57 protein-coding genes (1 of these 57 running past the window's edge) are annotated in these 55,211 nt (G+C 73.5%); 33 read left to right on the forward strand and 24 right to left on the reverse strand.

Features of this window, described 5'->3' with window-relative positions; genetic code table 11:
- Window positions 1-617: 617 nt before the first annotated feature.
- The 11 genes from QWY28_RS14530 to QWY28_RS14580 all read right to left on the reverse strand — a co-directional run bounded on the left by QWY28_RS14530 (window position 618) and on the right by QWY28_RS14580 (window position 9,715).
- Window positions 618-1,448 carry a DUF3152 domain-containing protein gene (locus tag QWY28_RS14530; RefSeq protein ID WP_141003313.1) on the reverse strand — a complete coding sequence of 277 codons (831 nt, stop codon included), beginning with the start codon at window positions 1,446-1,448 and terminating at the stop codon, window positions 618-620.
- Window positions 1,449-1,463: 15 nt separating this feature from the next.
- Window positions 1,464-2,300, reverse strand: coding sequence for a F510_1955 family glycosylhydrolase (locus tag QWY28_RS14535; RefSeq protein ID WP_141003312.1), 837 nt, complete (start codon window positions 2,298-2,300; stop codon window positions 1,464-1,466).
- Window positions 2,301-2,364: 64 nt separating this feature from the next.
- A complete protein-coding gene (locus QWY28_RS14540; RefSeq protein WP_141003311.1) occupies window positions 2,365-2,925 on the reverse strand; it encodes a DUF305 domain-containing protein in 561 nt (186 codons plus the stop codon).
- Between the two features lie 82 nt (window positions 2,926-3,007).
- Window positions 3,008-3,466: a DUF6153 family protein gene (locus QWY28_RS14545; RefSeq protein ID WP_300953285.1), complete on the reverse strand. Its 459-nt coding sequence runs from the start codon at window positions 3,464-3,466 to the stop codon at window positions 3,008-3,010.
- Window positions 3,467-3,753: 287 nt separating this feature from the next.
- Window positions 3,754-4,380 (reverse strand): class I SAM-dependent methyltransferase, encoded by a 627-nt coding sequence (locus QWY28_RS14550; RefSeq protein WP_141003309.1) that lies wholly within the window; start codon window positions 4,378-4,380, stop codon window positions 3,754-3,756.
- Complete coding sequence (locus QWY28_RS14555) at window positions 4,377-4,580, reverse strand: YgaP family membrane protein (RefSeq protein ID WP_141003308.1); 204 nt, start codon at window positions 4,578-4,580, stop codon at window positions 4,377-4,379. Before QWY28_RS14555 ends, QWY28_RS14550 begins: the two co-directional genes overlap by 4 nt.
- Window positions 4,577-4,744 (reverse strand): DUF8730 family Cys-rich protein, encoded by a 168-nt coding sequence (locus QWY28_RS14560; RefSeq protein ID WP_300953286.1) that lies wholly within the window; start codon window positions 4,742-4,744, stop codon window positions 4,577-4,579. Before QWY28_RS14560 ends, QWY28_RS14555 begins: the two co-directional genes overlap by 4 nt.
- A 140-nt stretch (window positions 4,745-4,884) precedes the next feature.
- Window positions 4,885-7,050, reverse strand: a complete 2,166-nt coding sequence (locus QWY28_RS14565) for an MMPL family transporter (protein WP_300953287.1) — start codon at window positions 7,048-7,050, stop codon at window positions 4,885-4,887.
- Between the two features lie 38 nt (window positions 7,051-7,088).
- Window positions 7,089-7,913: a sulfite exporter TauE/SafE family protein gene (locus tag QWY28_RS14570; protein WP_300953288.1), complete on the reverse strand. Its 825-nt coding sequence runs from the start codon at window positions 7,911-7,913 to the stop codon at window positions 7,089-7,091.
- A 1-nt stretch (window position 7,914) separates the two neighbouring features.
- Window positions 7,915-9,405, reverse strand: a complete 1,491-nt coding sequence (locus QWY28_RS14575) for an MBL fold metallo-hydrolase (RefSeq protein ID WP_300953289.1) — start codon at window positions 9,403-9,405, stop codon at window positions 7,915-7,917.
- A 7-nt stretch (window positions 9,406-9,412) separates the two neighbouring features.
- On the reverse strand, window positions 9,413-9,715 hold the full coding sequence (locus QWY28_RS14580) for a rhodanese-like domain-containing protein (protein WP_141003305.1): 303 nt from the start codon (window positions 9,713-9,715) through the stop codon (window positions 9,413-9,415).
- Between the two features lie 153 nt (window positions 9,716-9,868).
- On the opposite strand from QWY28_RS14580, the gene QWY28_RS14585 reads away from it, so the two are divergent.
- From QWY28_RS14585 to QWY28_RS14600, 4 genes are all read left to right on the forward strand, one after another.
- Window positions 9,869-10,279, forward strand: coding sequence for a DUF302 domain-containing protein (locus QWY28_RS14585; protein ID WP_141003304.1), 411 nt, complete (start codon window positions 9,869-9,871; stop codon window positions 10,277-10,279).
- Window positions 10,279-10,545, forward strand: a complete 267-nt coding sequence (locus tag QWY28_RS14590; RefSeq protein WP_141003303.1) for a metal-sensitive transcriptional regulator — start codon at window positions 10,279-10,281, stop codon at window positions 10,543-10,545. Before QWY28_RS14585 ends, QWY28_RS14590 begins: the two co-directional genes overlap by 1 nt.
- 739 nt (window positions 10,546-11,284) lie before the next feature.
- Complete coding sequence (locus QWY28_RS14595) at window positions 11,285-12,400, forward strand: SPFH domain-containing protein (RefSeq protein ID WP_300953290.1); 1,116 nt, start codon at window positions 11,285-11,287, stop codon at window positions 12,398-12,400.
- Between the two features lies 1 nt (window position 12,401).
- Complete coding sequence (locus QWY28_RS14600; RefSeq protein ID WP_300953291.1) at window positions 12,402-13,739, forward strand: hypothetical protein; 1,338 nt, start codon at window positions 12,402-12,404, stop codon at window positions 13,737-13,739.
- Between the two features lie 4 nt (window positions 13,740-13,743).
- On the opposite strand, the gene QWY28_RS14605 is transcribed toward QWY28_RS14600, so the two are convergent.
- On the reverse strand, window positions 13,744-14,790 hold the full coding sequence (locus QWY28_RS14605; RefSeq protein ID WP_300953292.1) for an AbrB family transcriptional regulator: 1,047 nt from the start codon (window positions 14,788-14,790) through the stop codon (window positions 13,744-13,746).
- Between the two features lie 95 nt (window positions 14,791-14,885).
- On the opposite strand from QWY28_RS14605, the gene QWY28_RS14610 reads away from it, so the two are divergent.
- The 3 genes from QWY28_RS14610 to QWY28_RS14620 all read left to right on the forward strand — a co-directional run bounded on the left by QWY28_RS14610 (window position 14,886) and on the right by QWY28_RS14620 (window position 17,605).
- Entirely contained in the window at window positions 14,886-15,563 is a 678-nt protein-coding gene (locus QWY28_RS14610) for a response regulator transcription factor (RefSeq protein ID WP_300953293.1), read from the forward strand.
- Window positions 15,556-16,947 carry a sensor histidine kinase gene (locus QWY28_RS14615; protein WP_300953294.1) on the forward strand — a complete coding sequence of 464 codons (1,392 nt, stop codon included), beginning with the start codon at window positions 15,556-15,558 and terminating at the stop codon, window positions 16,945-16,947. The genes QWY28_RS14610 and QWY28_RS14615 overlap by 8 nt, the downstream gene beginning before the upstream one ends.
- Window positions 16,948-17,035: 88 nt before the next feature.
- A complete protein-coding gene (locus QWY28_RS14620) occupies window positions 17,036-17,605 on the forward strand; it encodes a PepSY domain-containing protein (RefSeq protein WP_300953295.1) in 570 nt (189 codons plus the stop codon).
- A 31-nt stretch (window positions 17,606-17,636) separates the two neighbouring features.
- Here QWY28_RS14620 and QWY28_RS14625 read toward each other — a convergent pair whose 3' ends face one another.
- The gene (locus QWY28_RS14625; RefSeq protein WP_300953296.1) at window positions 17,637-18,803 is read right to left on the reverse strand and encodes a hypothetical protein; all 1,167 of its coding nucleotides are present in this window, start codon (window positions 18,801-18,803) and stop codon (window positions 17,637-17,639) included.
- Between the two features lie 6 nt (window positions 18,804-18,809).
- On the opposite strand from QWY28_RS14625, the gene QWY28_RS14630 reads away from it, so the two are divergent.
- The 3 genes from QWY28_RS14630 to QWY28_RS14640 all read left to right on the forward strand — a co-directional run bounded on the left by QWY28_RS14630 (window position 18,810) and on the right by QWY28_RS14640 (window position 19,829).
- Entirely contained in the window at window positions 18,810-18,962 is a 153-nt protein-coding gene (locus QWY28_RS14630; RefSeq protein ID WP_300953297.1) for a hypothetical protein, read from the forward strand.
- Window positions 18,959-19,180 (forward strand): hypothetical protein, encoded by a 222-nt coding sequence (locus tag QWY28_RS14635; protein WP_300953298.1) that lies wholly within the window; start codon window positions 18,959-18,961, stop codon window positions 19,178-19,180. Before QWY28_RS14630 ends, QWY28_RS14635 begins: the two co-directional genes overlap by 4 nt.
- 232 nt (window positions 19,181-19,412) lie before the next feature.
- The gene (locus QWY28_RS14640; RefSeq protein ID WP_300953299.1) at window positions 19,413-19,829 is read left to right on the forward strand and encodes a DUF4260 domain-containing protein; all 417 of its coding nucleotides are present in this window, start codon (window positions 19,413-19,415) and stop codon (window positions 19,827-19,829) included.
- Between the two features lie 13 nt (window positions 19,830-19,842).
- Here the strand turns inward: QWY28_RS14640 and QWY28_RS14645 are convergent, their stop codons facing one another.
- Window positions 19,843-20,442, reverse strand: coding sequence for a hypothetical protein (locus QWY28_RS14645; protein WP_300953300.1), 600 nt, complete (start codon window positions 20,440-20,442; stop codon window positions 19,843-19,845).
- Window positions 20,443-20,547: 105 nt separating this feature from the next.
- On the opposite strand from QWY28_RS14645, the gene QWY28_RS14650 reads away from it, so the two are divergent.
- Window positions 20,548-22,425, forward strand: a complete 1,878-nt coding sequence (locus tag QWY28_RS14650) for a gamma-glutamyltransferase family protein (RefSeq protein ID WP_300953301.1) — start codon at window positions 20,548-20,550, stop codon at window positions 22,423-22,425.
- A 13-nt stretch (window positions 22,426-22,438) separates the two neighbouring features.
- Here QWY28_RS14650 and QWY28_RS14655 read toward each other — a convergent pair whose 3' ends face one another.
- Window positions 22,439-23,380, reverse strand: coding sequence for a LacI family DNA-binding transcriptional regulator (locus QWY28_RS14655; protein ID WP_300953302.1), 942 nt, complete (start codon window positions 23,378-23,380; stop codon window positions 22,439-22,441).
- Here QWY28_RS14655 and QWY28_RS14660 point away from each other — a divergent pair.
- The 4 genes from QWY28_RS14660 to QWY28_RS14675 are packed head-to-tail and all read left to right on the forward strand — an operon-like array spanning window position 23,298 to window position 26,585.
- Window positions 23,298-23,738: an FGGY-family carbohydrate kinase gene (locus QWY28_RS14660; protein WP_300953303.1), complete on the forward strand. Its 441-nt coding sequence runs from the start codon at window positions 23,298-23,300 to the stop codon at window positions 23,736-23,738. The genes QWY28_RS14655 and QWY28_RS14660 overlap by 83 nt on opposite strands.
- 5 nt (window positions 23,739-23,743) lie before the next feature.
- Window positions 23,744-24,484 carry a (Fe-S)-binding protein gene (locus QWY28_RS14665; protein ID WP_300953304.1) on the forward strand — a complete coding sequence of 247 codons (741 nt, stop codon included), beginning with the start codon at window positions 23,744-23,746 and terminating at the stop codon, window positions 24,482-24,484.
- A 17-nt stretch (window positions 24,485-24,501) separates the two neighbouring features.
- A complete protein-coding gene (locus QWY28_RS14670) occupies window positions 24,502-25,977 on the forward strand; it encodes a lactate utilization protein B (protein WP_439117261.1) in 1,476 nt (491 codons plus the stop codon).
- Window positions 25,974-26,585: a LutC/YkgG family protein gene (locus QWY28_RS14675; protein ID WP_300953306.1), complete on the forward strand. Its 612-nt coding sequence runs from the start codon at window positions 25,974-25,976 to the stop codon at window positions 26,583-26,585. The genes QWY28_RS14670 and QWY28_RS14675 overlap by 4 nt, the downstream gene beginning before the upstream one ends.
- A gap of 26 nt (window positions 26,586-26,611) precedes the next feature.
- On the opposite strand, the gene QWY28_RS14680 is transcribed toward QWY28_RS14675, so the two are convergent.
- Window positions 26,612-27,007, reverse strand: a complete 396-nt coding sequence (locus QWY28_RS14680) for a VOC family protein (protein ID WP_300953307.1) — start codon at window positions 27,005-27,007, stop codon at window positions 26,612-26,614.
- 167 nt (window positions 27,008-27,174) lie between these two features.
- Here QWY28_RS14680 and QWY28_RS14685 point away from each other — a divergent pair, with 167 nt between their 5' ends.
- Window positions 27,175-30,000, forward strand: a complete 2,826-nt coding sequence (locus QWY28_RS14685) for a crotonase/enoyl-CoA hydratase family protein (protein ID WP_300953308.1) — start codon at window positions 27,175-27,177, stop codon at window positions 29,998-30,000.
- An 86-nt stretch (window positions 30,001-30,086) separates the two neighbouring features.
- Here QWY28_RS14685 and QWY28_RS14690 read toward each other — a convergent pair whose 3' ends face one another.
- Window positions 30,087-31,166 (reverse strand): FUSC family protein, encoded by a 1,080-nt coding sequence (locus QWY28_RS14690; RefSeq protein WP_300953309.1) that lies wholly within the window; start codon window positions 31,164-31,166, stop codon window positions 30,087-30,089.
- 81 nt (window positions 31,167-31,247) lie between these two features.
- Between QWY28_RS14690 and QWY28_RS14695 the strand changes: the two genes are divergently transcribed.
- Entirely contained in the window at window positions 31,248-31,538 is a 291-nt protein-coding gene (locus tag QWY28_RS14695) for a hypothetical protein (protein WP_300953310.1), read from the forward strand.
- 38 nt (window positions 31,539-31,576) lie between these two features.
- Here QWY28_RS14695 and QWY28_RS14700 read toward each other — a convergent pair whose 3' ends face one another.
- Entirely contained in the window at window positions 31,577-31,726 is a 150-nt protein-coding gene (locus QWY28_RS14700; protein WP_300953311.1) for a hypothetical protein, read from the reverse strand.
- A gap of 408 nt (window positions 31,727-32,134) precedes the next feature.
- Here QWY28_RS14700 and QWY28_RS14705 point away from each other — a divergent pair, with 408 nt between their 5' ends.
- Both QWY28_RS14705 and QWY28_RS14710 read left to right on the forward strand, forming a co-directional pair.
- Complete coding sequence (locus QWY28_RS14705) at window positions 32,135-35,887, forward strand: SpoIIE family protein phosphatase (protein WP_300953312.1); 3,753 nt, start codon at window positions 32,135-32,137, stop codon at window positions 35,885-35,887.
- A gap of 41 nt (window positions 35,888-35,928) precedes the next feature.
- A complete protein-coding gene (locus QWY28_RS14710) occupies window positions 35,929-37,296 on the forward strand; it encodes an alpha/beta hydrolase domain-containing protein (protein WP_300953313.1) in 1,368 nt (455 codons plus the stop codon).
- Here the strand turns inward: QWY28_RS14710 and QWY28_RS14715 are convergent.
- Window positions 37,271-37,930, reverse strand: a complete 660-nt coding sequence (locus QWY28_RS14715) for a PaaI family thioesterase (protein ID WP_300953314.1) — start codon at window positions 37,928-37,930, stop codon at window positions 37,271-37,273. The genes QWY28_RS14710 and QWY28_RS14715 overlap by 26 nt on opposite strands.
- Window positions 37,927-39,189, reverse strand: coding sequence for a hypothetical protein (locus QWY28_RS14720; RefSeq protein ID WP_300953315.1), 1,263 nt, complete (start codon window positions 39,187-39,189; stop codon window positions 37,927-37,929). The genes QWY28_RS14715 and QWY28_RS14720 overlap by 4 nt, the downstream gene beginning before the upstream one ends.
- A gap of 159 nt (window positions 39,190-39,348) precedes the next feature.
- Between QWY28_RS14720 and fadD1 the strand changes: the two genes are divergently transcribed.
- From fadD1 to QWY28_RS14790, 14 genes are all read left to right on the forward strand, one after another.
- A complete protein-coding gene (gene fadD1, locus QWY28_RS14725; protein WP_300953316.1) occupies window positions 39,349-40,953 on the forward strand; it encodes a fatty-acid--CoA ligase FadD1 in 1,605 nt (534 codons plus the stop codon).
- Window positions 40,954-41,103: 150 nt separating this feature from the next.
- Complete coding sequence (locus QWY28_RS14730; RefSeq protein WP_300953317.1) at window positions 41,104-41,682, forward strand: TetR/AcrR family transcriptional regulator; 579 nt, start codon at window positions 41,104-41,106, stop codon at window positions 41,680-41,682.
- Window positions 41,679-42,917, forward strand: a complete 1,239-nt coding sequence (locus QWY28_RS14735) for a cytochrome P450 (protein WP_300953319.1) — start codon at window positions 41,679-41,681, stop codon at window positions 42,915-42,917. The genes QWY28_RS14730 and QWY28_RS14735 overlap by 4 nt, the downstream gene beginning before the upstream one ends.
- The gene (locus tag QWY28_RS14740) at window positions 42,914-43,714 is read left to right on the forward strand and encodes an SDR family oxidoreductase (RefSeq protein ID WP_300953320.1); all 801 of its coding nucleotides are present in this window, start codon (window positions 42,914-42,916) and stop codon (window positions 43,712-43,714) included. The genes QWY28_RS14735 and QWY28_RS14740 overlap by 4 nt, the downstream gene beginning before the upstream one ends.
- The gene (locus tag QWY28_RS14745; protein ID WP_300953321.1) at window positions 43,711-45,099 is read left to right on the forward strand and encodes a cytochrome P450; all 1,389 of its coding nucleotides are present in this window, start codon (window positions 43,711-43,713) and stop codon (window positions 45,097-45,099) included. The genes QWY28_RS14740 and QWY28_RS14745 overlap by 4 nt, the downstream gene beginning before the upstream one ends.
- An 8-nt stretch (window positions 45,100-45,107) precedes the next feature.
- Window positions 45,108-45,320 carry a ferredoxin gene (locus tag QWY28_RS14750; RefSeq protein ID WP_300953322.1) on the forward strand — a complete coding sequence of 71 codons (213 nt, stop codon included), beginning with the start codon at window positions 45,108-45,110 and terminating at the stop codon, window positions 45,318-45,320.
- A complete protein-coding gene (locus tag QWY28_RS14755; protein ID WP_300953323.1) occupies window positions 45,317-45,949 on the forward strand; it encodes a hypothetical protein in 633 nt (210 codons plus the stop codon). The genes QWY28_RS14750 and QWY28_RS14755 overlap by 4 nt, the downstream gene beginning before the upstream one ends.
- Complete coding sequence (locus QWY28_RS14760) at window positions 45,946-47,409, forward strand: aldehyde dehydrogenase (protein ID WP_300953324.1); 1,464 nt, start codon at window positions 45,946-45,948, stop codon at window positions 47,407-47,409. The genes QWY28_RS14755 and QWY28_RS14760 overlap by 4 nt, the downstream gene beginning before the upstream one ends.
- 75 nt (window positions 47,410-47,484) lie before the next feature.
- Entirely contained in the window at window positions 47,485-48,234 is a 750-nt protein-coding gene (locus QWY28_RS14765; RefSeq protein WP_300953325.1) for an SDR family oxidoreductase, read from the forward strand.
- Window positions 48,227-49,081: an NAD(P)-dependent oxidoreductase gene (locus QWY28_RS14770; RefSeq protein ID WP_300953326.1), complete on the forward strand. Its 855-nt coding sequence runs from the start codon at window positions 48,227-48,229 to the stop codon at window positions 49,079-49,081. Before QWY28_RS14765 ends, QWY28_RS14770 begins: the two co-directional genes overlap by 8 nt.
- Window positions 49,078-49,518: a carboxymuconolactone decarboxylase family protein gene (locus QWY28_RS14775; RefSeq protein ID WP_300953327.1), complete on the forward strand. Its 441-nt coding sequence runs from the start codon at window positions 49,078-49,080 to the stop codon at window positions 49,516-49,518. The genes QWY28_RS14770 and QWY28_RS14775 overlap by 4 nt, the downstream gene beginning before the upstream one ends.
- Before the next feature lie 50 nt (window positions 49,519-49,568).
- Window positions 49,569-50,195, forward strand: coding sequence for a hypothetical protein (locus QWY28_RS14780; RefSeq protein ID WP_300953328.1), 627 nt, complete (start codon window positions 49,569-49,571; stop codon window positions 50,193-50,195).
- A 396-nt stretch (window positions 50,196-50,591) separates the two neighbouring features.
- On the forward strand, window positions 50,592-51,197 hold the full coding sequence (locus QWY28_RS14785; protein WP_300953329.1) for an MBL fold metallo-hydrolase: 606 nt from the start codon (window positions 50,592-50,594) through the stop codon (window positions 51,195-51,197).
- A gap of 529 nt (window positions 51,198-51,726) precedes the next feature.
- Window positions 51,727-52,428: a GAF and ANTAR domain-containing protein gene (locus tag QWY28_RS14790; protein ID WP_300953330.1), complete on the forward strand. Its 702-nt coding sequence runs from the start codon at window positions 51,727-51,729 to the stop codon at window positions 52,426-52,428.
- 72 nt (window positions 52,429-52,500) lie between these two features.
- Here the strand turns inward: QWY28_RS14790 and QWY28_RS24405 are convergent, their stop codons facing one another.
- The 4 genes in view from QWY28_RS24405 to QWY28_RS14810 are tightly spaced (each overlapping or abutting the next) and all read right to left on the reverse strand, a layout consistent with a single transcriptional unit that may run on beyond the window.
- Window positions 52,501-52,932: an NUDIX domain-containing protein gene (locus QWY28_RS24405; protein ID WP_336622419.1), complete on the reverse strand. Its 432-nt coding sequence runs from the start codon at window positions 52,930-52,932 to the stop codon at window positions 52,501-52,503.
- A complete protein-coding gene (locus QWY28_RS14800) occupies window positions 52,829-53,863 on the reverse strand; it encodes a phosphotransferase (protein ID WP_300953332.1) in 1,035 nt (344 codons plus the stop codon). The genes QWY28_RS24405 and QWY28_RS14800 overlap by 104 nt, the downstream gene beginning before the upstream one ends.
- Entirely contained in the window at window positions 53,860-54,951 is a 1,092-nt protein-coding gene (locus QWY28_RS14805; protein ID WP_300953333.1) for a TIGR03857 family LLM class F420-dependent oxidoreductase, read from the reverse strand. Before QWY28_RS14805 ends, QWY28_RS14800 begins: the two co-directional genes overlap by 4 nt.
- Window positions 54,948-55,211: the 3' end of an SDR family NAD(P)-dependent oxidoreductase gene (locus QWY28_RS14810; protein ID WP_300953334.1), read on the reverse strand. The gene runs 492 nt beyond the window's last position; the window shows 264 of its 756 coding nt (coding positions 493-756); its start codon lies off the right edge, out of view; its stop codon occupies window positions 54,948-54,950. The genes QWY28_RS14805 and QWY28_RS14810 overlap by 4 nt, the downstream gene beginning before the upstream one ends.

The following is a 55,211-nucleotide window of genomic DNA, read 5'->3' on the forward strand; positions in this document are numbered from 1 at the left end:
TGCCGCGTCAACCTCGTCCCCGACACCAACACCGAGATCGGAGCTGATCAACTGCCCGCGCTGACCGCCTGACCCATCACGAAGGAGATCGCAGCGCTACACCACTCCACGGGACTTGACCGATTCGAGTCGTGTCGCGCTTAGGCACCGAAAACCACAGCAAGAGTCGCCTCGTCGGGTCACAGACCAGCAAGAGCTGCGGGGTAGCGTCACCGTCGCGAGCGGTGTTCGCGCAGGTCAGCGCTCGAATACTCAAAGGGCAGCAAGGGCTGGGCCAACGACGCCCGCTCGCGCCGGATGCCCCAGAGGTCGCAGGTTCAAATCCTGCCCCCGCTACAAGATAAGTGGCCTGTGACCTGCGGAAACGCAGGTCGCGGGCCACTTGGGGTCTTGAGCCATTTCTGCTTATGCCGCGCTTTGTGTCCCAAAAACCTCTGCGCGCAAGGCGGGGAGCCTCGCTGGCACAGTCCACCCGAGCCCGCATTGGTGCTCATCTGGACTTCTTGCTACTAGCGAGTCCGAAGAACCAAGGGCACATCAGCCGCGCAGTACGCGGAATCGGCGAGCTCGCCATCCATCGACTCGTGCGGCGACCCAAGGGCGTGCTCGCGCGTCGGTCAGTGGACCACGAGGTCCACCCGGGCGGGCCACGGGTTCGGCTCGCAGCCCTCCAGGCCCTTGGTCTGTTGCAGCATGACCGGCGCCAACTCTCCGGACCCGGGGCAGCCGACGTGGGCATAGCCGAGCGCGTGGCCGGTCTCGTGGTTGACGACGTAGCGCCGATACCCTGCCAGGTCGCCTGGGTAGCTCTCCGCGCCGAACTGCCACCTCCAGGCGTTGATCACCACGTTGTCGCCGTTGCGGCAAGACAGCCGGCCGCCGGTGTCGAGTGGAGCGCACAGCTCGTCCACCGTCTCGGGGGTTGCCAGGACGATGCGTAGGTCGGCGTGGTCGTCGACGCGGACGAGTCGATGGCGGGCGGCCCAGCCGCGCCGGTCGGTCAACGTCTCTTCGATGAACTGGGCGACCTGCGAAGCCGGGAAGGGTAGCCCGTCCTCGACCTCGACCCGGTAGGTGGTGGCCTCCTCGGTGGAGGTGGCTGTCGCAGCCGCGACCCGGAAGATGCCGGGTCCCTGTTCTGGAACTCGTGGGGTGGGGGGAGTGCGCCTGGCGGGTGCTGGGCTTCGGTGTCGGCCGACCGCTACCTCGCCGTTCGGCTGCCCGCTCGCCCGTGGCGGGGAAGGAGCCGCGGCGGTGGATGGCGGTGAGACGGCGGCATTTCGATCAGCGTCGTCGAGGTTCGGGAGGTCCTGCGCGAGGAGCAGGGCGGGCACCGCGACCGCGGAGGCGGTCAGGAGGACCGCCAGCCCGGCGAGCCAGGCCGGGGCCCGTCGCCTGGGTGCGCGATGGGCGCCGCTGTAGCGCGGCGGTTCTCTGTGTTTGCTCATCGTTGTAGCCCCGGGTCAGAGCACTCGCGCCCAGGTCGCGCCGGCATCGGTGGACCGGAACACGGTGGTCTCGGTGGCGGCGTACCAACCCTGCTCGCTGATCGTGAAGGCGGCCGGCTGCCCATCGATCGAGCCGGCCTCCGTCCAACTTTGTCCGTCATCGGTGCTGATGCGGACGGTCCCGTCCGGGGCGATTCCGGCCAAGGTGCCGTCGGGTGCGGTGTCGAGGTAGGTGGTGGTCGGCCCGCCGAGCTTGCGCGTCTCGCCGGTCTCAGGGTTGATGGTGATGAGCTGTGCTTGGTCGGTGGTCGCGATCAGCTGGTCCTGGGTCTCGGTGGCTGCGACGCTGAGCAGTGGGGCGGTCAGCACCGCCTCGAAGGTTCCTCGGTCCTCGGTGCGCAGCAGGCGACCGGAGGTGGCGTCGTAGGCGTAGAGCACGTCGCCGGCCGGCTCGAGGATGTGGAAGTCCGCCTCGCCCTGGAGGGCGACCGGCTTCCAGGTCTGGCCGGCATCGGTGGACTCGATGAGGCCGAGGTGGCTGGGCAGGTCCTCGCGGAGGTCCGGGTGGCCGCTGCCCAGGAAGTTGCCCGGTCCGACCACGGTGAAGGCCATGGTGTCCTGAAATCGGTCCGCGACCCGGCTGGGCTCTTGGTCGTCCTTGACGTGGAACAGCCCGAAGTGGGTGGCGACGTAGAGGGTGTCGTCGGCAGGATCGATGCCGAGCCCGTGGATGTGGCCGACCTCGGTGTCGTCGGCGGAGGGGCTTGCGGACGGGGTTCCCTTGCTGCACCCGACTCCGAGAAGGGTCGTAGTGAGCGCAAGGGTCGCGGTGACGAGGCTGGTTCGGTTCATGGCGAGAACTCCGATGTGAGGGGTGTCGGGCAGGCGGGCGTGCCTGCCCGACACCGAGACGACGTCAGGGCTTCAGCAGCTCCTGCATCGTCTGGATCTCCTCGGTCTGGGCGCTCTCGATCTCCCCGGCCAGCGCGAGGGCGTCGGGGAACTCACCCTCGGTCTGCTCGGTCTGCGCCATCTCGATCGCGCCCTCGTGGTGCTCGATCATCATGGTGAGGAACATCTGGTCGAATCCGGATCCCGAGGAGCCCTCGAGGTCAGCCATCTCCTCCTCGGACATCATCCCGGCCATGTCATCCGACGACATGTCGTGTCCGCCGTGTCCGCCATCTCCGGGCACCTCTTCGCCCCAGGAGTCCAGCCACCCGGTCATGGTCTCGATCTCGGGGTCCTGCGCCGCCTCGATGTCGGCGGCCAGGTCCTTGACCTCGGGGCTCTCGGCACGGGTCTCGGCGAGCTGGGCCATCTCGACGGCCTGCTGGTGGTGGGGGATCATCTGCTGCGCGAACGCGACGTCGGCGTCGTTGTGCCCGGCTGCGGAGTCGCTGCCGTCTTCGTTGCCGCACGCCGCGAGGGTGAGCAAACTGGCCGCGACGATGGCGGCGGTGAGGGTCTTGCGCATGGGTGTTCTCCATCTGTGTGATCGGTGTCTGGGCATGCGAACGTCCGAGTCACCCGGTGGGGTGTCCCGTGGCGAGTGCCTGTCAGCAGCGGATCACGCAGAGTCTGCGCAGGTCGGGCGGGTCACGGTCCCGCCCGATGAACACCGGAAGTGACCATCCCTGCAGCGTGCCCCGAGCAAGGCGGATGCGGCGTCGGCCCAGCAGCAGTGCGACGCCGAGAAGGATCCCGGCGAGAATCGCCAGGCAGAGCTCGAGCAGCCCGCCGCCTCCGTTGCCGTCCGGGGCTGGGGTCGGGTGGCCGGAGGTCAGCTGGCTCGACGCCCCCGTGGCGAGAGTGTCGTCGCCGGTGACGGGGGTGTGGCCGTGGGATCGATCGTGAGTGGCGGCCGTCATGTCGCTCGGACCCGGGGTCGCCACGAAGTGTGCGCCGGTGTGGGAGCCCCAGCCGTGCATCGACATCAGGCCGAACAGGGCCACGGCCACGGCGACGAGCGCAAGGCGCGCGCCCGATGCCGGGATCGCAGTTCGGACATCCCGCATTGTTCAATCCTACGCAGCGCCGGTTCGCAGTAGGCCAGCCGCGCACGAGCCGTCGACGCGACGATCTGGATGAGGACCTCCTGGCCCGGCAGGCGGCTTAGCCCAAGTCACCAGTTTGTGCAGCAGACCCTGCCACTGGGGCAGAACCCACCGACGATGGCCGCTCGTGCGAGAGTCGAAGATCCCACCGAAGGTGAAGTGCCTCGATCTCGCTCAGGCGACGAACAACTGGGCATTGTCATGAACTCGGGCACGGCTCGTTCGGGGTCCCATTCCTCCATGACCGGTCACGGGGGTCCGTGGGAACAATCGGCGCGCCGCGCTGTGACCCAGGTGAACTGCTGCCCGGCGCCGCCTGGAGTGAGGTGAGTCCGCGTTTCCGCATGAGTGAGGTCGAAAGCGGGCGCGAACAGAGCGGCGATGTCGTCGGAGGAGAAGCGGGCCGTCGGCAGGCCCGAGCAGGACGTGGGCCCGTCGGGGCCGAAGGTGGCCAGGACAAGGAGGCCACCAGCGGACAGGGCTAGGGCGGCCCGATCGACGTACGCCGCCTGGTCGGCCGGAGCTGTGAGGAAGTGGAACACGGCGCGGTCGTGCCACACGTCGTAGGTGCGGGAGGGTTCCCAGCAGAGGACGTCGCTGACGATGTAGGCGACCCGGTCTTCCCCGGGCCCGAGACGCTCGCGAGTCACTGCGAGCGCCTCCTGAGAGATGTCGAGCAGGGTGATGTCGTCGCGGCCGTCGGCGAGGAGCGCGCCGGGAAGCCGGGACGCGCCAGCCCCGATATCGATCACCGAGCCGGGCTGCGCGCGCAGCAGCTCCGCAGAGTGGGTGGGCATCTCCTCGAACCATGACACCGAGTCGAGGTCGCGCGAGGCGAAAACGGCATCCCAGTGATCAGCGCGCTCGTCGCTCATCGGAAGGCGCACCCGTTGCTGACGCCGAGGCGGCGGAAGATGACGGCCGCGGGACAGAAGCCAGTGATGCTCGACTGGAGCAGATTGAGCCCGACGAAGGCGGTCAGCAGCCACCACCACGGTGATACGAGGGCCACCAGCAAGGCGCTGAGAACGGTCAGGGTGCCGGCGAGGAGGAGAACGGCGCGGTCGAGGTTCATGCCTTCCCTCCGAAGAAGCGGCTGAAGAACCCGGTTCCGGCCTCGCGGGGGTGGCCGGCGCACCGGTCGGCGCGCGGGACGCGGGCGAGGACCTGGTCGACGTGCTGGCCGCAGCCGGCCCAGGTGGTCTTGCCACACTTCTTACAAGTGACTGCTCGGCACATGGTGGAGCTCCTTTGGTTCGAGGTGATGGTGCGGGAGAGGTGAGGCTGGGAGGGGAGGTGTGGTCCGGACACCCGTGGGGGTCGCGCGCCCGGACCACGTGCCGCGGCGCAGGGGGCACGCCGTGGCGGTCGAGGGGCGCTCAGCCGTGCGAGAACGTGATGGTCGGCAACACGCGGCGCAGCCAGGCCGGCGACCACCAGGCCGCCTTGCCGGTGAGACGCAGCATGACCGGCAACAGCACGAGCCGCACGAGGAACGCGTCGAGCAGCACAGCGACGCCCAGCACGATGCCCATCTCCTTGGGGGGCAGCGGACCGGACAGCGCGAAGGTGAAGAACACCGCGACCATGACCGCGCCGGCGGCGAAAATGACCCGTCCGGAGTGGGCCAGCGAGCCGACCATCGCGTCCTTCGGGTCGCCCGAGTGCTCGTAGTGCTCCTTGGCCGACGCGAGTAGGAAGACCGTGTAGTCCATGGCGATCGCGAAGATCATGGCGAAGAAGAACACCGGAGCCCACGCGTCGAGGAAGCCCTGACTCTCGAAGCCGAAGAAGTCAGCGCCGATGCCTTCCTGGAAGATCAGGCGGGCCACGCCAAACGCCGCAGCCGTCGACAGCAGGCTGGCCAGCGTGCCGAGCAACGAGATCAGCGGCGCCTGGAGCGCCACCAGCAACAGCAGGAACCCGAGCACGAGCACGACCCCGATCACGAGCGGCGTGGATTCGTCGAGCTGGGCCTTGAGGTCGAGGTTCTCCACCGCCGCGCCTCCGACTAGGGCGCTCGGCGGCAGGTCGGCGCGCAGCCGGTCGACGGTGTCGCCGAGGGCGGGGTCGGATGGGTCGACGGTCGGCACGGCCTGGATGAGGACCAGCCCGCTGTCGTCGGCTGCCGGCATGGCCGGCATCGCTCCGGCGATGCCGGAGTCGGAGGAAAGCACGGTGCTCGCGGCCTCGGCGTCGGAGGCCTTCATCACGATCTGCAGCGTGCCGGGTGCACCTTCACCGAACGACTCCTGCACTAGGTCGTAGCCGATCCGGGCGCTGGCGTCCTCGGGCAGGACCTTGATGGAGGGCATGGCGGTCTTGAGGCCGATGACCGGTGCGGCGAGCGCGAGCAGCACGATGAGCGCGCCCAGGCCCCAGACGACGGGGCGCTTCCAGAGTCGCTCGCCCCACGCGGCGAACTTCGGGGAGCGGTGCTCCCCGGTCTTGACCCAGGGCAGGGACAGCTTGTTGATTTTGTGGTCGAGCTTGAACAGCACCAGCGGCAGCAGGGTGAGTGTGGCGGCCAGGACGAAGACGACCGAGAGCATGATCCCGCCGGCCATCGAGCGGAACGAGGGCGAGGGCACGAGCATCACGGCCGACAGCGAGATCAGGACGGTGGCGCCGGAGAGCAGGACGGCCTTGCCGGCGGTGTCCATGGTCTCGGCGATGGCCTGCTTGGCGGAGTTGCCCGAGCCCATGCGGGATGCGCGGTAGCGGACGACGAGGAAGAGCGCGTAGTCGATGCCGAGCGCGAGGGCGAACATCATCGCGAAGTTCATGGCCCAGATGGAGACCGGGACGAGCTCATTGATGAGGACCAGGGAGCCGGCGGAGGCGACGAGGCCGGCGAGGGTCAGGATCAGGGGGAGGCCTGCGGCGACCAGGGCGCCGAAGGCGAGCACCAGGATCGCCATGGTGACGGGCCAGGAGAGCATCTCGGACTTCAGCATGGCTTCGAGGTTGGCCTCGTTGAAGTCTGACCAGAGCAGCGAGGAGCCGGTCGGGTTGACCTGGATGCCCTCGACGGAAAGGTCCTGGAGGTCGCCCTTGAGGTCGGTGGCGACCCGGACCATCTCGTTGGTGTCGGCACCCGCGCCCGCGAGGATGATCGCGGTGCTGCCGTCCTGGCTGATGGTCGCGCCGGGCATCGGCGCGATCACCTCAGCGATGCGTGGTTCGGCTTCGAGCATCCGGGTGACCTGGGCGAGGACCTCGGCGCCGGGGCCCTCGGTGACGGGTCCGTCGGTGGAGTGCACGACGACCTGGATGGCCGAGGAGGCGTTGCCGCCGAAGCTCTTCTGGGCGAGCTCGCGTGCGGCGACGGACTCGGATCCGTCGGCCTGCCAGCCGGCGCCGGACAGGTTGTGCTCGACCTGGGGGGCGAAGGCGCCCAGGCCGACGATGAGCAGCAGCCAGACGCCGGTGACGAGCTTGGCGTGGTTGGTCACCCAGAGGCCGAGGCGGCCGAGGGGGCCGGGGCGGAAGCCGGGGGTGAAGTCGGGGGAGGCGCCCTTCGACGGGGCGGTGGTGGTGCTCATGGATGTTCCGTTCGATGAGGGTTGAGCGGTGGGTGTGATCAGAGAAGGGCGGGGACCGCGCGGGCTGCCGTGTAGACGGCGACGCCGAGGACCAGGACGGCGAAGGCGGCCTGGAGGCGGTTGGTGCCGACACGGCCGGCGAGGCGTGCCCCTGCGACGGCTGCTGCCGCTGACGTTGCGGTGAGCGCGGCGACGGACGTCCAGTCCGGTGCGGCGCCGGAGCCAGCTCGGACAGCGAGCGCTGCGGCGCTGGTGATGGTGATGACAACCAGTGAGGTACCGGCGGCGTACTCCATCGGCAGCGCGAGGGCGAGCAGGAGGGCGGGAACGACGAGGAAGCCGCCGCCCACGCCCAGGAAGCCGGTCAGTGCCCCGACGACGGTCGCGGTCAGCAGCACCTTGAGGGCCCGGGGGCACTGGCAGGCGAAGGTCGGGCTGAACGTGATGATCGGGTCGTCCAGGGTGGGCCGCGCGACGTGCCGAGGGTCGTCTACGCGACGGTGGCGTAGCTGGCGCCAGGCCAGCATCCCGCCGACCAGCAGCATCAAGGCGGCGAAGGCGGCCAACAGGATGTCCTCGGGGACCCGGATGGACGCCTCCGCTCCCGCCACCGCCCCGCCGATCGCGACCAGGCCGAAGACCAGGCCGTGGCCGAGCAGCACGTTGCCGGCGCGGTGTGCGGCGATCGCCCCGATCAGGGAGGTGACGCCGACGACCACCAGCGACCCGGTCGTCGCCTGGGAGGCGGACTGATCGAGCAGGTACACCAGCACCGGCACGGCCAGGATCGAGCCGCCGCCGCCGAGTGCTCCAAGGGACAGGCCGATGAGCGCGCCGGCGGCGACGGCGAGGAGCAGTGTCATATCAGGCGTCGGGCCCGTCGGCGCCGTGGGTGGTGTCAGAGGAGTCGCCTTCGGGGCTCACCAGGTGTAGGCCGACCTTCTCGGCGTTCTCGAAGGAGTCGTCGACCGCGACCGGGGTGCGGCCGGCGGCGGCGACGAACGAGGCGGCGACCGAGGCGCGGTAGCCGCTGGCGCAGTGCACCCACACCTCACCGGTCGGCACCTCGCCGACGCGGCGGGGCAGCTCGTGGATCGGGATGTTGACCGCCCCGGCGATCGCTGCGCCCTCGTACTCGTCAGCGCGGCGCACGTCGAGCACGACGACGTCGCGGTGATGGCGCACCTGCGCCAGGTCGGCGAAGGTGGCGGTGGGAAAGCTTCCGAGCTCACCGTCGGTCCAGTCCTGCGGACCGCCGGTGGCCTGGGATGCGGGCCGGTCGATGCCGATCCGGACCAGCTCACGCTGGGCGGTGGCCACGTCCTCGGCGGTCTCGCCGAGCAGAGTCACGGGGGTGCCCCACTCGATCAGCCAGCCCAGGTAGGTCGAGAAGGCACCGTCGAGTCCGAAGTTGAAGGTTCCGGGGGCGTGCCCGGCGGCGAAGGCCTTGCGGTTGCGCAGGTCCACCACCCACTCACCCGCGTCGATCCGGCGCCGCAGCTCGGTCGCGTCGGCCTCCTGCACCGGGGAGAGGTCGGGCGCGGAGGGACCGGCGGCGTTGGCGGGTCCCATGTGCACGTAGTACGCCGGCCAGGCACCGAGGCCGTCCAGCAACTCGCGGACGTAGGTCTCCTCGTCCTGGGTCAGGACCGGGTTCGAGCGTTTCTCGTCGCCGATCGTGGAGGCGGTGACGTCGGACTGGGTGGCCGAGCAGAACGACCCGAACCCGTGGGTCGGATAGACCTCGGCCTCGTCGGGCAGTTGCTCGGCGAGCTTGTGCGCCGATGCGTGCTGGTGACGCACCAGGGCATCGGTGTGCTCCTCGCCGAGCAGGTCAGGTCGACCGGTGGCGCCGTAGAGCAGCGAGCCGCCGGTGAACACGGCGTACGGCTCCTCGCCGTCAGGCCCGTCGACAGAGAGCGCGTAGGACAGGTGGGTGAAGGTGTGACCGGGGGTGGCGATCGCACGGACGCGCATACGGTCGCCCACCTCGACGACCTCGCCGTCGGCGATCGGGGTGCGGTCGAAGGACACCTCGTCCTCGCCGTTGACCAGGTATGCCGCTCCGGTTGCCTGCGCGAGCGCCAGGCCACCGGTGACGTAGTCGTTGTGGATGTGGGTCTCGAAGACGTGGGTCAGTCGGACGCCGTCGGCCTCGAGCACCTCCAGCACCCGGTCGATGTCGCGCTGAGGGTCAATCACCAGGGCGGCCTCGCCGTCGTGGACCACGTAGGTGCGGTCCCCGAGCGATGAGGTCTCGAGGGTGCGGACGGTCAGTCCTTCGGCCGGCCGCTGCTGGGCCTCCTCGGTCGCCGAGGCCGGTGCGGGTGTCTCGGTGGTGGTCTCGTCAGTCATATTCGCCTCACTTCTCGATCGGTCGCCCGGAGCGGATCCAAGCGCTGGTGCCACCGGCGACGTTGATCGCGTCGAAGTCGTTCGCGGTCAGGACGTCGACCATCGCGCTGCTGCGATTGCCCGAGGCGCACACCACGTGCACCGGACGGTCCCGGTCAATCTCTCCCAGTCGGGCGGTCAGCTGACCCATCGGGATGTTGGTCGCACCCGGCACGTGGCCCTCGCGGAACTCCGCGGGCTCACGGACGTCAACCACGGCTGCGCCCTGATCGAGCGCCGCAGCGAGCTGATCGACAGTGGTCTCGCGCATGGAAGGACTCCTTTGCTGGCTCGTCGAACCTCACAACACAACCCCCCGGGGGGTTATGTCCCCGAACACTAACACATCCCCCAGGGGGGTTGTATGGTTGTGAGTGCAGGCCAGCCACGGGCCTCGTGATCGGTACCCGGGAGGAAATGACCCATGACGAAGTACACGCTCGAAGCCACGGTGCGCCGCCCCTATGACGAAACCGTCGAGGCGGTGCGTGCCGAGCTCTCGGCCGCCGGATTCGGCATCCTCACTGAGATCGACCTCAAGGCGACGCTGAAGGCGAAGCTCGACGTCGACGTCACTCCGCAGGTCATCTTGGGCGCTTGCCGGCCGCAGCTGGCCCACCAGGCGCTCGAGGCCGACCCGTCGATCGCCGCGCTGCTGCCTTGCAACGTCGTCGTCCGAGCCGTGGACGACACCACCACCGTCGTCGAGGCCTTCGATCCCGACGCCATGATGTCCCTCGCCGGCCAGGGCCAGGCCGGCGACACACTGCGCACAGTCGCGACCGACGCACGACAGCGGCTGACCGCGGCCCTGGCCGCATTGGAGAGCAACTGATGGACCTCGAACCCACCGAGATCAAAGCGATCATCACCCGCATGAAGCGCGCCAACGGCCACCTCGCCAGCGTCATCCGGATGATGGAGGAGGGCTCGGACTGCGAGTCCGTACTCACCCAGCTCGCCGCCGTCAACAAGGCCCTCGCCCGCGCCGGTTACGCCATCGTGGCCACCGGACTGCAGCAGTGCTTGGTCGAAAGCGACGAAGGGCTCGACGGTGTTGACGTCAAGAAGATGGAGAAGCTGTTCCTCGCTCTTGCCTGACCGCCGCGCCGGTCACTGAAGGACCAGACGTCTCGCCGACGCTCCGCTCCAGGAGGCAGTGACTCGCTCATGATGAACCTGGGCGAGGTCGCGAACCGGGCCCCGCCCGGCATCTGGCGCCGGACGGCGCCGCGTGGGCCGCTCGCCTTCGCTAACCGCAACTTCGTCTTCCATCAGTAGGGCGATCACCAGCGAACCCATCTCTCGCAAGCGTACCGGCGTAGAAGGCCTCGCCGCAGCTGGGTTTCGACGAGGCCGCCGTCGAGTTCGAAGAAGAGGCCGAGGGCGGCACGCAAAGGAACTGAGATTCGAACCGTGCCGCGTTTAGGCCCCGGAAACCACAGCAAGAATGGCCCTTCGAGGTCACATCCGAACAAGAAGTACCAGCCCGACACGACTGTCCTCATCAGCGTTCGCGCAGGTCAGCGCACGAATGCTCATAGGCCAGCAAACGCTGGCCAACTGGCGTCCGCTCGCGCTGGATGTCCAGAGGTCGCAGGTTCAAATCCTGCCCCCGCTACCCAGAGAGTGGCCCGTGATCTGCGGAAACGCAGATCACGGGCCACTTGCCATTGCGGGGCGTCCCCGCGGGGCGCCGTGCCCCGGACCGGGCCGGGCGAGGGGTCTTCGCCGATTCCCGACCGGCGGGCCGGATGCGCCGTAGCATCCCGAGCACCACGCTGCGCGACGCCTGCTGGGCGCGCCCGCGGCGTACCGACCACAGGAGGGTGCTCGGCACATGGGCTTCATGGACAAGGTCCGCGGGCAGTTCATCGACATCGTCGAGTTCCTCGACGACACCCGGGACACGATCGTGTGGCGGTTCCCGCGCCAGGGGAACGAGATCAAGATGGGCGCCCAGCTGGTCGTCCGCGAGGGCCAGGTGGCGGTCTTCGTCGACGAGGGGCAGATCGCCGACGTCTTCACCCCCGGCACCTACGAGCTGACCACCGAGAACATCCCGATCCTCAGCACGCTCAAGGGCTGGAAGTACGGGTTCAACTCGCCGTTCAAGGCGGAGGTCTACTTCGTCGGGACCCGGCAGTACACCGACATGAAGTGGGGCACGCAGAACCCCTTCACCGTCCGCGACGCGGAGTTCGGCATCGTCCGGCTCCGCGCGTTCGGCACCTACGCGCTGCGCGTCACCGACCCCGCCACCCTGCTGCGGCAGCTGGTGGGCACGGACCCGGAGTTCGTGACGGGGGAGGTGGAGGAGTTCCTGCGTCAGGTGATCGTCGAGGCGGTCACCACCGCGCTCGCCGGGGCCGGCATCCCGATGCTCGACCTCGCCGCCAACCAGGGCGAGATCTCCCAGAAGCTGGTCGGGACGCTGTCGGCCAGCCTGGCGACGTACGGCATCGCGCTGCCGCGGTTCGTCATCGAGAACATCTCGGTGCCGCCCGAGGTCGAGGAGGCGCTCGACAAGCGCACCCAGATGGGCATCGTCGGCAACCTCGGCGCCTACACCCAGTTCCAGGCCGCGAACGCCCTCGAGGCCGCTGCGAACAACCCGGGCGCCGCGGGCTCCGGGGCCGGCATGGTCATCGGCATGGGACTCGGCCAGACCGCCGCGGGCGCCGCCCAGGGAGCCGCGGCGGGGGCCGCGCAGGCCCCCGCGGTCGGTGGGGCGCCGCCGCCGCTGCCGGGGACGCAGTGGTACGTCGCCCTCGACGGCCAGCAGGCCGGCCCCTTCGCGGCGGCGAGCCTGCCGGAGAAGGTCGGCGCGGGCCGGATGGGCGCGGACACGCTGGTGTGGCGCGACGGGATGGCCGCGTGGCAGCCCGCCGGCGAGGTCCCCGATCTCGCGCACCTCTTCGCCGCGACCCCGCCGCCGCTCCCGCCGCAGGCCTGAGATGACGACCACGCCGCCGCCGCTCCCGCAGGCGGGCGCCGGCGCGCCCCCGCCGCTGCCCCCGCAGACGCTCGCGGGGACCGAGACCGCACCCGACCCCGTGGCGGGGCCGGACCCGGTGGCCGAGCCCGCACCGGGGACCGCCACCTCGGCCGGCCCGGCGGCGGTGCTGTTCGCCTCGTGCCGCTCGTGCGGCTCGCAGGTGACCTACGCCCCGGGGACGACGACCGTGACGTGCGGCTCGTGCGGGGCCTCGCGCCCGATCGAGGCCGGCGAGGACACCACCGTCGACGAGCACTCCTTCGACGCGTGGATCGCCGCGAACGCCGAGGTCCGGGTGGGCCTGCTCGGCGGGCAGGTGCTGCGCTGCGAGGGCTGCGGCGCGCAGGTCGAGACCATCGACCTGGCCGAGACGTGCCAGTTCTGCACCGGCCACCTCGTGGTGCTGTCGGCGCCCGACGGGCTGGTCGCGCCCGAGGCGGTCGTGCCGTTCGCGATCGGCCAGGACGGTGCACAGGCGGAGTTCAAGACGTGGGTGACCTCGCGCTGGTTCGCGCCGAGCTCGCTGAAGAAGGTCGGGACGGCGCAGTCGCTCAAGGGCACCTACGTGCCGCACTGGACCTTCGACGCCCGGACCAGCAGCCGCTACAGCGGCGAGCGCGGCGACTACTACTACGTCACGCGCACCCGCACGGTCTCCGACGGCAAGGGCGGGACCCGCACGGAGACCTACCAGGAGCGCCGGACCCGCTGGACGCCTGCGTCCGGCCAGGTCGCGCGGGACTTCGACGACGTGCTCGTGCGGGCGACCGCCCGGCTGGACAGCGAGCGCCTGGACGAGATGGGCCCCTGGCGGCTGGAGACGGCGGTGGCCTACCAGCCGCAGTACCTCGCGGGGTACTCCGCGCTGCGCTACGACGTCGACCCGCCCGACGGGGCGCAGGCGGCCCGCACGGAGATGGCGGCCGTCATCGACAGGGACGTCCGCAGCGACATCGGCGGCGACGAGCAGCGGGTCTCGGCGGTCGACACGACCTACGCCCGGGTGATGTTCAAGCTGGTGCTGCTGCCGTTGTGGCTGGCGACGTACACCCACGGCGGCAAGCAGTGGCAGGTCATGGTCAACGCGAACACCGGCGAGGTCACCGGCGACCGGCCGTGGTCCGCGGTCAAGATCACCGCCGCCGTCCTCGCCGCGCTCGTGCTCGTCGCGGTCGTGGTGCTGCTCGTGCTGCAGGGGCAGGCAGGCTCCACGACCGACACGGGCGTGGGCACCCTCCCCGCGGGCCTCACCGGCCTCGTCGGGCTGCTGCCGTCGGGAGGCCCGGCTCCCGGCTGAGCCCTCAGGCCTCGGGGCCGCCGGCGGCCGCGCGACGCAGGTACGCCGCGACGAACGGCGCGCTGCCGAGCACGATGAGCACCCGGACGATCTGGGCAGCCGCCACGAACGTGACGTCGCCGCCGGTGGCGGCGGAGATGCCGAGCACGGCGTAGACGCCGCCGGGGTTGGTGGCGAGGTAGGCGTCGAGCGCGGAGACGTCGGTCGTCCACACGAGGACCCAGCCGAGCCCCGCGCAGGCGAGCAGCGTGGTGGCGATGACGACGAACGCGGTCGGCAGCATCCGGCCGACCCGGCGCAGGCTCTCGACGGTGAACCTCAGCCCGACCTGGATGCCGATCACGGCGTACCCGATCGAGGCGACCAGCCAGGGCACGCGCGCGTCGTCGAAGGCCGGCACGAGCGTGAGCAGGGCGGCGGCGAGCAGCGGGCCGATGATGGCGGGCGTCGGCAGCCGGAGGAGGCGGCCGCCGAGGAGCCCGACCACGACGGCGAGCGCCGCGAAGGAGGCGTCCGCGAGCAGGGAGTGCGTCGCCACCTCGAGCGGATCGGCCTCGTCGCCGGCGCCGTAGACGGTCGTCGCCACGACCGGCAGGGTCACGAGCACGACGAGCAGGCGCAGGTACTGCAGCGACGCGACCACCCGGGCGTCGGCCCCGAGCTCGTCGGCGACGGCGGTCAGCCCGGCGGCCCCGCCGGCGATCGAGGAGAACGTCGCGGTCACCCGGGAGACGCCGTGCCGGACCAGCAGCTGGCCGAGGAGCACCGAGACGACCAGCGAGAAGCAGGACACCGCGACGACGACGAACCAGCTCGCGCCGAGCGCCCGCAGGCTGCCCCAGTCGACGGAGGCGCCGACCAGCACGCCGACCACCGCCTGGCCGAGGACGAACCAGCCGGCGGGGAGCTGGAGTGGCTGCGCCGGTCGCCCCACGGCGTACACCAGGGCCCCGAGGAGCCCGCCGAACAGCAACGGGGTGGGGAGGCGGGCGAGGGAGAGGACCGCGGACGCGACGGCCACCAGGCCCAGCACGAGGAGCCAGCGGCGCACGCACCACACGGTAGACCGCGCGGTCGGGCCGGCGTTCAGCGCGGGTTCAGGGACGGTGCGCGACGATGGGCGTCCCCACCACCCGGAGGTCCCGCATGCGTGTGCTCGTCGTCGACGACGAGAGGCGGCTCGCGCGGTCGCTGCGGGTCGGGCTGGAGGCGGAGGGGTTCGCGGTCGACGTCGCGCACGACGGGACCGACGGCCTCTGGCTGGCGCGGGAGAACACCTACGACGCGATCGTGCTGGACCTGATGCTGCCGGGGATCAACGGCTACCGCGTCTGCGCGACGCTGCGCGCCGAGCAGGACTGGACGCCGATCCTCATGCTCACCGCCAAGGACGGCGAGTGGGACCAGGTCGAGGGGCTCGACACGGGGGCGGACGACTACCTCACCAAGCCGTTCTCCTTCCCCGTGCTGGTGGCCCGGCTCCGTGCGGTGGCGCGCCGCGGCGCCCGGGAGCGGCCGACCGAGCTGCAGGTGGGGGACCTGCGGGTCGACCCCGCTGCCCGGCGGGTGTGGCGCGGCGAGGTGGAGGTGTCGCTGACCGCGCGGGAGTTCTCGCTGCTGGCCTTCCTCGCCCGGCACCCCGGCGACGTCGTCTCCAAGCGGCAGATCCTGGAGGCGGTGTGGGACGTCGACTTCGACGGCGACCCGAACATCGTCGAGGTCTACGTGCGCCACCTGCGCAACAAGATCGACCGCCCGTTCGACCGCGAGGCGATCCAGACGCTGCGCGGCGCGGGCTACCGGCTGGCGAGCGACGGTGGCTGAGCCGCGGGCCGGGCGCTGGGCCGGCCGCGCGTCGGTGCGCCTGCGGACCACCGCCGCGGCGGTCCTCGTCGTCGCGGTCGTGCTGGTCCTCGGCGCCCTCGTGCTCGTCGCGCTGGTCCGCGGGTCGCTGCGCGGCGGCGTCGAGAGCACGGCGGAGCAGCGTGCCGCCGAGCTCGTCGCGCAGGTCGAGGCCTCGGGCGTCCCCCCGTCGGGCCTGGCCGGCGACGACGTCGAGGACGACGACCTCGAGGACGTCGTCTGGCAGGTGCTCGACGAGGACGGCCGGGTCGTCGCGGCCTCCCAGCCGCTGGCGCGTGCGCTGCCCGGGGACGCGGACGGCGACGAGGCGGACCTGCCGGGCGCGGACGCGGCGTACGTCGTGGTGACGGAGGACGCGGACGGCGGCGACGCGTCGTACGACGTCGTGGTCGCCGCGTCGCTGGAGGACGTCGAGGAGTCGACCGACGCGCTGGTCGCCCCGCTCGTCGTCGGCCTGCCGCTGGTCCTCCTGCTGGTCGGCGCGACCACCTGGCTCGTCGCCGGGCGGGCGCTCGCGCCGGTCGAGCGGATCCGTCGTGAGGTCGAGGGCATCACCGGCGACCGGCTGGACCGCCGGGTGCCCGAGCCGTCCGCGCGCGACGAGGTCCGGCGGCTTGCAGTGACGATGAACGCCATGCTGGCGCGGCTCCAGGCGTCCAGCGACCGCCAGCAGCAGTTCGTCGCCGACGCCTCGCACGAGCTGCGCTCGCCGCTGGCGAGCATCCGGCAGACCGCCGAGGTCGCGCGCGAGCACCCCGGCGCGCTGCCCGAGGGGGAGCTGGCCGAGGCCGTGCTGGAGGAGTCGGTACGGATGCAGCGGCTCGTCGAGCAGCTGCTCGTGCTGACCCGCGCCGACGAGGGCGCCCTCGCGCGCACCCACCGCGACGTCGACCTCGACGACCTGGCGCTCACCGAGGCCCGACGGGTACGCCGCCGGGGGCTCGTCGTCGACACGACCGCCGTCGGTGCGGCCCGGGTCCAGGGCGACCCGCTCGCGCTGGCGCAGGTGGTCCGCAACCTGGTCGACAACGCCGCCCGGCACGCCGCCTTGCGGGTCGCCGTGGCGGTGACCGAGCAGGCGGGCGCCGTCGCGCTGGTCGTCGAGGACGACGGGGCCGGCATCGCGGAGGGGGACCGCGAGCGGGTCTTCGAGCGGTTCGTCCGGCTCGACGACGCCCGCGCGCGCGACGCCGGGGGGAGCGGCCTCGGGCTGGCGATCGTCCGCGAGACCGTCGCCGCCCACGGCGGCACCGTGGCGGCCTCCGCCTCGCCGCTCGGCGGGGCGCGGTTCACCGTCCGGCTGCCCGGCGGGAGTGCCGGCCCGGCCGCCCCGCGGCGTACCTGAACGTCCCTTCAGGAGCGTTCAGGGGAGGTTCAGCGACCTCGGGCGAGGGTGTCGACCACACCCCGCACGACGACCCGGGAGGAACCCCGTGAACACCAAGCTCCGCAGCAAGCGCGTCCTGATCCCGACCGTGGCGGCCGTCGCCGTCCTCGGCCTCGGTGGCACCGTCTGGGCCACCACCGCGAACGCCGACGGCACCGTCGAGGGCGCCCAGCGCGACCGCGTGGCGGCCGCCGCCGTCGAGGCGGTCGGCAGCGGCGAGGCCGTCGACGTCGAGACCAGCGACGACGCCGGCGAGGCGTACGAGGTCGAGGTCCGCCTGCCCGACGGCGGCGAGGTCGACGTCGCGCTCGACGAGGACCTCGCGGTCGTCGCCCAGGACGCCGACGACGACACCACCGACGACGCTGGCGACGACGACACCACCGACGACGCTGACGGCACCGACGCCGACGACCGTGCGCTGGAGCCGGCCGAGCGCGAGGCGGCCGAGCGTGCGGCGCTCGACGCCGTGGGCAGCGGCACGGTCGCCGACGTCGAGGCGGGCGACGACCTCGGCGAGGCCTACGAGGTCGAGGTGCGCGCCGAGGACGGCACCGAGTGGGACGTCGAGCTCGACGCCGATCACCAGGTCATCCGCAAGACCGCCCGCGACTGAGGCCGGAGGAGCGGCACCGGAGCGGGAGGGGTCAGTCGCCGGGCGGCAGCAGCTGCCCGGCGACGGACCCGAAGCGGGCGCCGAACCGGCCGTAGGTCGTGACCAGCTCGCCCTCGACCGGCCGCTCGCGGTCGCTGCCGTCGCGGACCCACGAGATCCGGTAGCCGTCCGCGCCGCGCAGCGGCTCGCGCGCCGGCCGGGCGATGACCCGGCCGCCGTCCTGCCACCACGTGGTCGCCTCGTCGCTGCCGGGCAGCAGCGACCAGTCGCCGTCGGCGTACACGTAGGTGCCGAGGAGGTTCCGCTCGCGCGGCACGCGGCCGTCCCCGGTCCGGACGTAGCGGACGGCGACGCGGTCCCCGACGCGGTCGATCGCGTCGACGCGCCAGCTCTCGTCGTACTCGTCGGGGTGGCCGTAGGACCGCAGCGTCCCCTCGACCGGGTCGATCTCGACGACCTCCTGCTCGACGACGCACCCGCCGCACGGCTCGCCGCGCACCTGCCGCAGGGCGAGCAGGGAGGCGCCGTCGACGCTGAGGTACAGCGCGACCAGCGGTTCGCCGCGCAGGACCGTGTCGACCTCGCCGTCGCGGATCCGGGCCACGCCGCGGTCGCCGTCGTCGTAGGTCTCGCTGCTGTCGTGCCAGAGCACGAACGTCGCGTCGCCGACGGTGGCGGCGACGCCGAAGTAGTTGCGGGTGATGTCCGGGTCGTCCTCGGCCGCAGGGTCGTCGGTCTCCGGCAGCACGACCTTCTCAGCGGCGCCGAGATCGGCGGACCACGACCGCAGGACGCTCGGCCGGCCGTACCGCGCGAGCAGGTTGACCCGGCCCGCGGACCGTCCGGGCAGGTCGGCGAGCCCGACCGGCGCCTCCGCGAGGACCTCGCCCGACGACGGGTCGACCAGCCGCAGCCTGCGGCGGTCCTCGGCGACGACGAGCAGCGCGCCGCCAGGCAGCCAGCGGCCCTCGACCCCGTCGGGCAGCACCCGCCCCGCCCCGCCGGAGCGCACGAGCAGGCCGCGCTCCGCGCCGAGGGTGTACGTCGGGACCGGCGCCGCCACCGCGAGCGGCTCGGCCCGCGGGTCGAGCACGGCCGCGCGGTCGGTGCCGCCGAGGCCGCGCTCCAGGACGAGCCCGCCGGCGACCAGCGCGACCAGCAGCACCGCCGCCACTCCCACGACCCGACGCGTCCCCATCGGGCCATGCTAGGGACCGCCGAGCGGGTTGCCGGGGCGGCCGGGGCGGCCGGGGCGGCCGGGACCAAGGTCCTTGCGACCTCGGGACTCCCGGACCTGCCGACGACGCGCGCCCGCGACGAGGGTGGTGGCAACACCCGCGACGAGGAGGTCCGATGACCACCAACTACGAGCAGCTCGACTGGAGCCCGACCACCTGGGCGCTCCTCCAGGGCGGCATGGCCCTCATGGCCGTGATCTGCATGGGGCTCGCCGTCCTGCTGGCGTTCCGCGCGAGCCAGGCCACCAAGCCGGCGACGACCGTCACCGAGCTGCCCGCGACCCCCGGCACGACCGGCACCGAGTCGGCCGCCGTGCGCCACGCGACCGCCGCCTGAGCGGGTCGTCGGCCGACGGTGCGGCCGTCACGCGGCCTTTCTCCAGCGACCCTGTGGTCGCTTCACACGCGTCCTGACACGTGTGGAGCGACCACAGGGTCGCTCCACGAGGCTCAGGGCGGCCGAGGGGAGCCGGGAGCACCCCGTCACCCACGCGAGCGCCGAGGAGCCGGCCGGCCCGCGTCACCCGACCGCGGCCCGACCACGACCCTGGAGGGGTAGCGTGCGGCCCGTGCCGGACCCACGCACCGCCGAGCCGGCGGCAGCCCGTTCCACGCCGGGCGTGGTCGGCACCCCGCGCCGGATCCTCCAGGCAGAGGGGGCGGTGCTGCTCGTGGCCGCGCTGACGACGTACGTCGTCGGCCTGGACGAGCCGTGGTGGTGGGTGCCGCTGCTGCTGTTCGTGCCGGACGTGCTCATGGTCGGCTACGCCCGCTCGACGCGGGTCGGGGCGTGGACCTACAACCTCGCGCACTCCTACCCGGCACCCGCCCTGCTGGGTGCGATCGCCCTCGCGGCCGACACGACGGCGTGGCAGGGCGTGGCGCTGGTGTGGTTCGCGCACATCGGGATGGACCGGGCGCTCGGCTACGGCTTGAAGTACGACACGGCCTTCACCGACACCCACCTCGGTCGCATCGGGCGCTGACGCCGCTCGTCGCTCAGCCCTGCGTACGCCGGCGGCGGACCAGCCACACGGCGAGCCCACCCGCGGCGACGGCCGCGCCGGCCGACCCGGCCAGCACGGCGGTCGCGTCGAACGGCCCGCCGGACGCCGTCCCGCTCCGCTCCCAGCCCGGCCCCCGATCGCCGTCCGAGCGGCCGGCCGAGGTCAGCCAGGAGTTGCACGGGTTCACCAGCCACCGGCCCTCGTGCTCGTAGGGCAGGAACAGCCAGGTCCGCTCCGAGCGCCAGCCGTCGGCGAGCTCGCCGTCCTCCCGCGGCCACAGGCCGTACATCTCCGCCTCGACCGTCAGCCGCACCGTCGCACCGGAGCTGGAGCCGGAGCCGGAGCCGGAGCCGGAGCCCACCGCGATCTCCGGCGGCAGCTCGCCGCGGCGTACCTCCTCCACGGCGACCTCGAGCTGGCCGTCGACGGTGTCGACGACCTGGCCGGTGAAGACCAGCGACGCGGTCTCCCGCACGCGCTGCGGCTCGACGCAGGAGAGCGCCGCGGCGGGGGAGGCGGTCGCCGCCACCGCGGCGGGCAGCGGGAGCACGACGAGGGCGAGGAGCGCGGCGAGGCGGGGGAGGCGCGGCACCCCGGTACGACGCCCGAGGAGGGCTCGCGGTTCCGCCGCGGGAGGTGCGCGCTGCGTGGCACAGTGACGCCGCCGGGGACCAGCCCGGCCGGGACGGAGGGTGCAGTGCGTCGCAGGTCGAGGGCCCGGCAGGACGCTCGACGGTTCCCGCGGACGCGGCGCTGGCTGCGGCGGATCGGCATCGGCTTCCTGGTGCTGGTCGTGGTGCTCGGATGCGTCTACTGGGCGCTCCCGAAGGGCCCGCGCGACCCGATGGACTTCGACAGCCCCAAGGGCGAGACCCGGACGATGGCGACCGGCACGGAGTACGCCGTGGTGGCCGGCACGCCGTGGGCGGCGGAGGCGATGCGCGACGTGCTCGAGGCCGGCGGCAACGCCGCCGACGCGGCGATCGCCGGCCTGCTGACGCTCAACGTCACCTTCGGCGAGGCCGCGAGCTTCCCGGGTGTGGCGCCGCTGCTCTTCCGCGACGGGCGCACCGGCGAGGTCAGCAGCTACACCGGCGCCGGCACCGCCCCGGCGGCGGCCACGCTGGAGAGGTTCCGCGACCGCGACTGGGACGAGGTCCCGGAGATGGACGTGTGGGCGCAGCTGCTCCCGGCCTCGCCGGACGTGCTGGTCTCGCTGCTGCGCGACCACGGGACGATGGCCTTCGCCGAGCTCGCGGCGCCGGCGATCGAGCTCGCGCGCACGGGCTTCCCGGTCCACGAGGTGATGGCCCACAACCTCGACTTCTCGCTCGTGGAGCGGATCGGCTTCCAGGTGCTGATGCCCTACAACGCCCACGAGTTCACGAAGGGCGAGTGGTGGCGGCCGATCCACGTCGGCGACCGGTTCAAGCGGCCGGACCTCGCCGAGACCCTCGAGGCGCTGGGCGCGGCCGAGACCGCGGCGCTCGAGGCCGGCGGCGACCGCGAGGCGGGCCTGCAGGCCGTGCGTGACCACTTCTACGCGGGACCGCTCGCCGAGGAGATCGTCGAGCTGCAGGAGGAGGAGGACGGGCTCATCACCGCCGCGGACCTCGCCGGCTACGCGGGGGAGTGGGAGGAGCCGCTCGCGTCGGACTTCCACGGCAGCACGATCCGCACCAACCGCACCTGGAACCAGGGGATCGTCGTCCCGATGGCGCTCGAGATCCTCGAGGGCATCGACCTGGAGGCGATGGGCTGGGGCTCGGAGGAGTACGTCCACACCGTGCTGCAGGCCATCGACCTGGCGATGGCCGACCGCGAGGCGTACGTCGCCGACCCGGCGTACGTCGACGTGCCGGTCGCCGAGCTGCTCTCGCCCGAGCACGCAGCCGAGCGCCGCGCGCAGATGGGCGAGACGTCGTACGACGGCATGCCGGCCGCCGGCGACGTGGCGACCGCCGCCCGGCCGCACGTCCCGGACCCGCTGCTCGGCAAGGACACCACCCACCTGGCGGTCGTCGACGCACGGGGCGACTCGGTGACGCTGACGCCGAGCGACTTCCCGCTGACGCCGATGGTGCCGGGGACGGGGATGAACCTCGGCAACCGGATGACCCAGTTCAGCCTCGACCCCGACAGCCCCAACCGGCTGGAGCCGGGCAAGCGGCCGCGGATCACCCCGCACGCGGTGATGGTCGACGAGGCCGGCGGCGGGCAGATCTCGCTCGGCACGCCGGGCGGCGACGTGCAGGCGCAGACCAACCTCCAGGTGCTGCTCAACATCCTGGTGTGGGGGATGGACTTGCAGGAGGCCGTCGAGGCGCCCCGGTTCATGTCGTTGAACTTCCCGAGCTCGTTCACCCCGCACGTGACCGAGCCGCACGGCATCAAGCTCGAGGCGCCGCTCGACGACGAGCTCCACGACGCGCTCGAGGCGCGGGGCTACGAGGTCGAGCGGCTCGACCGGTGGGACCACGAGCTCGGCGGGGTCGGCATCGTCCGGCGGCTCCCGGGCGGGCGGGTCGAGGCCGGCGCCGACCCGCACGAGAGCACCACCGCGTTCGCCCGCTGACGGCGGCTCGAGGTCACAGCGTCGAGGCGCGGGCGACCAGCTCGGGGGTGAACGTGACCTGCTGGTGGCGGTGGTCGGGGTTGGTCGACTCGTCGAGCACGAGCGAGGCGGCGGTCCGCCCCAGCTGGTGCCGCGGCTGGCGCACCGAGGTGAGCGGCACCGCGGCGGCGGCCGCGAACTCGATGTCGTCGTAGCCGACGATCGCGAGGTCGCCCGGCACCGACCGGCCGCTGCCGATCGACTGCTGGAGCAGGCCGAGCGCGAGCAGGTCGTTGACGCAGAACGCCGCCGTGGGCCGGCGCCGCGCGGCCAGCCCGGCCAGGCGCTCGCCCGCGGAGCGGCCCTCCGCGACGGTCATCGCGTCGGTCTCGAGCGGCACCAGGTCGTCGGGGTCGAGGCCCGCGTCGGTCCAGGCGGCCCGCGCCCCGGCGTACCGGTCCTGGACCTGCCCGATGCTGGTCGGACCGCCCACGACCGCGATCCGGCGGTGGCCGCGGTCGACGAGGTGCTCGACGGCCAGGCGGCCGCCCAGGACGTCGTCGACGGCGACGGTGCAGAAGTCCTCGAGCCGGCGGGTGCGGTCGACCACGACGATCGGGGTGCCCCGGCGGGCGACCTGGTCGAGCGCGGCGGCGTCGGGGTCCACCGGGGTGATCAGGATGCCCTGCACGCGCTGCTGCTCGAGCAGGGTCAGGTGTGCCGCCTCGCGGTCGGCGCGGTTGGCGCTGTTGCAGAGGAACAGCGAGAGGTCGGCGTCGTCCGCGGCGTCGTCGATGCCGGCGGCGACGTCGGTGAAGAACGGGTTCCCGGCGTCGAGCACGACGTAGGCGAGGGTGCGGCTCTTCCCGACCCGCAGCTGGCGCGCCGACTCGTTGCGGACGAAGCCGAGCTCGGCCATCACCCGCTCGACCCGCTCGCGGGTCCCCGGGCTGACCCGGTCGGGCCGGTTCAGCACGTTCGAGACGGTCCCCAGCGAGACGCCGGCCGCGGCGGCGACGTCCCTGCGCGTCGCCGCGGAGCTCGCCGGGCGGGCCCCGACGGTCGTCCACGTCGTCGGCGGCGGGTCGCAGAACCACCTCCTGTGCCAGCTCACCGCCGACGCGACCGGCCTGCCGGTGCTCGCCGGCCCGTCGGAGGCGGCCGCGCTGGGCAACGTGCTCGTGCAGGCCCGCTCGCTCGGCGCCCAGCTGCCGGACCTGGCCGCGATGCGCGACCTGGTGCGTCGTACCCACGAGCTGCACCGCTTCGAGCCGCGCCCTGGCCTGGACTGGGACGCCGCGGAGCAGCGGCTGCTGGCGGGGGACGTAGCGTGAGCGGCATGCGCGTCGCGTTGATGGTGACCTGTGTCAACGACGCGATGTTCCCCGAGACCGGCAAGGCGGTCGTGCGGCTGCTGCGGCGGCTCGGGGTGGACGTGGACTTCCCGGCCGCGCAGACGTGCTGCGCGCAGCCGATGGTCAACACCGGCTACCTCGACGAGGCGGTGCCCGTCGTGCGGACCTTCGTCGACGCGTTCGCGGGGTACGACGCGGTCGTCACGCCGAGCGGGTCCTGCGCCGGGTCCGCCCGGCACCAGCACGGGCTGGTGGCCCGCCGCTCGGGTGACGCCGGCCTGGCGGCCGCGGTCGCGGAGACCTCGCCGAAGGTCCACGAGCTCTCGGAGTTCCTCGTCGACGTGCTGGGCGTGACCGACGTCGGGGCGTACTTCCCGCACACGGTGACCTACCACCCGACGTGCCACTCGCTGCGGATGCTCGGGGTGGGGGACCGGCCCCGGCGGCTGCTGGAGAGCGTGCGGGGGCTGCGGCTGGTCGACCTGCCCGGGGCCGAGCAGTGCTGCGGGTTCGGCGGGACGTTCGCGGTGAAGAACGCCGACACCTCGGTGGCGATGGGCGCGGACAAGGCCCGCCACGTCCGCGGGACCGGCGCGGAGGTGCTGGTGGCCGGGGACAACTCCTGCCTGATGCACGTCGGCGGCGTGCTGTCGCGCCAGCAGGCCGGCGTACGGGTGATGCACCTGGCCGAGATCCTCGCCTCGACCGAGGAGGACGCGGCGTGAGCGGGACCTTCGTGGGGATGCCGGCGTTCCCGACCGCGGCCCGGGCGGCGCTGGCCGACACCCAGCTGCGGCACAACCTGGCCCACGCCACCGGCACGATCCGCGCCAAGCGGGCGGCCGTCGTCGGCGAGGTCGAGGAGTGGGAGGACCTGCGGCTCGCGGGCGCGGCGGTCAAGGAGGCCGCGCTGCGCGACCTCGACACCCACCTCGTCCGGCTCGAGGAGTCGCTGACCGCCCGCGGCGCGACCGTCCACTGGGCCCGCGACGCGGCCGAGGCCAACGAGGTCGTCGCCCGGATCGCCCGCGACCACGGCGCCGAGGAGGTCGTGAAGGTCAAGTCGATGGTCACCCAGGAGATCGGCCTCAACGAGGCGCTCGCCGAGCACGGCATCGCCGCCTGGGAGACCGACCTGGCCGAGCTGATCGTGCAGCTCGGCGACGACCTGCCCAGCCACATCCTGGTGCCGGCGATCCACCGGAACCGGGCCGAGGTCCGCGAGATCTTCCTGCGCGCGATGGGCGAGGTCGGGCGGCCGGCGCCGGCGGACCTGACCGACGAGCCGGCCGTGCTGGCGGGCGCGGCGCGCGAGCACCTGCGGGAGAAGTTCCTGCGCGCCAAGGTCGCGGTCTCCGGCGCGAACTTCGCGGTCGCCGAGACCGGCACGCTCGTGGTGGTGGAGTCCGAGGGCAACGGCCGGATGTGCCTGACGCTGCCCGAGGTGCTCGTCAGCGTCGTCGGCATCGAGAAGGTCGTGCCGACCTTCGCCGACCTCGACCCGCTGCTGCGGCTGCTGCCGCGGTCCTCGACCGGCGAGCGGATGAACCCCTACACCTCGACCTGGACCGGCGTCACCCCCGGTGACGGCCCGCAGGAGGTGCACGTCGTGCTGCTCGACAACGGCCGCACCCGCGCGCTGGCCGACGACGTCGGCCGCCAGGCGCTGCGCTGCATCCGGTGCTCGGCGTGCCTCAACGCCTGCCCGGTCTACGAGCGCACCGGTGGGCACGCCTACGGCTCGGTCTACCCGGGCCCGATCGGCGCGATCCTCAACCCGTTGATGAAGGGCACCGGCCGGCCGGGCCTCGAGGGGGAGCAGACCGACTCGCTGCCGTACGCCTCGTCGCTGTGCGGCGCCTGCTTCGAGGTCTGCCCGGTGCGCATCGACATCCCCGAGGTGCTGGTCCACCTGCGCTCGAAGGTGGTCGACGGCCACCGCGACGACACCGTCCCCAAGGCCGAGGCGCTGGCGATGCGGGCGGCGGCCTGGTCCTTCGGCGACAGCCGCCGGCTGGGCTGGGTCGAGCGGGCGTCCGGCGTCGCCGGGCGGGTGCTGACCCGCTTCGGACGTACGACGCTGCCGGGCGGCCGCTCGGCAGCCGGCCGGATCCCCGGCCCCGGCGCCGCGGCGTGGACCGGTGCGCGGGACCTGCCCGCCCCGCCGCGGGAGTCGTTCCGCGCCTGGTGGCGACGAACCGATGGAGGCCGCTCGTGAGCAGCGCACGCGACGAGATCCTCGGGCGCGTGCGCGCGGCCCTCGACGGGGTCGACCGGACCGCGCCCGAGGCGCCTGCGCCGCGGGTCGCGCCGGTCGCCGACCTGGTCGGGCACTTCGCCGACCGCGTCGAGCACTACCGGGCCGTCGTCGAGCGGTGTGCGCCGGCCGATCTCGAGGACGTCGTCGCTGCCGCGCTCGGCCGGCACCTGCCCGGCGGGTCCGGCACGGTCGTGGTGCCGCCGGGCCTGGCCTTCGACGTCGCGGGTGCGGTGGTCGACACCGGCCTGTCCGCCCTCGAGCTGGACCGCGTCGACGCGGTCGTCACCGAGGCCGCCGTCGGGGTCGCCGAGACCGGCACGATCGTGCTGGACCACGGCCCCGGCCAGGGGCGCCGCGCCCTCACGCTCGTGCCGGACCGGCACGTGTGCGTCGTCCGCGCCGAGCAGGTCGTCCCCGACGTCCCCGACGCCCTCGACCGGCTCGACCCGCGCCGCCCGCTCACCTGGATCAGCGGCCCCTCGGCCACCAGCGACATCGAGCTCGACCGCGTCGAGGGCGTCCACGGCCCCCGCACGCTGCACGTCGTCGTCGTCGACCCGGCCTGACCCCCGGCCCCGGCCGGCGAGGAGCCTCAGCCCATCGCGGCCATGTCCATGTGCACGATCTCCCACAGGTGGCCGTCGGGGTCCCGGAAGGAGCCGCCGTACATCGGGCCGTCGCCGGTCCGCTCGTCGGTGTCCGTGGCGCCGGCGGCCGCGGCCCGCGTGCAGAGCTCGTCGACCTCCTCGCGGCTCTCGGCCGAGAGGCAGACGAGCACCTCGGTGCCGCTGCCGGCGGAGGTCGTCGCGTGGAAGGAGTGGAAGAACTCCTCCTGCAGCAGCATCGCGTTGCAGAGCTCGTTGAGGACCAGGCACGCGGCCTTGCCGTCGCTGAACTGCTCGTCGAACTCGAAGCCGAGCGCGGTCCAGAAGTCGCGGGCCCGCTGGACGTCGGCGACGGGCAGGTTCGTGAAGATCATGCGGCTCATCGGGTCTCCTGGGTGCTCGGTGGTGGAGGTGCTGGGTGATGCCGGTGGAGACCTCGCAGCCGCTCCGGACTTATCGGTCGCGGGGGAGGAGCGCCTCCGCTACCCTCCCAACAAACAGTCACGCCTGACTTTTTCTTGGCGTGGTCCGACGGATCGATGGAGGCCGCATGAGCGAGTCCGACCTGCCCACCCAGCTCGCCGGGTTCGCCCGCGTGGTGCGCGCCGCCGCCGACGTACGTGCACCGCTCGCGCTCGCGCAGGACCTCGTCGCCGACCTGGCGGGGTACGCCGCGTGGCTGAGCATGCACGCGTCGTTCCGGGGCTCGCCGCCGGAGGTCGCCACCGCCGGCGACACCTTCGAGGAGCAGGTCACCCTCATGGGGATCCCGGCCGACATCGCCTGGACGGTCGTCGAGGCCGACGCCGGGCTGGTCGCCCTCGACGGCACCGGCCCGATGGACCTCACCCTCGGGCTGCGCATCTCCGTGACCGGTGAGGACGGCGCGGTCCGCGTCGCCGTCGAGGCCGGCATCGGCGGGGACCCGGTCGAGGGGCCGCTCGGCGCGACGGTCGCCGCGAGCGTCGAGGAGGCGCTCACCGAGTCCGCGACGCGGTTCGCCGCCCGGGCCGCCGAGCTCGCCGCCGACCCGGCCACCTCCGCGGGCGGCCGGTTCCCGCGGCGCACGGTCGTCCACGAGCGGACCGGCACCCGCCTGGACCCCCGCACCCCCGTGCTCGTCGGCGTCGGCCAGGTCGCCCAGCGCGAACCGGACCTCGGCGCGCCCCAGGACCCGGTCGCGCTGGCCGTCGAGGCGCTGCGCCGCGCCGGTGCTGACAGCGGCGCGGGCGAGGAGCTGCTGCGCGCGGCCGACGCGGTGTACGCCGTCGCGAGTGCGTCGTGGACCTACCGCGACGCCGCCGCGCTCGTGGCCGAGGCGCTCGGTGCCGAGCCCGACGAGACCGCGATGTCCGCGCCGTACGGCGGTGACGCCGGCCAGGTGCTCATCAACGCCGCCGGCCAGGCCGTCGCCGACGGCGCCGCCGACGTGGTGCTCGTCTGCGGCGCCGAGGCAGGCGCGACGCTGGCGGCCGCACAGAAGCAGGGCATCGACCTGGACTGGCCGACCCAGCCGGCCGACGTCGCGCCGGACCGGGTGATCGGCAGCGACCGGGAGGCCAACAACGGGCCCGAGACGGCGGCCGGCCTCAGCGTGCCCGTCTACACGTACGCGCTGATGGAGTCCGCGGTCCGCGCCAGGGCCGGCGAGACCCCCGAGGAGCACCGCCGCACCATCACCGGCCTGTGGTCGCGTCTCTCCGAGGTCGCCGCCGGCAACGAGCACGCCTGGCTGCCGAAGGCGTTCACGCCGGAGGAGCTGGCCACCCCCGACGCCGGCAACCGGATGATCAGCGAGCCCTACCCGAAGCTGCTGTGCGCGAACCTGACCGTCGACCTCGCCGCCGGCGTGGTGGTCACCAGCGTCGCCGCCGCGGAGGCGCTCGGGGTGCCCCAGGACCGGTGGGTCTTCCTGCACGCCGGCGCGGCGGCGTACGACGAGTGGTTCGTCTCGGAGCGGCGCGACCTCGCGGCCTCGCCGGCGATCCGGGCGGTCGGGGAGGCGGCGTTCGCGCATGCCGGCATCGGTCCCGACGACGTCGACCACGTCGACCTCTACTCCTGCTTCCCGGCAGCGGTGCAGATCGCCGCGGAGGAGCTCGGCTTCCCGCTCGACGACGCCGAGCGGCCGCTGTCGGTGACCGGCGGGCTGACCTTCGCGGGCGGTCCGGGCAACAACTACGGCACGCACGCGGTCGCGACGCTGGTCGGGCGGCTGCGGGCGGAGCCGGAGTCCTACGGGCTGTCGACCTCGCTCGGGTGGTTCGTCACCAAGCACGCGCTGGGCATCTACTCCGCGACGCCGCCGCGCGCGCCGTACCGCGCCCTCGCGCCGGTGCTGCTCCCCGAGCGCTCGCGCCCGGCGCTCGACACCTGGTCGGGGCCGGGCGTCGTGGAGGCGGCGACCGCCCAGTACGACCGCTCCGGCGCGCCCGAGCACGCGATCCTCTCCGTGCTGACCCCCGCCGGGGAGCGGGTGCTGGTGCGCTCCGCGCAGGCCGAGGTGCTCGAGCAGGTCGTCGGCGGCGACCCGCTGCACCTGCCGGTCGAGGTCTCCGACGCCAAGACGCTGCGGTTCACCGGCACCGAGCGCCAGGAGCTGCCCGAGCCGCCCGAGCCGTCGGTCCTCGCCGAGCGCCGCGGGTCGGTGCTGGTGATCACGATCAACCGGCCCGAGCGGCGCAACGCGATCGACCTGCGCACCGCCCAGCTGCTCGAGCGGGTGGTCGACGCCTTCGAGGCCGACGACGAGCTGCGGGTGGCCGTGCTGACCGGTGCGGGCGGGACGTTCTCGGCCGGGATGGACCTCAAGGCGGCCGCCGCCGGCTCGTTCGCGCTCACCGACAAGCGCGGCCCGCTGGGGATCTCCGCCCTGTCGATCGCCAAGCCGGTCATCGCCGCCGTCGAGGGCCACGCGCTGGCCGGCGGCTGCGAGCTCGCGCTCGTCGCCGACCTGGTCGTCGCCTCGCCCGACTCGCAGTTCGGCATCCCCGAGCCCAAGCGCGGGCTCGTGGCCGCGGCCGGTGGCGTGCTGCGGCTCACCGAGCGGCTGCCCCGGAACGTCGCCATGGAGCTGGCGCTCACCGGCAACCCGATGCCCGCCACCCGGATGGCCGAGCTCGGCCTGGTCAACCGGCTGGCCGAGCCCGGCGCGGTGCTCGACGCCGCGCTCGCGCTGGCCGAGGAGATCGTCGCGAACGCCCCGCTCTCGGTCGCCGCGAGCCGCCGGATCGTGCTCGAGTCGCCCTCGTGGTCGCCCGAGGAGGCCTTCGCCCGCCAGAGCGACCTCGCGGGCGTGGCGATCATGTCCGAGGACGCCGCCGAGGGGATCGCCGCCTTCGCCGAGCACCGCGACCCGGTCTGGAAGGGCCGCTGACCGAGCCGCTAGCCAGCGGCCCGCCCGGCCGGTCGCGCCTCGCGTGACAAGCGCGGCCGGGCCGCTTGCCGGGCCAGCGGGCGACGTCAGGACCAGGCCTCGACGGCCCGCTCGAGGTTGACCCAGACGGCGGCGGCGGGCAGGTGCTTGTCGTCGGCGCCGGCCAGCCGGGCGACGAGCAGGCCGAGGTCGGCGACGCAGCGCTCGGCGTCGGCGGTGGGCACGGCGGCAGCGTCCTCCTCGCGCGGGTCCTCCTCGGCGCTGCGCAGCATGACCGCCACGGCTCGCAGCGCGCGGGCCATGGTCTCGCGCAGCTCCGCCGCGGGTCCCTCGTCGGCGTGGACCGACGCGCGCTCGTCCGAGACCAGCACGAAGACCTCGTCGACGCAGCCGGCGAGCCGCTCCAGCGCCCGGGCCTGGGCGTAGCGGCGATCCGCGGTCTGCGACCAGTGGCCGGCCCGCCAGTTGGCCCGGCGGGCGTCGTTGGCCTCGGCGACGAGCGCACGCAGCTCGGTCAGGTGCGGCTCGATGCGGCGCCGCTGGTGCTCCCAGGACGAGCCGTCCATCAGGTCCTCGGCGAGCAGGCCGTCGGCGAGGTCGTCGAGCTCGTCGGCGAGGCGGTGCCGCAGCCGCGCCTGCGCCCGGGCCACCGGCGCCAGGGGCAGCTGCGGGACGAGCACGTTGACGGCGGTGGCCACCAGCGCGCCGAAGGCGGTGAGGCCGACGTACGCCGCGACGTACGCCTCCGGGTCGTGCCCGCCGATGACCAGCACGAACAGCGCCGCCACCAGCACCCACCCGCCCATCGAGCCGAGCGCCCGGATGCCCGCGAGCAGTGTGGCGACGGCGATGGTGAGGACGAGCGCCAGCCAGCCGGGGGCGTCGAGCAGCCCCACCGACCCCGCCACGGCGGCGCCGACCGCGATCGCCCCGACGGCCTGGACCGAGGTGCGGACCGAGCCGACGACCGTGGTGGACATCGCGACGGCCGCGCCCATCGGCGCGTAGTAGGGGTAGTCGCCGATGGGGCCGCTGAGCGGCTGCACGAGCAACCACGCGAGCCCCGCCGCAACGGCCGTCTTGAACGACAGCAGCAGGCGCGGGTGGCTCCAGGTCGCCGCCCGCAGGTCGCGCCAGAGGTCGCGCCAGGAGTCGGGGGATCGCATCGGGACCCGGTACCCGACCTGGGACGACCGTCACCCGCAGGGGTGAGCATCGTCACATCACCCGCTTGGCACGGTAGGGACATGGACTCGGGGACTCAGGGCGGCACGGTGGCGTTGCGGACGATCGAGCGCGGGGAACGGCGCGAACGCCCCGCCTTCTGGTACGACGAGGCGGGCGCCCTGCGCGACGACGTCACCGCGGTCGCGTCGGTGCTCGCCGACCAGGGCTACGACCTCGACGCGATCGCCGGATGGTTCACCGAGCCGAACGCCGGCCTGCCCGGCCGGGCCGCCCCCGTCGACCTGCTGCCCGCCCACGTCGGGCGGGTCCTCGCCCTCGCCGGCTCCGCCCGGCCCTGCGGCCGGCCCTGACCCCGGGGTCGACCCCTGGCCCGCCCCAACCCCGCTGATCACCCGGCGGGCGGGCCTGGCGCGTCGCCGCTGGACCGCGCGGGGTGCTCGAGCTGCACCGCGACGTCGACCACCGCCACCTGCTGCTCGGGGGCTCCTCGATGACCGACGACGACGTCGTGCGGCTGGCCCAGGAGGTGCAGGTGCACCGCGAGGGCACGCGATCGAGGGGGAGGTGGGCACCGTGCTCGACGTCGACATCGACGTCGACCCGGCCCGCGGCGAGCTGTGGGCCGGTCGGCTGCGCTGGCTGACCCTGCCGGGGGAGAGGATCGAGGAGCGCGCGCGGTCGCTCGAGGTGTTCCACGACGCGGTCGCGGCCCGCGCCTCCGACGACGCCCGCTGGCAGGTCGACCCGCGGTTCGCGGGCCACCTGGACGAGGACGGCCGGGACCTGGCGGCCGTGGTGCGGCGCCTGTGGGAACGGGCCGGCGGCCGCGGCACGGGCCAGGAGCGGCGCCCGCTGGTGGCCGCGCTCGACGCCCTGGGAGCCGGGCAGGAGTGGTCGTCGGTCTCGTCGCATAGGCTCCCGCCGCGGCACGGCGGAAGGAGACCTCGTGGGCCGACGGCGCGACCTGTTCGACGAGGGCACCCCCGTCGGGCGGCTGATGGCCGCCACCGACTGGGCGGCGACCCCGGTCGGCGAGCCCGAGACCTGGCCGGAGACGCTGCGCGTGCTGGTGCGCACGGCGCAGTCCTCGCGCTACCCGATGCTCATCCTCTGGGGCGACCAGTTCACCCAGATCTACAACGACGCCTACTCCGGCCTCATCGGCGACCGCCACCCGGCCGCGATGGGTGGCGACTGCCGCGTCACCCTCTCGGAGGGCTGGCCGGTGCTCGGCCCGCTCATCGCCGAGGCGATGGAGACCGGGGTCGCGAGCTGGGTGCCCGCGCTGCAGCTGCTGCTCGAGCGGGCCGGCTACCGCGAGGAGGCGTACTTCAGCGTCAGCCACGCCCCGGCCGAGGACGACGAGGGCGTGACCCGCGGCGTGCTCACCGTCTGCTCGGAGGTCACCGAGCAGGTGGTGGGCGAGCGCCGACTGCGGCTGCTGCAGGCCGTGACGCTGGCCGACGACACCACGGTGCCGGTCGACGAGGTCGCGACGCGCGTGCTCGCCGCGATCGAGGAGCAGCCGCTCGACGTGCCGTTCGTCGGGCTCTACCTGCGCTCCGGTGACCGCCTGCGCCGGGTCGCCGCCTCGATCGAGGGCCTGCCCGCCGACCTGCCTGCCGACCTGCCTGGCGACCTGCCCGCCGATGCAGACGGGGCCGCCGACGACCCGTGGGGGATCGCCGCCGCGGCCCGCGGTGCCGCCACGAGCGTCGCGGTGCCGGCCGGCACGCGGGTGCTCGGGGGCGCCTTCGGCGAGCCGGTCACCGAGGCGGTGGCGATCCCGATCCCCTCGGCCGACCCGCGCACCCCGCTGGGCGTCCTCGTGTCCGGCGTCTCGCCGAGCCGGGCGCTCGACGACCTGTACCGCTCCTTCCTCGGCCTGCTCGCCCAGCAGGTCGGCACCGCCCTGCGCAACGCCCTGGCCTACGAGGAGGAGCGCGCCCGCGCCGAGGCGCTGGCCGAGCTGGACCGGGTGAAGACGGAGTTCTTCACCAACGTCAGCCACGAGTTCCGCACGCCGCTGACGCTCATGCTGGGCCCGCTCGGCGACGCGCTCGAGGACGTCGACGACCCGCTGTCCGCGGTGCAGCGCGAGCGCGTCGGGACCGCGCTGCGGGCCTCCCGGCGGCTGCTGAAGCTGGTCAACAACCTGCTGACCTTCTCCTCGCTCGAGGCGGGCGCCGCCTCCACCGATCCCGAGGTCGTCGACCTCGCCGAGCTCACCGGCGACGTCGCCAGCGGGTTCCGCGCCGCCGTCGAGCGCGGCGGGCTGTCCCTGGACGTCACCTGCGCCGAGCTCCCGCCGACGGTCCTCGACCCGGTGCACTGGGAGACCATCGTCACCAACCTGCTCTCCAACGCCTTGAAGTTCACCTTCGCCGGCGGCATCGCGGTCCGGCTCGACGCGGGCGAGGCGACCGGCGAGGCGGCCGGCGAGGTGACCGGCGAGGAGGTGCGGCTCGTCGTCGCCGACACCGGCGTCGGCATCCCCGCCGAGGACCTGCCCCGGCTCTTCGACCGGTTCCACCGGGCCCGGGGCGCGCGCTCCCGCAGCCACGAGGGCTCCGGCATCGGGCTGGCGCTCGTCGGCGAGCTGGTCGCCCTGCACGGCGGCACGGTCGAGGTCGAGAGCACGGTCGGCGTGGGGACGACGTTCACCGTCCGGCTGCCGGCGCGGCCGGCGCCCGCCGCTCCCACGAGTCCCGGCAGCCCGGTGGAGAGCAGCCCGGTGGCCGGACCGCGGCTCACGGCGGCCGTCGAGGAGGCCGAGTCGTGGGTGCCGGTCGTCGAGCCCGGCGCGCCCGCCCGGCCCGGCGGCGTACCGACGCCCACCGACGGCGACCGGACGCGCGTGCTCGTCGCCGACGACAACGCCGACATGCGCGAGCACGTCACCCGCCTGCTCGAGGGGGAGGGCTGGGAGGTCACGGCCGTGCCCGACGGGCAGGCGGCGCTGGAGCGCGCCCTGCACGACGTCCCGGACCTCCTGCTGACCGACGTGATGATGCCGCGGCTCGACGGGTTCGAGCTGGTCCGCGCGCTCCGGGCGGACCCGCGCACCGCGACGCTGCCGATCGTGGTGCTCTCGGCGCGCGCCGGCGAGGGGGCGTCGGCCGAGGGCCTGGACCTGGGCGCCGACGACTACGTCGTGAAGCCGTTCCTCAGCTCGGACCTGCTCGCGCGGCTGCGGACCACCCTCCGCCTGGCCCGCCAGCGGACCCAGCACGTTGCGCAGCTCCACGAGCTCGCCGACGCCGCGGCGCTCATCACCTCGGGCCGGCGGCTCGACGACGCGCTCGGCAGCCTGGTGGAGCAGGTGCGGGTGCTCCTGCCGGCCGACGAGGTGGTGCTGACGCTGGCCGCCGACGACGGCGGGCCCGACGTGGTGTACGGCGCGGGTGCCTCGAGCCCCACCGCGGACCGGCTGACGGCCACCGTGCGCGGGCGTGGCGAGCGACGGCTCGGCACGATCGAGGTGCGCCTGCCTGCAGCCGCCGCGCTGCAGCCGCAGCGGCGGGCGATGCTCGAGCCGGTCACCCGCGTGCTCGCCGCGGTCATCGAGGAGGGCTGGCACGCCGAGCGGGACGTCGCGGTCGCCTCCACGCTGCAGCAGGCGCTGCTGCCCGACCGGCTGCCCGACGTCCCGGGGCTGCGGCTGGCCGCGGCGTACCGACCTGCGGAGCGCTCCGTGCAGGTGGGCGGCGACTGGTACGACGTGCTCGCGCTGCCCGACGGACGGGTGGCGCTGTGCATCGGCGACGTCGCGGGCCAGGGCCTGACCAGCGCGCTGGTCATGGGGCAGCTGCGGACCGCCGTGCGCGCCTACGCGCTGGAGGGCCTGAGCCCGACCGAGAGCGTCGCGGCGCTGGACGAGCTGATGGACCGGATGCCGGGGGCGTCGTTCACCACGATGTTCCTCGGCCACCTCGACGTCGTCTCCGGCGTGCTCACCTGGTGCAACGCCGGGCACCCGCCGCCGGTGGTGCTCGCGCCGGACGGCCGGGCCGAGGTGCTGGGGGGCGAGGTGACCCCGCCGCTGGGCGCGGCGTTCGGCCTGGCCCCGGCCGAGGGCCGCACGCAGGTGCCGGACGGCGCGTCGCTGGTGGCCTACACCGACGGGCTCGTCGAGGATCGCGAGACCCAGCTGGACGGCGGACCCGAGCGGCTCGTGGAGCTGCTCCGGCACCGGGCCGGGAGCGAGGTGGGTCAGCTCGTCGACGACGTGCTCGGCCTGCTCGCCGGTCGCGAGCGCACCGACGACGTGGCGGTGCTGGTCCTGCAGCGCGCTCCGGGGGCCGCGCCCCGGCCGGTGCTCGTGCCGCTGGAGCTCGAGCTGGACCTGCCGCTCGCGGCGGAGGCCTCGGGCCGCGCCCGTCGCGAGGTCCGGCCGCGCCTGCTGGCCGCCGGCCTCGACGAGCGCGACGTCTTCGAGGTGCTGGTCAGCCTCACCGAGGCGGTCAACAACGCCGTCGAGCACGCCGTGGCGCCCACCCGCGACCGGGTGCTGGTGCGGGTGGCCGTCGACGACGTCGAGCGGCGGGTCCGCGTCGAGGTCCAGGACTTCGGCCGCTGGCGCGAGCGCGGGCCGAGCATGGACCGCGGCCACGGCGCCGCCCTGATGAGCGCCGCCGGCGAGGTCCGCGTGGTCCCCGGCGAGAGCGGCACGACCGTCGTCCTGGAGCGCGTCGTCTGATCCTGCGGCGCCGCCGCCCCGGACCGGGCAGGATCGCGGGCATGGCGACCACGCTCACGACCCTCCCGCCCGGCGAGCACGGCCTGCTGGCCGCGCGGCCGGGGCCCGACCTGGCCGCGGCCGGGTACGCCGAGTCCGAGCTGGTCGCGGCCGGCAGCGCCCGCTCGTTCGCCGCCGACGACCTCCCGCAGGACGGCCGGTGGACGTTGGCCGGGCGCGACCGCGCGGACTTCGCGACCCGGGTCGTGCTGCGCGCGCCGGCCGACCCGGCGACGTACAGCGGGACGCTGGTGGTGGAGTGGCTCAACGTCAGCTCCGGCACCGACGCGGCGCCCGACTGGACCTACCTCGCCGACGAGGTCGTCCGGCGGGGGCACGCCTGGGCGGGCGTCTCCGCGCAGCACATCGGCGTGATGGGCGGCGTCTCCGCGGTCGGGCTGGGTGCGCCGACCGCCGGGCTGCGGGGGCAGGAGCGGTACGCCGCGCTGCACCACCCGGGCGACGCCTACGCCTACGACGTCTTCACCGAGGTCGCCGGCGCGCTCGTCGAGCACCTCGGCGCGACCCTGGGCGAGGTCACCTGCCTGCTCGCGATCGGCGAGTCCCAGTCGGCGTACGCGCTCACCACCTACGTCGACGGCGTCCAGCCGCTCACCGGCCGCTTCGACGGGTTCCTCGTCCACTCCCGCGGCGGCGCCGCGATGCCGCTCGGCGAGCCGGGGGAGGCCGTCGACATCGCGAGCTTCCGCCTCGGCGCGCCCACCCATGTCCGTGCCGACGTGGCCGTCCCGGTCGTCGTGGTGCAGACCGAGACCGACCTGACCGGGCGGCTGGCCTACCTGCCGGCGCGGCAGCCCGACGCCGAGCGGGTGCGCCTGTGGGAGGTGGCCGGGACCGCGCACGCGGACAAGTTCCAGATCGGCGACTTCGAGGAGTACCTCACCTGCCCCCGGCCGGTGAACCGCGGCCAGCAGGCGTACGTCGTCCGCGCGGCGCTGCGCCACCTCGAGACCTGGGCGCGGGGCGGGCCGGCCGCGCCGAGCGCCGCGCGGCTCGAGGTCGAGGACGGCCGGTTCGTCCTCGACGGCTCGGGCAACGCGCGCGGCGGGATCCGCACCCCGGCGGTCGACGCGCCGACCCAGGTGCTCGCCGGCGACACCGAGCCGGGCGCGCCGGCGATCTGCGAGCTGTTCGGCAGCACGCTGCCGCTGGCCCCCGGCCGGGTCGCCGAGCTGTACGCCGACGTGGCGTCGTACCTGCAGGCCTACGAGCGGGCCACCGACGCGGCGATCGCCGCAGGGTTCGTGCTCGCCGACGACCGTGACGAGCTGCTCGCCGAGGCCCGCCCGGACCTGGTCGAGGAGGGCCTGGCGACCGGCTCGCTCAGGCCGCCCAGCGCGGGACGATGAAGACGCCCTCGGCCTCGACGGTCACGCCGTCGGGGTCGGCGAGGGTCGCGACGACGAAGACCTTGCGGCCCTCCTCGCGGTCGATGCGGCTCTCCAGCCGCACCGGCCCGAGCGGCGTGCTGCGGACGTAGCGCATCGTGAGCGTGCCGGTGAAGGTCACCCGCTTCCGGGCGCTCGCGGTCACGCCCATGACGTGGTCGAGCAGCAGCGCGCCGACGCCGCCGTGGACCATCCCGGGCGGCCCTTCGTACGCCGCGCCGAGCAGCGTGTCGGCGTGCACCAGCCCGTCGGGGTCGCGCACGACGTCCAGCGGCGGCGCCAGGGCGTTGCGCTCGCCGACCACGGCGTTGCCCCAGCTCCACGTGCGGCCCTCGGCGTTGTAGCGGACCCCCGCCGCGCCCTCGATCTGGCGCGCGCGCAACCGCGCGACGAGGGCGTCGACCTCGGCGCGGACGGCCGCGACCTCCTCGTCGTCGACGGTCGTGCGGATCGTCGCGTCGACCAGCTCGCGCACGCTGTCGGCGAGCGGGCGGTGGACCGCCTCGAGCCGGTCGACCTCGGCGGTCGAGAGGTCCTCCTCGACGAAGATCGAGGCGTAGCCGGACGAGGGCGCCTCGCCCGCCGGCGCGCTCACGCCGGGGCCGCCTGCACCGGGAAGATCGGCAGCGACCGGCGCGGCTCGAAGGCGAACGACGCGCCCGTGCTGATCCGGGTCACCGCCACCTCGTCGTGCTCGCGGGCCGGCTCGTCGCGGGTGAGCACGACCGCGGTCCACGCGTCGTCGTCGCCGGCGACCTCCACGTCCAGCAACGGGCTCACCCCGCGCACCGCGGCGCGCAGCGGCTCGGGGGAGCCGGGACCGACCAGCGAGACCCATGCGCCGTCCTCGTGCGCCGCGGACGACGAGACCGCGAGCGTCCCGGAGCCGAACGACGCCTCGACGTACGCCGCCGGGTTGAGCAGCGGGTGGAGCCGCAGCACCTCCACCGCGCCGTCGGCGTCGGCGGGCAGGTCGAGCGCCCGGCGGATCCGGTCGGCGGCGACGCCGGCGATGCCGACCAGCTGCCGGGTGGCGATGGTGCGGTGCTGGGCCCGGCCGGCCTCGTCGTCGCCGGTGCGGGCGCGCAGCGCGATGAGGAACGCCAGGTCGAGCAGGTGCATCTGCAGGCAGACCTCGTCGGCGATCCGGACGAGCGCGGAGTGGCTGAACGCGGCGAAGTCAAGGTCGTCCAGCAGCGGCCCGCGGTAGTCGGGCGTGCCCTCGTCCCCGGGGTCGACGGGGTCCAGCTCGAGGGTGGCGGCCCGCGAGCGCGCGTTGACCGCGAGCGCGGGGATGCCCTCGACGGGCGGGTACGACGGGTCGATCCGCACCGTCCACGCGCAGTGCGGCTGCCGGTCGGCCGGCACCCGCGGCGGGCGGTGCAGCGGGCGCACCTGGGCGCGTGGGTTCGTCGCGACCGCGGTGGCGTCGAAGGTCGGGTCCTCGATCGTGTGGCACATCGAGCGGACGTAGTCCGGACCCATCGGCTCGACGTCCATGAGCGCGCCGCAGTGGTCGAGGTGGAACTCGCCGTGCCAGCGGTCGTGGACGGCGTACCGGAAGTCCATGAACTGCGGGGGAGCGCCGATGTCGAGCTGCAGCCCCTTGAAGATCGTGACGACGTCGCCCTCGCCCGGTGGCGCGGCGTACCCCAGCGCCTGCTGCATCCGGCGGGTGTAGATCGGCGAGGCCGCGGCCCACTCCTCGATGGCGATCTGCGCCATCTCCTCGCGGCCGAAGGCGGAGATGCACCACGCCATCCCGGACCGGTCGATGAGCTGGCCGATCAGCAGCAGCTCGGGCACGAGTGTCGCGAGCTGGGCGCGGGAGAGATCGGCGTACCGGCTGGGCATGCGGGCATCGTCGGCCACCTCGGGAAGGGTGTCAACAGTGTTGACCCCAGGCGGGCTTTTCCACGGAACCGGTTGACGTAGGTCACATCTCGGGCCATGTTGACGCGCGTCGAGTGATCTGGAACACGTTCCAGTCCGAGCGAGCGGGAGGACCCAGGCATGGCGGAGAACGTCCAGCAGATGGTGCGGGAGCGGGCCGAGGACGACGGCGTCGCGATCCGGTACGGCGACCGCACCTGGACGTGGCGCGAGCACGTCGCGGAGGCCGGCGCGGAGGCGTCCGCGATGCTCGGCGTCGTCGACCCCGGGCGGCCGGTGCACGTCGCCGTGCTGCTCGGCAACACCCCGGACATGCTGCGGTCGATGGCCGCGGCCGCGCTCGGCGGGTACGTCCTGTGCGGGGTCAACACCACCCGCCGCGGCGCCGGCCTGGCCGCCGACGTGCGCCGGTGCGACGCCCAGGTGCTGCTCACCGACGCCGAGCACCGCCCGCTGCTCGAGGGGCTCGACCCCGAGGCCGACCTCGGCGGCGTCCGGGTCGTGGAGGTCGGCTCGCCCGAGTACGCCGCGCTGGTCGCGGAGGCGGGCCCGCTCGTGCCGCACCGCGAGGTCGAGGCGATGGACACCTTCATGATGATCTTCACCTCCGGCACCAGCGGTGAGCCCAAGGCCGTGCAGGTGGCGCACCTGATGGTGCTGTTCTCCGGGCTCAACCTGGTCGAGCGGTTCGGGCTGGGCGCCGACGACGTCTGCTACCTCTCGATGCCGCTGTTCCACTCCAACGCGGTCGTCGCCGGCTGGGCGCCGGCGGTCGGCTCGGGCGCCACGATGGTGCCCGCGAAGTTCTCCGCGTCGCGGTTCCTCGACGACGTGCGGCGCTACGGCGTGACGTACATGAACTACGTCGGCAAGCCGCTCGCCTACGTCCTCGCCACCCCCGAGCGCCCCGACGACGCCGAGAACACGCTGCGCGTCGCGTTCGGCAACGAGGCCAGCGACCGCGACATCGAAGAGTTCTCGCGGCGGTTCGACTGCGACGTCATGGACGGCTTCGGCTCCACCGAGCTGGCGATCATCATCCTGCGCGAGCCCGGGACCCCCTCCGGCTCCATCGGCAAGGGCATGCCCGACGTCGGGATCTACGACCCCGAGACCGTCACCGAGTGCGAGGTCGCGCGGTTCGACGAGCACGGCGCGCTGCTCAACGCCGACCGGGCCGTCGGCGAGCTGGTCAACACCCAGGGCGCCGGCTACTTCCAGGGCTACTACAACGACGCGTCGGCCAACGAGGAGCGGATGCGGCACGGGATGTACTGGTCCGGCGACCTGGCCTACCGGGACGAGGACGGCTGGATCTTCCTCGCCGGTCGCACCGCGGACTGGATGCGCGTCGACGGCGAGAACCTGGCCGCGGCCCCCATCGAGCGGATCCTCCTGCGCCTGCCGCAGCTCAACCGGGTCGCGGTGTACGCCGTCCCCGACGCCAATGTCGGCGACCAGGTCATGGCCGCGATCGTCCTCCAGGACGACGCCACGCTGACCCCGGCCGACCTCGAGGCGTTCCTCGCCGAGCAGCCCGACCTCTCCCCGAAGGCGTGGCCGCGCTTCGTCCGCATCGCCCCCGACCTGCCCGCCACGGCCACCAACAAGGTCGTCAAGCGCGAGCTCATCGCCCAGGGCCCCACCGCCGGCAACGGCGAGCTGTGGGTGCGCGAGGAGCGCGGCCGGTCCTACGCCCCCGCCGACGCCCCCGTCCCCGCCTGACGCGCCGATACCCGCCGAGCTACTGGGTGAAGTGCTGCGTCCGGCCTCGCGACCTGCGCGAATGCACACGCGGCGATGACTTCGACCAGTACTTCGGCGGGAACCGCGAAGCGCTTGCGCTCGGCCAAGAACACGTTCTAGATTGGACAGGTGTCCAGTTATGTGTCCAATGCTCCTCGTCAAGAGCTCGGCTCGCGCCGGGCGGGAACGGTCGAGCGGCTGTTCGCGGCGGGCGCGGAGGAGCTGGACGAGGTCGGCCACGAGGCGCTGACGATCCGGTCGGTGGCCGGGCGGGCGAGGGTCTCGCCGGCGACGGCGTACACCTACGTCGCCTCCAAGAACCACCTCTTCGCCGAGCTGTTCTGGCGCTACCTCGCCGAGGACGCCGACCACGAGCCGCGGGGCGCGGACGCCGTGGCGCGCGTCCAGGACGTCACCCGCCGGCTGGCGGCGCGGCTGGCGGCCAGCCCGGCGCTCGCCGCGGCGGTCACGCCGGCGCTGCTCAGCTCCGACGCCGACGTCGCCCGGCTGCGGCTGCGGATCGGCGGGGAGTTCCTGGACCGGTTCTCCCGGGCGCTGGGAGAGGACGCCGACCCTGCCGTGCTCGAGGCATTGGTGCTGGCGTTCTCCGGGGCGCTGCTGCAGGCCGGCATGGGCGTCATGACCTACACCGACATGGGCGAGCGGCTCGACGCCGTCGTCGCCGCGATCCTGGAGGGCCACGCGTGACCACCCACCCGACCGAGCAGTCCGTCGCGCCGAGCCCGCGGTCGTTCGACCCCTACGACTACGACTTCCACGAGGACCCCTACCCGACGTACGCCTGGCTCCGCGCCCACGAGCCGCTTCACCACAACCCCGAGCTCGACCTGTGGGCGCTGACCCGGCACGCCGACATCGCTGACGCACTGCGCACCGAGGGCACCTACTCCAACTCCTACGGCGTCGCGATCGAGAAGTCGGCCTGGGGACCCGACGCCCACAAGGTGATGTCGATCCTCGGGATGGACCCGCCTCGGCAGAAGCGGATGCGCGCACTGGTCTCGCGCGGGTTCACGCCACGGCGCGTCCACGACCTGCTCCCGCGCATCCAGGAGCTCACCGACCGCTACCTCGCCGAGTGCCTCGAGAAGGGCGAGATCGACTGGATCGCCGACTTCGCCGGCAAGCTCCCGATGGACGTCATCTCCGAGATGATGGGCGTCCCGGCAGAGGACCGGGCGGAGGTACGTCGCCAGGCCGACATCGTCGTCCACCGCGAGGACGGGGTGTACGACGTGCCGCCGGCCGGCGCCGAGGCGTCGCTGTGGATGGTCTCCTACTTCCTCGACATGGTCGCCCAGCGGCGGAGGCGTCCATCGGACGACCTGACCAGCGCGCTCATCGAGGCCGAGATCGAGGGCGAACGGCTCACCGACGAGGACGTGATCGCGTTCCTCTTCCTGATGGTGGTCGCCGGCAACGAGACGACCACCAAGCTGCTCGGGCACGCGGTCTTCCACCTCACGCGCCACCCCGAGCAGCAGACCATGGTCTTCGGCAGCGCGGGCGACGGCGACCTGGTCGCGCCGTGGGTGGAGGAGACACTGCGCTACGACACCTCCAGCCAGCTGCTGGCCCGCTACCTGCTGCGCGACGTCGAGCTCCATGGCCGGGTCGCCCCGCAGGGCTCGAAGCTGCTGCTCTGCCTGGGCTCGGCCAACCGTGACGAGACGGTCTTCAGCCGGCCCGCGGAGTACGACGTCACGCGCGACCCCGAGGAGCTGGGCCGCATCCTGTCCTTCGGCGGCGGCCGCCACTTCTGCCTCGGCGCCAACCTCGCCCGGCTCGAGGCGCGGGTGGCGCTGACCGCCCTGGTGCAGCGCGCCCGCTCCATCGAGGTCGACCACGACGCCTGCCGGCGGGTGCACTCGGTCAACGTCCGCGGCTTCGCAGTCGTCCCGATGACGGTGGTCCCCCGATGAGCGGACAGCAGAGCAAGTACGCCCAGCCCGACCGCCGGCCCGCGGTCGTCGCCGGCGCCTCGTCGGGCATCGGGGCCGAGACCGCCCGGGCCCTGGCTGCGGCCGGCTTCCCGGTCGCACTGGGCGCGCGGCGTACCGACCGCTGCGAGGAGCTGGCCGCCGCCATCCGCGCCGAGGGCGGCGAGGCCGTCGCCCACCCGCTCGACGTGGGCTCGGACGAGGCGGTCGCGGACTTCGCGGCCAAGGTGGCGGCGGACCTCGGCGACGTCGAGGTGGTCGTCAGCAACGCCGGCCTGGTCGGCCCCGGCCGGCTGCTCGAGGTCGGCACCGAGCGGTTCGCCCGCGAGCTCGACGTGAACCTCGTCGGGCCCTACCGGCTGGTGCAGGCCTTCGTGCCGGCGATGGTCGAGCGGCAGCGCGGCGACATCCTCTTCGTCTCCTCCGACGTCGCCGTCCGCGCCCGGCCGTTCATGTCGGCCTACAGCGCGAGCAAGTCCGGGCTCGAGGGGCTCGTGGAGTCCCTGCAGATGGAGCTCGAGGGCACCGGCGTGCGTGCCTCGGTCGTCCGTCCCGGCCCGACGTGGAGCGAGATGGGCAGCGACTGGGACGCCGACGAGGCGGCGTTCGTGCTCGATCAGTGGGTCCGCTTCGGCCTGGCCCGCCACCCGCACTTCCTCAAGGCGCGGGCCGTCGCCGACGCGATCGCCACCGTCGTCGGCGCTCCCCGCGGCGTCCACCTCAGCCCCGTCGACGTCAATCCCGAAGCACCCGTCCGATCCCAGGGGGACCCGTCATGACCACCACCACGCCGCGCGACCTCCTGGCCGACATCCCGGAGGTGTCGACGGTCCTCGACGACGGGAGCGCCGAGGTCCCGGAGATCATCCGCGGCACCGGCCACCTGCCGGAGATGCGCGTCGACCCGATCGGCCTGTTCCACCGGGTCCGCGAGGAGTGCGGCGACGTCGGCCGCTTCCGGCTGGCCGACAAGGACGTCGTGCTGGTGACCGGCGCCGAGGCCAACGAGGCGTTCTTCCGGGCGCCGGACTCCACGCTCGACCAGGCCGCGGCGTACCCCTTCATGACCCCGATCTTCGGCCAGGGCGTCGTGTTCGACGCCAGCCCCGAGGAGCGCCAGCAGATGCTGAAGAACCAGGCGCTGCGTGGCGACATGATGCGCGGCCACGCGCAGACGATCGAGGCCGAGATCCGCCGGATGGTCGCCGACTGGGGCGACGAGGGCGAGATCGACCTGCTCGACTTCTTCGCCGAGCTGACGATCTACACCACCTCCGCGTGCCTGATCGGCAAGCCGTTCCGCGAGGAGCTCGACAGCCGGTTCGCGCAGCACTACCACGAGCTCGAGCACGGCACGGACGCCATCGCGTACGTCGACGCGTACGCCGACATCGACTCCTTCCGCCGTCGCGACGCGGCCCGTGAGGAGCTGGTCGCCCTCGTCCAGGGGATCATCGACCGCCGCCGCGAGCGGGGGACCGTGCCGCGCGAGGAGCGCGACCTGCTCGACGTGCTGATCTCGCTGGACATGTCGGCGGACTACATCACCGGGATCTTCATCTCCATGATGTTCGCCGGGCACCACACCAGCAGCGGCACGGCGTCCTGGGCGATGATCGAGCTGATGCGCCACCCCGAGGTGATGGCGCAGGTGGTCGCCGAGCTCGACGAGCTGTACGCCGACGGCTCCGACGTGTCCTTCCAGGCGCTCCGCTCGATCCCGGTGCTGGAGTCGGCGCTCAAGGAGACCCTGCGGCTGCACCCGCCGCTGATCATCCTGATGCGCCTGGTCCAGGAGGACTTCGACCTGCTCGGCCGCACCATCCCGGCCGGCACCGTCGTGGCGTCCTCGCCGCGGGTCTCGAACCGGATCGAGGAGGACTTCCCCGACGCCGACGCGTTCGACCCGGGTCGGTACATCGACCCGCGCCAGGAGGACCTGCAGAACCGCTGGACCTGGATCCCGTTCGGCGCCGGCAAGCACCGCTGCGTCGGCAACGCCTTCGCGATGATGCAGATGAAGGCGATCTTCTCCGTGGTCCTGCGCGACTTCGCGTTCGAGCCCGCCCAGCCGCTGGAGTCCTACCGGGACGACGTCACCAAGATGGTGATCCAGCTCCAGCAGCCCTGCCGCGTCCGCTACCGCCGCCGGCCCGGGCGGTGAGTGGCCAGATGGGCGGCATGCGGGTCGTCGCCGACCTCGACATCTGCCAGGGCCACCAGCTCTGCCAGGGCGAGGCGCCCGACGTCTTCGGCTTCGACGAGGACGCCGACGTGGTCGTGCTCCTCGAGGAGCGCCCCGACGAGTCGCGCCGCGCCGACGTCACCCAAGCCGTCAAGTACTGCCCAGCCTTCGCGCTGGCGCTCGAGGAGGACCACGCATGACCGACCTGACCCGCGCCGAGCTCGAGGCCTTCTGGGACGGCTGGCTGGCCGTCAACCGCGAGGCCGAGCGGCTGGCCGACTGGCGCGTGCTGGCCGAGGAGTACGCCGAGGACGCCAGCTACGGCTGGATGTACTCCGTCGACGAGCACTTCATGGCCGTCGGCCGCGACCAGATCCGCGACTGGGCCATCGGCATCGAGATGGACGGCTTCGACGGCTGGCACTACGACTACGTCGCCACCGTGATGGACGAGAAGAACGGCATGGTCGTCGGGTTCTGGAAGCAGCGCTCGGGGATCGTCGACGACGCCACCGGGAAGGAGTACGAGATCCTCGGCATCGGCGGCTCGTGGTTCGGCATCGAGCGGCAGACGACCGGCGCGGACGCCGGGCAGCTGAAGATCGCCTGGCAGCGCGACTGGTTCGACATGCCGTCGACCGCGCACACGTTCATGGAGATCCTGAAGTCCGGCAAGGCGCCCGACTCGCTGCTGGAGCGGATGAAGGTCAGCGGCCACGGGGTGCCCGGGCACTACCACCACGCCGACATCCCCTCGCCGGTCTGGCCGCCACCGGTCGAGGCGGGGCTGCACGTGCGCCCCGAGCCCACGACGGGTACGACGGCATGAGCGGGCTGACCAACCCGCCGGCCCAGCAGCTGGTCGACGGCAAGCTGGTCCCGGCGAGCGACGGGGCGACGTACCCGATCCTCAAGCCCGCCACCGGCGAGGTCATCGGGCACGCGCCGGACGGCACCGCGGCCGACGTCGAGGCGGCGATCGCCGCGGCGCGCCGGGCCTTCGACGGGAGCGACTGGTCGACCGACGTCGCGCTCCGGGTCCGGTGCCTGCGCCAGCTGCACGCCGCGCTGATGGAGGAGGCCGAGGCGTTCAAGGCGTTGACCACCGCCGAGGTCGGCATGCCCGGGTTCATGATGGGCGCGGCCGGCTTCGACGTGCCGGTCGACGGGCTGCGGTGGGTGACCGACCTGCTGGAGTCCTACGAGTTCGAGACCGACCTCGGCGTCGCCACGCCGATGGGCATCGCGTCGCGGCGGACCGTGCGGCGCGAGGCGGTCGGCGTCGTGGCCGCGATCAGCCCGTGGAACGTGCCGACCCAGATCAACCTCGCCAAGATCGGCCCCGCCCTGGCCGCCGGCTGCACGGTCGTGCTCAAGCCCGCGCCGGACACCCCGTGGATCGCCGCGGAGCTCGGGCGGCTCGCCGCGGAGCGCACCGACATGCCGGCCGGCGTGCTCAACGTCGTCACGCCGCGCTCGAACGAGGTCGCGTCGGTCCTGGCCAGCGACCCCCGCGTCGACATGGTCTCCTTCACCGGCTCCACCGCGACCGGGCGCGCCATCATGGCCGCCGCCGCGCCGACGCTGAAGAAGGTGTTCCTCGAGCTCGGCGGCAAGTCCGCCGCGATCGCGCTCGACGACGCCGACGTCGCGTCGGTCGCCGGCGCGACGGCGTTCACCGCCTGCATCCACGCCGGCCAGGGCTGCGCGATCACGACCCGCCTGGTGGTCCCGCGCGAGAAGTACGACGAGGCCGTCCAGGTCGCCGCGGCGACGATGGAGTCCATCGGCGCGAAGGACCCGGCCGACCCCGGCGCGATCTGCGGGCCGGTCATCTCGCAGGTCCAGCGCGACCGGGTGGAGTCCTACCTGCGGCTCGCGGAGACCGAGGGCGGGACGTTCGCCACCGGGGGCCACGTCCTCGACCAGCCCGGCTACTGGGTCGCACCGACCGTCGTCGCGGGGCTCGACAACTCCTCGCGGCTGGCCCAGGAGGAGATCTTCGGGCCGGTGCTGGTCGTCATCCCGCACGACGGTGACGACGACGCCGTGCGGATCGCCAACGACTCGGCGTACGGCCTCTCCGGCTCGGTCGATTCCGGCTCTCTCGAGCGCGCCAAGGCCGTCGCCGACCGGATCCGCACCGGCACGCTCGCCGTCAACGGCGGCGTGTGGTTCAGCCCGGACGCGCCGTTCGGCGGCTACAAGCAGTCCGGCCTCGGCCGGGAGATGGGCGTCGCCGGCTTCGAGGAGTACCTCGAGGTCAAGACCATGGCCTTCCCGGCCTGACCGAACCCCCGCTGGTCGAGGAGGTTGCGCAGCAACCGTCTCGAGACCCCGTGAGCTGAAAGGCAGCCGCAACCCATGAACAGACTGCAGGACAAGGTCGTCGTCGTGACCGGCGCGGCGCAGGGCATCGGCGAGGTGTACGCCCGGTCGATCGCGGCCGAGGGCGCGGCGGTCGTCGTGGCCGACCTCAACACCGACGCCGGCGAGAAGGTCGCGGCCGGGATCAACGAGACCGGCGGGCGCGCGATCTTCGTGCGCACCGACGTCAGCTCGCACGAGTCGGCGGCGGCCCTGGTCGAGCGCACGGTCACCGAGCTGGGCGGCATCGACGGGCTGGTCAACAACGCCGCGATCTACGGCGACATGCAGTTCGACCTGCTGGTCAGCGTCGACTGGGACTACTACCGGACGTTCATGAGCGTGAACATGGACGGTGCGCTCGTGATGACGCGCGCGGTCTACCCCGAGATGCAGAAGCGCGGCGGCGGATCGATCGTCAACCAGAGCTCGACCGCGGCCTACCTCTACTCCGGCTTCTACGGCCTGGCCAAGGTCGGCGTGAACGGCCTGACCCAGCAGCTGGCCCACGAGCTGGGCGGCATGGGGATCCGGGTCAACGCGATCGCGCCGGGCCCCACCGACACCGAGGCGACCCGAACCCAGGCGGGCGGGGCGTCCAAGGAGCTGGTGAGGTCGCTGGCGATCAAGCGGATGGGCCAGCCCGAGGACATGGTCGGCGCGTGCGTCTTCCTGCTCTCCGGCGAGGCCTCGTGGGTGACCGGCCAGATCCTCGCGGTCGACGGCGGGCAGACCTTCCGTGGCTGAGCCCGCCGGTGCGGCCGGCCCGGCCGTCGGGTTCGTCGGGCTGGGCAACATCGGCAAGCCGATGGCGCTGCGGCTCGCGGCCTCGGGCCTGCCCCTGCACGTGTACGACGTCGCGCCTGGGCCGTTGGCCGAGCTCGCCGCCGCGGGGGCGCAGGTCGGCGGCTCGGTGGCCGAGGTCGCCGCGGCCGTCGACGTGCTGTGCGTGATGGTCCGCGACGACGAGCAGGTGCGCGACGTGCTGCTCGAGGCGCTCACGAGGGCCCGGGAGGGGCTGACGGTCGTCGTGCACTCGACGGTCGCGCCGGGCACCCCCGGCGAGCTGGCCGACGTCGCCGCGCGCCACGGCGTACGCCTCCTCGACGCGCCCGTCAGCGGCGGTCCGATGGGTGCGGCCGAGGGGACGCTGGCGATCATGGTCGGCGGGGACGAGGACGCCTTCGCGGCGGCCCGTCCGGCGCTCGAGGCGATGGGCACGAAGGTCGTCCACGCGGGGCCGGTCGGCGCGGGGACGCGGTTCAAGCTGGCCCGCAACCTCATGCACTTCGTGTCGTTCACCGCCGCCACCGAGGCGCAACGGCTGGCCGAGGCCGCCGGGCTGGACATCAAGGCGCTCGGCGACGTCGTGCGGCACACCGACGCGATCACCGGCGGGCCGGGCGCGATCATGCACCGCGACACCACCGCTCCGATCGCGCCGGACGACTTCTGGCACGGCGTGTTCTCCCACGTCGTGGCGCTGGGGGACAAGGACCTCGGGTTCGCGGTCGCGCTGGCCGACGAGCTGGGGGTCGACGTGCCGCTCGCGCGGCTGGCCGAGGAACGGCTCGGGAAGGGGCTGGGACTGTGAGCGAGGACCGTGCCGGGAAGCGCGATGCCGGGAAGTTCGACGGCCTGCCGGAGACCCGCCGCCGCGGGCTCGAGAAGATGGAGGAGGTCTACGGCTTCGAGATGTCGGACGGCACCGGCGACTTTTTTGGCTACACCGCCGACCACCTCTTCGCGGACATCTGGAACCGGCCGGGCCTCTCCGACCGCGACCGGCGGCTGCTGCTCATCGGCATGCTCGCCGGCCAGGGCGCCGCGGACGTGCTCGGGATCCAGGTGCCGGCGGCGTACGCCAACGGGGAGCTCGACGACGACGCGCTCCGTGAGATCGTGATCTTCGTGTGCCACTACGCCGGCTGGCCCCAGGGGGCCCGACTGAACTCCATCGTCGAGGAGACCATCGCCAAGGCGGCCCGCCGGGCCGCGCGTGCGGCGGAGCAGGCGGGGGAGTCGTCCTGAGCGCTGCGACCGCCGTCCGGCCGCTCGGCGCCGCCGACCTCGACCGGGTCGTGGGCCTGCTCGAACGGCGGCTCGCCCGCACCGCCGTCTGGGCGCCGCGCCTGTGGCGGCCCAGCGAGCAGGCACCCGCCGTGCTCCGCGCGATGGCCGAGCGGATGCTGGAGGCGCCCGACGCGGTCTGCCTCGGCACCGACGACGCCGTCCTGCTCGGGGTACGCCGCGGCGCCGGGGTCGTCGTGGACCACCTGGAGTCCGCGAGCGACGACCCCGACGCGCTCGCCCGGCTGCTGACCAGCATCCCCGCCGACGCGGGGGAGGTGCGCGTCTTCACCCCCGTCGCCGACGAGGTCCGCCTCGCGGCCACGTCGGCCGCCGGCCTCGCGACCGCCGGCCGCTGGTGGGTCCGCGACCTGCCCGTGACCCTCGCGGTCGCGGCCAACCTGGCGGCCCCGCGCCCGGGCTACTCCCTCGCCCCGGCCCCGCCCTTCCACGACCCCGGCGGACCGATCGCCGTCATCGGGAAGGCCACCTCCGCCCAGGAGCTCGTCGAGCTCGGCGTCGACGCCGCCGCCCGCGACGCCCGCGTCGCCGTCGTCATCGCCGACGCCGGCTCGCCGCTCGAGGCGCTCGCCGCCGATGCGGCGTACCGGCCGGTCGCGGAGCTGCGGGCGCGCTGAGCGCGGCCGTCGAGCACCCCGCGGAGCTCGATGGGTGGGGGCCGGCGCGCGCCGGCGCAGGTCGGACGTCGGGGCCTGCGATCGAGCGACCCGGCGCACCTCCGACGTCCGGGCGAGAGCCGTTCTCCAGCTCGGCGGACCCCACGACCGCCCCACGTTCCCCGGTCGCCGAGCGCCAGCGCCCGTGACGCGCACGCGTTCCGGCAGGGGCAGGCCGGCACCGGTCTCCAGCTCGGGAGGACGACCCAGCAGCCGAGGGAGGGCTGCGGCCACCGATGAGTCCGGCCCACGACGGCGGTCGTCGTCGTCGTGTCCAGTCCACCAGGGGTGGGCACGTGGCACGGCCGCGACCGCGTGACGTGTCGTGACTCAGGTGAGCGCTGCTGGAGGTAGCCCATGACCGACCGGACCACCGTGACGCCGGTGCTGACCGCCGACCTCGGTGTCGAAGCCGGGAGCGGCGGGCGCATGCCCGTCTACGTCCACCTGATCGAACACCAGGGCACACGCGTCCTCGTCGACACCGGCATCAAGGACCAACACCCGGCGCTGTCCGACATGGACCCACAGCTGCAGGCCTGGACCGAGCACATCGACGTCGCCGGCATCGACATCGTGATCAACACCCACCTGCACGCCGACCATTGCGGCGGCAACCACCTGTTCGCCGGGCGCCCGGTGTACGTCCAGCGCCGGGAGCTCGACGACGCCCTCGCCCTCGAGGACCACACGCTGCGCGAGTGGGTGGAGGCGCCAGGCGTCCGGTACACGACGATCGACGGCGAGGCCGAGGTCGTCCCGGGCATCAGGGTCCTGCCCGCACCCGGACACACCGAGGGTTCGCAGATCGTCGTCGTCGACAGCGGCGGACAACGCCTCGTCATCGCCGGCGACACCGCAGTGTGGTTCGGTGAGCTGGACGAACCCACGACCGAGGGGCAGTCGCTCATCCGCGCGCTGCGTCCCGACGCGGTATGGCTCTCGCACGAGCACAGCCCGTGAAGACCGCCGGCGTAGGAGGCGCCCTGCGCGATCCGGGCTCTCCCGGCAGGACGACGCGACCTGTCGACGCGACGAGGTGCCACCGCCCGCAACGACGGCCGACAGTGGTGGCGGGCAGCGGTACGGCGGGTCCGCGAGTGGCCGTTGGTCTCTACAGGCGCTCGGTCCCTACCGCGCTGCGGACGGGTCGAGCACGGCGCCGTGTGAGTGGTGCCGGGTCACGTCCGGGTCGTGCTGTGCGGCGCTCGAGCTGGTCCTGGCCCGCCGCCCGAACGGTGCAGCGCTCCGCCGCCGTGCGGGAGCCGCTCGCCGGTGCCGCGACCGGCGCACCGCGGGCCCGGTTGACTGACCTGACGGGATGAGCGCGCTCTGACCGCGCGGACCCGCCGCGACGGCGTGACGATGCGTCTCGGCCGGGTTCCCCGGGCTAAGGTCGAAAGAGGGTCCCGCGTGACGGGCCACCCTCCCGTCATCTGGCTGTCGCGTGCTCCTTCGGGCGTTGCACCTGGAGCAACGCAGACGAGGACCAGTGGACACGTCCCGCTTCACCGTGGCGGTCGCGCTCGCGCACGCTGCCGAGACCATCAGCCAGCCGAGGACGCTCCAGGAGACGCTGGACGCGATCGTGCACGCCGCCCGCACCTCGCTGCCGGAGTTCGGGCACGTCAGCATCTCCGAGCGGCACCGCGACGGGAGGATCGAGACCACGGCAGGCACCGACCAGCTCCCCTGGGACCTCGACGCCCTCCAGTACGAGCTCCGCCAGGGCCCGTGCGTGGAGGCGCTCGAGCACGAGCCCGTCGTGCTCGTCGAGCACCTGCGGCACGAGCAGCGTTGGCCCGACTACGTCCCCCAGGCCGCCGCCGCGGGCGTGCGGTGCCAGATGGGTGTCCGCCTGTTCAGCGAGGGGCGGCACGTCGGCGGCCTGAACCTCTACTCCACCGACCACGACGAGGTCGACCCCGACACCGCTGCGACCGCCCGGCTGCTCGCCACCCACGTCGGGGTGGTGCTCGGGCACGTCCAGCAGGAGCACCACCTCAACCAGGCACTGCACCACCGCAAGGTCATCGGGCAGGCCATCGGCATCGTGATGGAGCGCTACCGCATCGACCCCGACCGCGCCTTCCAGTTCCTGGTCCGGGCCTCCTCGACCGGTCACGTCAAGCTGCGAGACCTCGCCGAGGAGCTCGTCGCCTCGAGCACCGAGAGCTACCGCGTCGAGGCCTGACGTCCTCGGCGGCGCAGCGCTGCGCCGCCAGGAGGTCAGGTGCGGCCGTCGCGCAGCGCCCGCAGCAGGTCCTCACGCACGGTGACGTGGGGCGGGACGGCAGCTCGTCGGGACCGAACCACCCGGTGTCGTCGTGCTCGCCCTGACGTGCACGCCGAGCTCCTCGTCCAGCTCCCTCGCGAGCGCGGCCATCTCGGACTCGCCGGTTACGACGACTCCGCCCGGCAGGTCCCACACGTCACGACTCGCGCGCTTGTCCTTCCTCCGGTGCACGGGCAGGACCCGGCCGCCCCGGACCAGCGCGCCGACCACGACCCCATGCACCTGCTCGGCAGAGCAGGAGCAACCGACACCCGGCGCGGCGGCGAGCGCCGCAGGTGCGTCCCAGCGCCCCGGTGGCTCAGCGCAGGTCGAGCGTCCCGAGGTCACGCACGGCGGCGGCGGTCCGCTCGACCATGACGGCGAACATCCGGTCCCCGCGGTCGGTGCGGGCGCCGTACGCACAGCCGAAGACGGACACGAGGATCCCCTGCAGCATGGCGAACCGGTAGTCGTCCCAGCACTCCTCGAGCGGGTGGCCGGTGACGCCGTGGGCGAGGAGCCGGCGGTGGTACGCCGCGACGACGGCCTCCTCGCAGGCCCGGCGCTCGGGGGCGTCGAGGCTGGTGGCGACGAGGTAGGCGAGGTCCTTGGCGGGCAGCCCGAGGCTGAGCGTCTGCCAGTCGACGGCCTTCACGGGGACGGCCGGGTCGGGGGAGAACATCAGGTTGTCGAGGCGGTAGTCGCCGTGGACGATCCCGAACCGCTCCGCGCGCGCCAGCGACCAGCCGACGACCACGTCCTCGGTCGCCCGGACGGTCGCCGCGGCCTCGGCCGACATCAGCGGGCCGGTGATCTCCAGGAACGTGTCGATGGCGGGCCCGTAGACCGACGCGAGCAGGTCCGCGCCCTCGGCGTCCTGCATGGTGATCCAGCCCAGCTCGAGCAGGGTCGGGTCGCACCAGCGCGGGCCGTGCAGCCCAGCGAGGTTCTCGGCCGCGGCGAGGACCTGCTCCGGCGTACCGCCGCGCAGCTGGTCGCCCTGCCGGGCCGGCGCGAGGTCCTCCAGGACGAGGGTGAACCGGCCGTCGTCGGTGACGTCGGTGGCCAGGTGGCAGCGGGGGACGTCGACGGCGACGGTGGGCTCGAGCTCTCGGTAGAAGCTGACCTCGGAGCGGTACGCCCCGACGAGCATCCCGCGGGTGCCCGCGTCGGCGGTCGGCAACTTCACCAGCACGCTCGGCGGCAGGCCTTCGCCGGAGAGCGTGACGCGCAGGCACGACCCGATCTGGCCGAAGCCGACCGGCGTCACGTCCAGCGCGTCCGGGACGACGCCCAGCACCTCGCCGACCCACGCGGGCGTGATGTCGTCGGCGGTCTCGATGAGCACGTTCACGACATCCACCCGGGGTTGACGGGCAGCTCGCGGTCGACCACCCGCAGCGAGGAGTACGCCGCCAGGACGGGCGCCAGCTCGGTCGGTGTGGCCCCGTGGAGCACGACCGAGTCGGCGCCGATCGCGAGCTGCTCCAGCACGCGGGCGGCGCACTGCTCCGCGGTGCCGGTCGCCGACGCGACGAGCCAGTCCGGGGGGATCGCCCGCTCGCGCAGGTGCGTGAGCTGCTCGACGGTGCCGATCGCGTCGAACGCGCCGGGGTAGCCGTGCACGAGCTCGTCGGAGCGGAACCGGTCGAGCGCGGCGGGGTCCCAGCCGTTCGCGGCGACCAGCACGTCGCCGTACCCCTGCAGGTAGGTGGCCAGCCGGCCGACCAGCTTGCGCAGCCGCAGCTCCTCGGGCAGCGAGTCCTCGACCGTGGCGAGCACCGCCCAGATCCGCACGGAGGCGGGGTCGCGCCCGGCCCGCTCGGCGGCGGTCCGGATCGTCGCGACCGAGCGGGCGAGCGCCTCGTCGGTGAGGAAGGTGTGCAGCACGACGCCGTCGGCGATCCGCCCGGCGAGCGCGAGCGAGCGCGGCCCGATCGCGGTCATCAGGACCGGGATCCGCTCGTCGAAGCTGCTGTCCTGGTCGAGGTAGGGGTAGGTGCCGGCCGGTCCGTCGTGGCCGAGCACCGCCTCGCCGCGCCACAGCGAGCGGTAGATGCCGACGACGTCCTCGAGCTGCGCGCCGGTCACCCGCGGCAACCCCATCACGTCGAAGAGCGCGCCGAACCCGCGGCCGAGGCCGAGGGCGTACCGACCGCCGGAGAGCCGGTGCGCGGTCGTCGCCATCGTCGCGGTGACCAGGGGGTGGCGGGTGTTGTGGTTGGTCGCGGCGGTCGCGATGCCGACGTGCTCGGTGGCGGCCGCGACGGCGCCGGCGAGCACACCGGCGTCCTTGACGTTGAACCGCTCGGAGAGGAACACCGACCCCAGCCCGACCCCCTCGGCCAGCCGCGCCTCGGCCAGCACGTCGCGCGGCTGGTCGGTGTGGCCGGCCAGGCCGTAGCAGGCCAGCTCGGGGAACCGCCGGGTCGCCTCGCTCACCCGAAGGCCCGCGTCACGTGGCCGACCAGGTCGGGGTAGCGCTGCAGGTGCGCCCCGCCGTTGAGGTCGAGCACCTCGCCGGTGAGCCAGCGGGCGGTCGCGAGGTAGACGACCGCCTCGGCGACCTCCTCGGGCGTGCCGGGCCGCCCGAGCGGGGTGTTCTCGACGTAGTCCTCGCGCACGCCCGGGATGTCCATCGCCGGCGCGGTCAGCGGCGTGACCACGAGGCCGGGGGAGACCGCGTTGACCCGGATGCCCTG

The organism is Nocardioides oceani (assembly GCF_030412965.1).
GTDB classification, from domain to species: Bacteria; Actinomycetota; Actinomycetes; order Propionibacteriales; family Nocardioidaceae; genus Nocardioides; species Nocardioides oceani.

Bases quoted from the DNA above. Each gene is read 5' to 3' on its own strand.
- QWY28_RS14530 (WP_141003313.1), bottom strand. From the start codon at position 1,448: ATGAGCAAACACAGAGAACCGCCGCGCTACAGCGGCGCCCATCGCGCA.
- QWY28_RS14535 (WP_141003312.1), bottom strand. From the start codon at position 2,300: ATGAACCGAACCAGCCTCGTCACCGCGACCCTTGCGCTCACTACGACC.
- QWY28_RS14540 (WP_141003311.1), bottom strand. From the start codon at position 2,925: ATGCGCAAGACCCTCACCGCCGCCATCGTCGCGGCCAGTTTGCTCACC.
- QWY28_RS14545 (WP_300953285.1), bottom strand. From the start codon at position 3,466: ATGCGGGATGTCCGAACTGCGATCCCGGCATCGGGCGCGCGCCTTGCG.
- QWY28_RS14550 (WP_141003309.1), bottom strand. From the start codon at position 4,380: ATGAGCGACGAGCGCGCTGATCACTGGGATGCCGTTTTCGCCTCGCGC.
- QWY28_RS14555 (WP_141003308.1), bottom strand. From the start codon at position 4,580: ATGAACCTCGACCGCGCCGTTCTCCTCCTCGCCGGCACCCTGACCGTT.
- QWY28_RS14560 (WP_300953286.1), bottom strand. From the start codon at position 4,744: ATGTGCCGAGCAGTCACTTGTAAGAAGTGTGGCAAGACCACCTGGGCC.
- QWY28_RS14565 (WP_300953287.1), bottom strand. From the start codon at position 7,050: ATGAGCACCACCACCGCCCCGTCGAAGGGCGCCTCCCCCGACTTCACC.
- QWY28_RS14570 (WP_300953288.1), bottom strand. From the start codon at position 7,913: ATGACACTGCTCCTCGCCGTCGCCGCCGGCGCGCTCATCGGCCTGTCC.
- QWY28_RS14575 (WP_300953289.1), bottom strand. From the start codon at position 9,405: ATGACTGACGAGACCACCACCGAGACACCCGCACCGGCCTCGGCGACC.
- QWY28_RS14580 (WP_141003305.1), bottom strand. From the start codon at position 9,715: ATGCGCGAGACCACTGTCGATCAGCTCGCTGCGGCGCTCGATCAGGGC.
- QWY28_RS14585 (WP_141003304.1), top strand. From the start codon at position 9,869: ATGACGAAGTACACGCTCGAAGCCACGGTGCGCCGCCCCTATGACGAA.
- QWY28_RS14590 (WP_141003303.1), top strand. From the start codon at position 10,279: ATGGACCTCGAACCCACCGAGATCAAAGCGATCATCACCCGCATGAAG.
- QWY28_RS14595 (WP_300953290.1), top strand. From the start codon at position 11,285: ATGGGCTTCATGGACAAGGTCCGCGGGCAGTTCATCGACATCGTCGAG.
- QWY28_RS14600 (WP_300953291.1), top strand. From the start codon at position 12,402: ATGACGACCACGCCGCCGCCGCTCCCGCAGGCGGGCGCCGGCGCGCCC.
- QWY28_RS14610 (WP_300953293.1), top strand. From the start codon at position 14,886: ATGCGTGTGCTCGTCGTCGACGACGAGAGGCGGCTCGCGCGGTCGCTG.
- QWY28_RS14625 (WP_300953296.1), bottom strand. From the start codon at position 18,803: ATGGGGACGCGTCGGGTCGTGGGAGTGGCGGCGGTGCTGCTGGTCGCG.
- QWY28_RS14630 (WP_300953297.1), top strand. From the start codon at position 18,810: ATGCTAGGGACCGCCGAGCGGGTTGCCGGGGCGGCCGGGGCGGCCGGG.
- QWY28_RS14635 (WP_300953298.1), top strand. From the start codon at position 18,959: ATGACCACCAACTACGAGCAGCTCGACTGGAGCCCGACCACCTGGGCG.
- QWY28_RS14665 (WP_300953304.1), top strand. From the start codon at position 23,744: ATGCGCGTCGCGTTGATGGTGACCTGTGTCAACGACGCGATGTTCCCC.
- QWY28_RS14670 (WP_439117261.1), top strand. From the start codon at position 24,502: ATGCCGGCGTTCCCGACCGCGGCCCGGGCGGCGCTGGCCGACACCCAG.
- QWY28_RS14680 (WP_300953307.1), bottom strand. From the start codon at position 27,007: ATGAGCCGCATGATCTTCACGAACCTGCCCGTCGCCGACGTCCAGCGG.
- QWY28_RS14685 (WP_300953308.1), top strand. From the start codon at position 27,175: ATGAGCGAGTCCGACCTGCCCACCCAGCTCGCCGGGTTCGCCCGCGTG.
- QWY28_RS14690 (WP_300953309.1), bottom strand. From the start codon at position 31,166: ATGCGATCCCCCGACTCCTGGCGCGACCTCTGGCGCGACCTGCGGGCG.
- QWY28_RS14695 (WP_300953310.1), top strand. From the start codon at position 31,248: ATGGACTCGGGGACTCAGGGCGGCACGGTGGCGTTGCGGACGATCGAG.
- QWY28_RS14710 (WP_300953313.1), top strand. From the start codon at position 35,929: ATGGCGACCACGCTCACGACCCTCCCGCCCGGCGAGCACGGCCTGCTG.
- QWY28_RS14720 (WP_300953315.1), bottom strand. From the start codon at position 39,189: ATGCCCAGCCGGTACGCCGATCTCTCCCGCGCCCAGCTCGCGACACTC.
- fadD1 (WP_300953316.1), top strand. From the start codon at position 39,349: ATGGCGGAGAACGTCCAGCAGATGGTGCGGGAGCGGGCCGAGGACGAC.
- QWY28_RS14740 (WP_300953320.1), top strand. From the start codon at position 42,914: ATGAGCGGACAGCAGAGCAAGTACGCCCAGCCCGACCGCCGGCCCGCG.
- QWY28_RS14745 (WP_300953321.1), top strand. From the start codon at position 43,711: ATGACCACCACCACGCCGCGCGACCTCCTGGCCGACATCCCGGAGGTG.
- QWY28_RS14750 (WP_300953322.1), top strand. From the start codon at position 45,108: ATGGGCGGCATGCGGGTCGTCGCCGACCTCGACATCTGCCAGGGCCAC.
- QWY28_RS14755 (WP_300953323.1), top strand. From the start codon at position 45,317: ATGACCGACCTGACCCGCGCCGAGCTCGAGGCCTTCTGGGACGGCTGG.
- QWY28_RS14760 (WP_300953324.1), top strand. From the start codon at position 45,946: ATGAGCGGGCTGACCAACCCGCCGGCCCAGCAGCTGGTCGACGGCAAG.
- QWY28_RS14765 (WP_300953325.1), top strand. From the start codon at position 47,485: ATGAACAGACTGCAGGACAAGGTCGTCGTCGTGACCGGCGCGGCGCAG.
- QWY28_RS14785 (WP_300953329.1), top strand. From the start codon at position 50,592: ATGACCGACCGGACCACCGTGACGCCGGTGCTGACCGCCGACCTCGGT.